Origin of the sequence: Frateuria sp. YIM B11624, from assembly GCF_049727805.1 — a bacterium.
In the GTDB taxonomy this organism is placed as follows: Bacteria; Pseudomonadota; Gammaproteobacteria; order Xanthomonadales; family Rhodanobacteraceae; genus Frateuria_A.
This window is the reverse complement of the sequence record NZ_JBCNYA010000010.1, coordinates 1-57,671: the sequence shown is the minus strand read 5'-3', so window position 1 is coordinate 57,671 and position 57,671 is coordinate 1. Positions and strand designations below refer to the sequence as shown.

General features: G+C 69.1%; 41 protein-coding genes and 1 riboswitch (1 of these 42 running past the window's edge). Of the genes, 15 read left to right on the top strand and 26 right to left on the bottom strand.

From position 1 onward, the window contains the following. On the bottom strand, positions 1–1,178 hold the 5' portion of the coding sequence (locus tag AAIL17_RS06915) for a serine hydrolase domain-containing protein (protein ID WP_424682093.1). It extends 124 nt beyond the left edge of the window; 1,178 of the gene's 1,302 nt are visible here — the first part of the coding sequence; it begins with the start codon at positions 1,176–1,178; the stop codon falls past the left edge of the window. A gap of 237 nt (positions 1,179–1,415) precedes the next feature. Between AAIL17_RS06915 and AAIL17_RS06910 the strand changes: the two genes are divergently transcribed. After that, positions 1,416–2,684 (top strand): NTP/NDP exchange transporter, encoded by a 1,269-nt coding sequence (locus AAIL17_RS06910; protein ID WP_424682092.1) that lies wholly within the window; start codon positions 1,416–1,418, stop codon positions 2,682–2,684. Positions 2,685–2,772: 88 nt separating this feature from the next. Here AAIL17_RS06910 and AAIL17_RS06905 read toward each other — a convergent pair whose 3' ends face one another. The 3 genes from AAIL17_RS06905 to mtgA all read right to left on the bottom strand — a co-directional run bounded on the left by AAIL17_RS06905 (position 2,773) and on the right by mtgA (position 4,960). Next, positions 2,773–3,201 carry a CBS domain-containing protein gene (locus AAIL17_RS06905; protein WP_424682091.1) on the bottom strand — a complete coding sequence of 143 codons (429 nt, stop codon included), beginning with the start codon at positions 3,199–3,201 and terminating at the stop codon, positions 2,773–2,775. Positions 3,202–3,282: 81 nt separating this feature from the next. Further along, positions 3,283–4,215 carry a glycosyltransferase family 2 protein gene (locus AAIL17_RS06900; RefSeq protein WP_424682090.1) on the bottom strand — a complete coding sequence of 311 codons (933 nt, stop codon included), beginning with the start codon at positions 4,213–4,215 and terminating at the stop codon, positions 3,283–3,285. 4 nt (positions 4,216–4,219) lie between these two features. After that, positions 4,220–4,960, bottom strand: coding sequence for a monofunctional biosynthetic peptidoglycan transglycosylase (mtgA, locus tag AAIL17_RS06895; RefSeq protein WP_424682089.1), 741 nt, complete (start codon positions 4,958–4,960; stop codon positions 4,220–4,222). Positions 4,961–5,069: 109 nt separating this feature from the next. Here mtgA and AAIL17_RS06890 point away from each other — a divergent pair, with 109 nt between their 5' ends. Continuing rightward, a complete protein-coding gene (locus AAIL17_RS06890; protein ID WP_424682152.1) occupies positions 5,070–5,969 on the top strand; it encodes an Hsp33 family molecular chaperone HslO in 900 nt (299 codons plus the stop codon). A gap of 78 nt (positions 5,970–6,047) precedes the next feature. On the opposite strand, the gene AAIL17_RS06885 is transcribed toward AAIL17_RS06890, so the two are convergent. Beyond that, positions 6,048–8,942, bottom strand: coding sequence for a bifunctional diguanylate cyclase/phosphodiesterase (locus AAIL17_RS06885; protein WP_424682088.1), 2,895 nt, complete (start codon positions 8,940–8,942; stop codon positions 6,048–6,050). 263 nt (positions 8,943–9,205) lie between these two features. Here AAIL17_RS06885 and AAIL17_RS06880 point away from each other — a divergent pair, with 263 nt between their 5' ends. Beyond that, positions 9,206–10,105, top strand: a complete 900-nt coding sequence (locus AAIL17_RS06880; RefSeq protein ID WP_424682087.1) for a hypothetical protein — start codon at positions 9,206–9,208, stop codon at positions 10,103–10,105. A 101-nt stretch (positions 10,106–10,206) separates the two neighbouring features. Here AAIL17_RS06880 and AAIL17_RS06875 read toward each other — a convergent pair whose 3' ends face one another. The 5 genes from AAIL17_RS06875 to AAIL17_RS06855 form a co-directional block, all read right to left on the bottom strand. Then, on the bottom strand, positions 10,207–11,115 hold the full coding sequence (locus tag AAIL17_RS06875; RefSeq protein WP_424682086.1) for a DUF4097 family beta strand repeat-containing protein: 909 nt from the start codon (positions 11,113–11,115) through the stop codon (positions 10,207–10,209). A gap of 22 nt (positions 11,116–11,137) precedes the next feature. After that, positions 11,138–11,560 (bottom strand): hypothetical protein, encoded by a 423-nt coding sequence (locus tag AAIL17_RS06870; RefSeq protein WP_424682085.1) that lies wholly within the window; start codon positions 11,558–11,560, stop codon positions 11,138–11,140. After that, complete coding sequence (locus AAIL17_RS06865; RefSeq protein ID WP_424682084.1) at positions 11,557–12,108, bottom strand: RNA polymerase sigma factor; 552 nt, start codon at positions 12,106–12,108, stop codon at positions 11,557–11,559. Before AAIL17_RS06865 ends, AAIL17_RS06870 begins: the two co-directional genes overlap by 4 nt. 301 nt (positions 12,109–12,409) lie before the next feature. Further along, positions 12,410–14,185, bottom strand: a complete 1,776-nt coding sequence (locus tag AAIL17_RS06860) for a phosphoenolpyruvate carboxykinase (GTP) (protein ID WP_424682083.1) — start codon at positions 14,183–14,185, stop codon at positions 12,410–12,412. 129 nt (positions 14,186–14,314) lie between these two features. Continuing rightward, on the bottom strand, positions 14,315–14,893 hold the full coding sequence (locus tag AAIL17_RS06855; RefSeq protein ID WP_424682082.1) for a TetR/AcrR family transcriptional regulator: 579 nt from the start codon (positions 14,891–14,893) through the stop codon (positions 14,315–14,317). A gap of 136 nt (positions 14,894–15,029) precedes the next feature. Between AAIL17_RS06855 and AAIL17_RS06850 the strand changes: the two genes are divergently transcribed. Then, a complete protein-coding gene (locus tag AAIL17_RS06850) occupies positions 15,030–15,920 on the top strand; it encodes an alpha/beta fold hydrolase (RefSeq protein WP_424682081.1) in 891 nt (296 codons plus the stop codon). A 1-nt stretch (position 15,921) separates the two neighbouring features. Further along, complete coding sequence (locus AAIL17_RS06845; protein ID WP_424682080.1) at positions 15,922–18,402, top strand: acyl-CoA dehydrogenase; 2,481 nt, start codon at positions 15,922–15,924, stop codon at positions 18,400–18,402. A 209-nt stretch (positions 18,403–18,611) separates the two neighbouring features. On the opposite strand, the gene AAIL17_RS06840 is transcribed toward AAIL17_RS06845, so the two are convergent. From AAIL17_RS06840 to AAIL17_RS06820, 5 genes are all read right to left on the bottom strand, one after another. Further along, positions 18,612–19,607: a diguanylate cyclase domain-containing protein gene (locus AAIL17_RS06840; RefSeq protein ID WP_424682079.1), complete on the bottom strand. Its 996-nt coding sequence runs from the start codon at positions 19,605–19,607 to the stop codon at positions 18,612–18,614. Between the two features lie 118 nt (positions 19,608–19,725). Further along, complete coding sequence (locus tag AAIL17_RS06835) at positions 19,726–23,364, bottom strand: response regulator (RefSeq protein WP_424682078.1); 3,639 nt, start codon at positions 23,362–23,364, stop codon at positions 19,726–19,728. Between the two features lie 60 nt (positions 23,365–23,424). Next, the gene (locus tag AAIL17_RS06830) at positions 23,425–24,309 is read right to left on the bottom strand and encodes a lysostaphin resistance A-like protein (protein ID WP_424682077.1); all 885 of its coding nucleotides are present in this window, start codon (positions 24,307–24,309) and stop codon (positions 23,425–23,427) included. Between the two features lie 116 nt (positions 24,310–24,425). Continuing rightward, positions 24,426–26,027, bottom strand: a complete 1,602-nt coding sequence (locus AAIL17_RS06825) for a peptide chain release factor 3 (protein ID WP_424682076.1) — start codon at positions 26,025–26,027, stop codon at positions 24,426–24,428. A 74-nt stretch (positions 26,028–26,101) separates the two neighbouring features. After that, positions 26,102–26,758: a M24 family metallopeptidase gene (locus AAIL17_RS06820; RefSeq protein WP_424682075.1), complete on the bottom strand. Its 657-nt coding sequence runs from the start codon at positions 26,756–26,758 to the stop codon at positions 26,102–26,104. A 197-nt stretch (positions 26,759–26,955) separates the two neighbouring features. Between AAIL17_RS06820 and AAIL17_RS06815 the strand changes: the two genes are divergently transcribed. Beyond that, complete coding sequence (locus AAIL17_RS06815) at positions 26,956–27,747, top strand: hypothetical protein (RefSeq protein WP_424682074.1); 792 nt, start codon at positions 26,956–26,958, stop codon at positions 27,745–27,747. Positions 27,748–27,792: 45 nt separating this feature from the next. Here the strand turns inward: AAIL17_RS06815 and AAIL17_RS06810 are convergent, their stop codons facing one another. Next, positions 27,793–28,497 (bottom strand): 2OG-Fe dioxygenase family protein, encoded by a 705-nt coding sequence (locus AAIL17_RS06810; protein ID WP_424682073.1) that lies wholly within the window; start codon positions 28,495–28,497, stop codon positions 27,793–27,795. A 291-nt stretch (positions 28,498–28,788) separates the two neighbouring features. Continuing rightward, positions 28,789–28,904: riboswitch (SAM riboswitch) on the top strand. Positions 28,905–28,983: 79 nt separating this feature from the next. On the opposite strand from AAIL17_RS06810, the gene metX reads away from it, so the two are divergent. From metX to AAIL17_RS06790, 4 genes are all read left to right on the top strand, one after another. Then, positions 28,984–29,997, top strand: coding sequence for a homoserine O-succinyltransferase MetX (gene metX, locus AAIL17_RS06805; protein ID WP_424682072.1), 1,014 nt, complete (start codon positions 28,984–28,986; stop codon positions 29,995–29,997). A gap of 31 nt (positions 29,998–30,028) precedes the next feature. Continuing rightward, positions 30,029–31,216, top strand: coding sequence for a cystathionine gamma-synthase (metB, locus tag AAIL17_RS06800; RefSeq protein ID WP_424682071.1), 1,188 nt, complete (start codon positions 30,029–30,031; stop codon positions 31,214–31,216). Next, positions 31,213–32,283 (top strand): homoserine dehydrogenase, encoded by a 1,071-nt coding sequence (locus tag AAIL17_RS06795; RefSeq protein WP_424682070.1) that lies wholly within the window; start codon positions 31,213–31,215, stop codon positions 32,281–32,283. Before metB ends, AAIL17_RS06795 begins: the two co-directional genes overlap by 4 nt. 65 nt (positions 32,284–32,348) lie before the next feature. Continuing rightward, the gene (locus tag AAIL17_RS06790; protein WP_424682069.1) at positions 32,349–32,903 is read left to right on the top strand and encodes an N-acetyltransferase family protein; all 555 of its coding nucleotides are present in this window, start codon (positions 32,349–32,351) and stop codon (positions 32,901–32,903) included. Between the two features lie 82 nt (positions 32,904–32,985). Here AAIL17_RS06790 and AAIL17_RS06785 read toward each other — a convergent pair whose 3' ends face one another. Continuing rightward, complete coding sequence (locus AAIL17_RS06785; RefSeq protein ID WP_424682068.1) at positions 32,986–34,650, bottom strand: APC family permease; 1,665 nt, start codon at positions 34,648–34,650, stop codon at positions 32,986–32,988. Positions 34,651–35,092: 442 nt separating this feature from the next. Between AAIL17_RS06785 and AAIL17_RS06780 the strand changes: the two genes are divergently transcribed. Then, entirely contained in the window at positions 35,093–37,990 is a 2,898-nt protein-coding gene (locus tag AAIL17_RS06780; RefSeq protein ID WP_424682067.1) for a TonB-dependent receptor plug domain-containing protein, read from the top strand. Between the two features lie 112 nt (positions 37,991–38,102). Next, positions 38,103–40,316, top strand: coding sequence for a family 20 glycosylhydrolase (locus AAIL17_RS06775; protein WP_424682066.1), 2,214 nt, complete (start codon positions 38,103–38,105; stop codon positions 40,314–40,316). 77 nt (positions 40,317–40,393) lie between these two features. Here AAIL17_RS06775 and AAIL17_RS06770 read toward each other — a convergent pair whose 3' ends face one another. From AAIL17_RS06770 to AAIL17_RS06730, 9 genes are all read right to left on the bottom strand, one after another. Next, positions 40,394–42,007, bottom strand: a complete 1,614-nt coding sequence (locus tag AAIL17_RS06770; RefSeq protein ID WP_424682065.1) for a hypothetical protein — start codon at positions 42,005–42,007, stop codon at positions 40,394–40,396. Positions 42,008–42,147: 140 nt separating this feature from the next. Beyond that, on the bottom strand, positions 42,148–43,125 hold the full coding sequence (locus tag AAIL17_RS06765) for a hypothetical protein (RefSeq protein WP_424682064.1): 978 nt from the start codon (positions 43,123–43,125) through the stop codon (positions 42,148–42,150). A 291-nt stretch (positions 43,126–43,416) separates the two neighbouring features. Further along, positions 43,417–43,839 carry a YciI family protein gene (locus AAIL17_RS06760; RefSeq protein WP_424682063.1) on the bottom strand — a complete coding sequence of 141 codons (423 nt, stop codon included), beginning with the start codon at positions 43,837–43,839 and terminating at the stop codon, positions 43,417–43,419. 75 nt (positions 43,840–43,914) lie between these two features. Next, entirely contained in the window at positions 43,915–44,559 is a 645-nt protein-coding gene (locus tag AAIL17_RS06755) for a glutathione S-transferase family protein (protein WP_424682062.1), read from the bottom strand. 79 nt (positions 44,560–44,638) lie between these two features. Then, positions 44,639–46,891, bottom strand: coding sequence for a molybdopterin cofactor-binding domain-containing protein (locus tag AAIL17_RS06750; RefSeq protein ID WP_424682061.1), 2,253 nt, complete (start codon positions 46,889–46,891; stop codon positions 44,639–44,641). Then, positions 46,888–47,415: a (2Fe-2S)-binding protein gene (locus AAIL17_RS06745; RefSeq protein WP_424682060.1), complete on the bottom strand. Its 528-nt coding sequence runs from the start codon at positions 47,413–47,415 to the stop codon at positions 46,888–46,890. Before AAIL17_RS06745 ends, AAIL17_RS06750 begins: the two co-directional genes overlap by 4 nt. Before the next feature lie 141 nt (positions 47,416–47,556). Beyond that, entirely contained in the window at positions 47,557–48,882 is a 1,326-nt protein-coding gene (locus AAIL17_RS06740) for an APC family permease (RefSeq protein ID WP_424682059.1), read from the bottom strand. Between the two features lie 265 nt (positions 48,883–49,147). Continuing rightward, a complete protein-coding gene (locus tag AAIL17_RS06735; RefSeq protein ID WP_424682058.1) occupies positions 49,148–51,058 on the bottom strand; it encodes a S53 family peptidase in 1,911 nt (636 codons plus the stop codon). Between the two features lie 187 nt (positions 51,059–51,245). Continuing rightward, positions 51,246–52,121 (bottom strand): PhzF family phenazine biosynthesis protein, encoded by an 876-nt coding sequence (locus AAIL17_RS06730; RefSeq protein ID WP_424682057.1) that lies wholly within the window; start codon positions 52,119–52,121, stop codon positions 51,246–51,248. A 137-nt stretch (positions 52,122–52,258) separates the two neighbouring features. Here AAIL17_RS06730 and AAIL17_RS06725 point away from each other — a divergent pair, with 137 nt between their 5' ends. The 3 genes from AAIL17_RS06725 (at position 52,259) to AAIL17_RS06715 (ending at position 57,543) form a co-directional block, all read left to right on the top strand. Continuing rightward, entirely contained in the window at positions 52,259–52,915 is a 657-nt protein-coding gene (locus AAIL17_RS06725) for an outer membrane beta-barrel protein (RefSeq protein ID WP_424682056.1), read from the top strand. A gap of 184 nt (positions 52,916–53,099) precedes the next feature. Beyond that, positions 53,100–54,614, top strand: a complete 1,515-nt coding sequence (locus tag AAIL17_RS06720) for a fumarate hydratase (protein ID WP_424682055.1) — start codon at positions 53,100–53,102, stop codon at positions 54,612–54,614. 295 nt (positions 54,615–54,909) lie between these two features. Further along, positions 54,910–57,543, top strand: coding sequence for a bifunctional aspartate kinase/diaminopimelate decarboxylase (locus AAIL17_RS06715; protein WP_424682054.1), 2,634 nt, complete (start codon positions 54,910–54,912; stop codon positions 57,541–57,543). Positions 57,544–57,671: the final 128 nt, after the last annotated feature.

The following is a 57,671-nucleotide window of genomic DNA, read 5'->3' as shown; positions in this document are numbered from 1 at the left end:
GGCATCAGGCCCGAGGGTGTCGGCACGCCGGCGTTCCACAGGGTCACCACGCCGGCGTGGTATTTCGGGAAGAAACCGATCATCGTGCGGTAACCCTCCACCGCGCCCGCGTGATAGACCAGCGTCTCGCCGCCATAGGTGAACACGCGCCAGCCCAGCCCGTAGTGCGCCGCGGTCAGGCGTCCGTTGCGCCAGGCCGACGAATGCAGTTCGACGGGCGTGGGCACGCCGGGCGCGTGCAGCGTCTCGAGCGCCTTGGGAGAGAGCACGTCCGGCCGCCCGCCCATCTGCGCGATCAGCCACTTTTCCATGTCGCGCAGGCTGGCGTTGACGCCGGCGGCCGGGGCCACGCGGTAGTAGTTCTCCTTCGGCTCGAACGGGACCCAGCCGCGCCGCGTGCGCCGGTGAGGGCGCGCCCAGCTCTTGCTCGACTCCAGCCCCGCGCGGCCGTAGCTGGCCGTGGTCATGCTCAGCGGCAGGAAGATCCGTTGGTCGACGAGCTTGTAGAAGAAGCTGCCGGTCATCGCGTAGACCACGTCGCCGATCAGGCTGAAGGCGACGTTCTGGTAGCCATAGCACTGGCCCACGCCGCAGGTCATGTCGACCTCGTCGAGCTTGCGCACCAGCTCTTCGTAAGGCACGTCGTCCTCGAGCATGTTGTCGTAGGTGTTGCGCGGCAGGCCCAGGCGCTGGCCGAGGATGTCGGCGACGGTGGCACGCTGCGTGTCGGGCACGTTCTTGAGCTTGAAGAACGGCAGCACGTTGACCAGCCGCGTGTCCCAGGCCAGCTTGCCATCCTGCACCAGGACCGCGGTCAGGCCGGTGGCGAACGCCTTGGACAGCGAGGCCAGGCGGAACACGGTCTCAGGTGTCACCGGTTCCTTGTCCATCGCGTCGGCGTAGCCGATGGTGCCTTCGAACACCACCTTGTCGTCGACCACCACCGCAGTGGCCAGTCCCGCGACGGCATTGCGCTGCTCGAGCTTGGCGAGCCACTGCCGGTACTCCTCCAGCGTGGCCTTCACCCGTTCGGGCGGCAGTGTCTGCGTGACGGTGGCGCCGGTGGTGGAAGCAGGGGTGGCGGCGGGCGGGGTCGTCGTCGACGGGCGCGCCAGCGCGGAAGTGGTTGCCGCGCCGAGCAGGCCGGCGATCAGCAGGGAAAGCGTACGAAGCTGCATGCCTGGAAGCGTTCCGGCGCAAAGCCGTGGAGGTGGAAAGAAGCTCGCCCCGGAAGGGGCGCGAATTCCCCGATTGTGGGGCAGTTGGGTGCGGCTCACAACGAAGCGCGCGGGCATCGGGGTGGGTGATGTTCAGCAGGCGGGTCTGCCTGGTCGAGGCGTGTCGTGGCGCGAACGGCTGCGGGGCGTACCGCGCATGCTAGGCTTTGCCGCCCCCACCCCAAGGCTGGACCTCCGGTGAGCCTGCGCCCCAACGCCCACGCCGACGAAGGCAGCGGGTTGACCCTGTCCACGCTGGCCTTCTTTCTGGTGATGGCCGGCTACTACATGATCCGGCCGGTGCGCGACCAGCTCGGCGGCGCGGTCGGGTCGCAGTCGTTGCCATTGTTCTACGCGGTGACCTTCGGCGTGATGCTGGCGCTGACGCCGGTGTTCGGCTGGCTGGTCGCGCGCGTTTCGCGGCGGCGGCTGCTGGCGTGGAGCTACAGCTTCTTCATCGTCTGCCTGCTCGCCTTCGTGCCCGCGTTCGTGGCGCAGGACCGGATCGGCGCGCGCCTGCTGGGCGTGGTGTTCTACGTCTGGGTCAGCGTGTTCAACCTGTTCGTGGTGTCGCTGTTCTGGAGCTTCATGGCGGACATCTTCGCCAGCCAGCAGGCGCGGCGCGTGTTTCCACTGATCGCGCTGGGCGGCATGGCAGGGGCGATTTTCGGGCCGCTGCTGACCCGGTTGTTGGTGCGCGTGCTCGGCGTGGCCCCGTTGCTGGCGGTGTCTGCGACGACCCTAGGACTGGCGCTGGTACTGCTGCTGCGGTTGTCCGCACGCGACGAGCAGACCAGCGACAGCCGCGCTGCGCAGGGCACCGGTGGTTCGCTGTGGGCCGGCATCCGCGAGCTGTGGTCACGGCCGTTCCTGCGCTACATGGCCATGCTGATGCTGCTCGGCGACGGCATCGGCACGCTGGCCTACGCGCTGATGGCGGACTACGCCAAGGCGCATTTCGCCGACCGGGTGGCGCGCACCGCCTTCTACAACGACCTGGACCTGGCGACCAATGCGCTCGGCGCGCTGCTGCAGCTGACCCTGACGCGCTGGCTGCTGGTCCGCTTCGGCGCAGGCTGGGGCCTGGTGGTGCCGGCGCTGGTGAACATCGTGCTGCTGCTGATGGTGGCCGTGTTCGGCACCGGCGACGTGCGCCTGCTGGGCATGGCCATACCGCTGCTCGCCGTGATGCTTGCGACCACGCGCGGCTTCGCCTATGGCATGACCAAGCCGGCGGTCGATGCGCTGTACACCCGCGTGCCGCGCGAGACGCGCTACAAGGGCAAGAACTTCGTCGAGACCGCCGTGTGGCGCTTCGGCGACGTGCTGGTGACCAGCGGCGTGAGCGTGCTGGCGTGGCTTGGCGTGGGTGTGGGTGGCATGGGCCTGATCGGCGCGGGCGTGGCCACGGTCTCGGCGTGGGTGGCGCGTCGGGCCGGGCAGGCGCCGGACCTGGCCAGGGACTGAGTCAGAACTGCCCGTAGGATGGGCTTCAGCCCACCGGCCGGGTACGGTGAAGTAGCGGTGGGCTGAAGCCTACCCTACGAAGCGCCTTTCAGCTGGTGATGTAGCGCTGCAACTGCTCGATCTGCTCGGCCTGCGCGTCGATCACCGCCTTGACCAGGTCGCCGATCGAGATCACCCCAACCACGCGTCCGTCCTCGACCACCGGCAGGTGGCGCACGCGGCGCTCGGTGCACAGGCGCATGCAGTCGAACACGTCGGTTTCGGGCGAGATCGTCAGCGGCTCGCCGCTCATGATGTCGGCCACTGCCGTTTGTGCGGACGACCGGCCGCGCAGGATCACCTTGCGTGCGTAGTCGCGCTCGGACACGATCCCGGCCAGCGCGTCGCCCTTCATCACCACCAGCGCGCCGATGCGGCGTTCGGCCATCTGCCGGATCGCCTCCAGCACGGGCGCTTCGGGCGCGATGGCATAGACGTCGTTGCCCTTGCCTTCCAGCAGATGCCTGACCTGGTGCATGCCCTGGCTCCTCAGTCGGCCGCGGCCGGCCGCGTAGGGCGAGTCTAGCTCCGGTCCGTCGGCAGCGCGTCAAAGCACCGTTCAGCCCCCGCCCAGGCGTTCCTCTTCCACGAAATACAGCGGGCGCTGCTTGCTCTCGGCATAGCTGCGGCCCAGGTACTCGCCGATCACGCCCAGCGCCAGCAACTGCACGCCGCCGAGGAACAGGATCACCAGCATCAATGTCGGGTAGCCGCGCACCGGGTCGCCCCAGATCAGCGCTTTGGTGAGCACCCACAGTCCGTAGACGAAGGCCAGCAGCGAGGAGCCCAGCCCGACCCAGGTGGCCAGCCGCAGCGGTGCGCTGGAAAAGGAAGTGATGCCTTCGATCGCCAGCTGGGTCAGCCGCCAGTAGTTCCACTTGGTGCGGCCGCTGTGGCGCGGCTCGCGCTGGTAATGCACGGCGGTCTGGCGGTAGCCGATCCAGGCGAACAGGCCCTTCATGAAGCGCTGGCGCTCGCGCAGCCGGGCCAGCGCATCCAATGCGCGGCGAGAGAGCAGGCGGAAGTCGCCGGTGTCGCGCGGCAGCGGGGTGTCCGACAGCCGCTCCATCGCGCGATAGAAGCCGGCGGCGGTGAGCCGCTTGAGCCGCGTCTCGCCGGCGCGCGCGCTGCGCGTGGCGTAGACCACGTCGAAGCCGCCGCGCCATTGCGCGACCAGCTCCGGGATCAGTTCGGGCGGATCCTGCAGGTCGGCGTCGATCACCACGGCCGCGCCCTCGACGACGTGGTCCAGCCCCGCGGTGAGCGCGGCTTCCTTGCCGAAGTTGCGCGAGAGCTTCAACGCGCGTACCCGGCGGTCGCGCGCCAGCAGCGCCTCGATCGCCGCCCAGGTGCCGTCGCTGCTGCCGTCGTCAACGTAGAGCACGGCGCTGTCCAGCGCGAGCGCGTCGAGCACGCCGGTGAGGCGATCATGGAAGGCATCGAGCACGGCCGCCTCGTTGTAGGCGGGGACGACGACGGTGAGTTCGCTCATGGGTTCAGTGTCCTCGCCGCGGGCGCGGGGGATGGGTGCCGTCCAGGTAGCCGGGGCCACCGAGCTGCTGCATCTGCCGCTCGATCCATTGCGTGCGGCGCTGGACGTAGGCGCTGGGGCGGTCGGCATGCAGGCGGCGCGGGCTGGGCAGCACCGCGGCCAGGCGTGCGGCCTGTGCCGGCCCCAATCGCGACGGCGGCACGTGGAAGTAGGCTTCGCTCGCCGCGCCCACGCCGTAGATGCCATCGCCCAGCTCGGCGATGTTCATGTAGACCTCGAGGATGCGCCGCTTGGGCCAGCTCAGCTCGATCAGCACGGTGAAGTACGCTTCCAGGCCCTTGCGCACGAAGCTGCGGCCGTTCCACAGGAACAGATTCTTGGCGGTCTGCTGGCTGATCGTGCTGGCGCCGCGCAGGCGCTTGCCTTCGTCGGCGTCGTCCAGCGCGTCCTGGATCGAGTCCAGGTCGAAGCCGTGATGGAAAGGAAATTTCTGGTCCTCGCCGGCGACCATAGCGAGCGGCACATAGGGCGATACCTGCGTCCAAGGTACCCAATGCTGGCGCAACCGGAAGTCGCGTTCGCCATGCAGCCAGGCGCCCATGCGGCGCTCCATCATCACCGCCGAGGTCCACGGCGGTACGAAGCGCAGCACCAGCACCGCCAGCCAGGACAGCGCCAGCCACGACACCACCAGAATGGCGAGCGCGCGCGACAGGCGGCGGAGGGCGGTGCGCAGCGGTGGCATCGTCTTGGCGTCGACCTCGGTTTGGAAGCATGAGGAGTATAAGCGGCCCATTGTCCCGCACCCGCGCCGACCCCATCTGGTGCGATTCCTTGGTGTCGAGGTGGATTTCGTGGAAACCGTGCTTGTCGAGGACGTGCTGCATCGTTTCGTGCTGGAACGCGCCGGCGTGCGCGGCGTGCTGGTGCGCCTGGGCGCGGCATGGCGCGAGGTGGCCGCCCGTTCGGACTATCCGCAGCCGTTGCGCGAGCTGCTCGGCCAGAGCCTGGCGGCGAGCGCGCTGTTGACCGGCAACATCAAGCTGGAAGGGGCGCTCTCGATCGAGCTCAAGAGCAGTGGCGCGCTGCGCCTGCTGTTCACCGAATGCAGCGACCAGGGCCGCCTGCGCGGCCTGGCGCGCTGGAGCGATCCGCTGCCCACGCCGCTGGACCTGTCCGCGCTGCCCGGCGCGGTGATGGCGATCACCATTGGTCATGCCGAACGCGGCCAGCGCTACCAGGGCCTGGTCGAGCTTGGCCAACCGGACCTGGCCGGGGCGCTGGAAAACTACTTCCGCCTGTCCGAACAATTGCCTGCGCGCCTGCTGCTGGCCGCCGACGGCGAGCACGCGGTGGGACTGATGCTGCAGAAGCTGCCGGGCGAGGGCGGCCACGGAGCGGTCGAGGACGAGGACGCCTGGAACCGCGTGCTGCACCTGACCGGCACGCTGGGCCGCGAGGAGATGCTCTCCTCTGCCGCCGAGCAGTTGCTGTACCGGCTCTACCACGAGGAAACAGTGCGGCTGTTCGAGCCGCGCCCGTTGGCGTTCGGCTGCAGTTGCTCGCGCGAGCGGGTGGAGTCGATGCTGCGCTCGCTGGGACGCGACGAAGTGGAAGCGGCGCTGGCCGCGCGCGATGGGGAGATCGAGGTGATCTGCGAGTTCTGCGCGCAGCGCTACACCTTCGACCGGATCGATGCGGAGCACGTGTTGAGCGGCGGGGTCAGTGCGGACACGTCGACCACCTCGCAGTAAAACGTAGGGTAGGCTTCAGACCGCCACCGTCGCGACCTGTGGTGGGCTGAAGCCCACCCTACGCGGTCGTCGTTCTCGTTACGCCACGGCAGGCGTCGGGTCGGCCGGCAGCCACGCGCTGACCGGCTGCGGGCGGGCGAACAGGAAACCCTGGCCGTAGCGGCAGCCGACCCGCATCAGCGCCTGGCGCTGGTGCTCTTCCTCGATGCCCTCGGCGATCACCAGCATGTTGAGCGAATCGGCCAGCACCTGGATCGCCCGCACCACCGCCACGCCCTGGCTCTCGCCTTCGCGCGGCAGCTCGGTGATGAAGGAGCGGTCGATCTTCAGGGTCTCGAACGGGTACTGGTGCAGGTAGCTCAGCGAGGAGTAGCCGGTGCCGAAGTCGTCCAGCGCCACCCGCACGCCGCGGCTTCGCATGTTCTCGAGCATGCGCTTGACCTGCGCCGGGTTGTCCAGCAGCGCGCGCTCGGTCACCTCCACGCGCACCTGCCGCGGCGGCAGGCCGTGCTCGGCCAGCAGCGCCAGCAGTCGCGCATCGAGGTCGGGCAGGCGGAAGTGGCGGCCGGAAACGTTGATGCTGACGAAGCCGTCCTTGCCCAGGATCTGCGGCGCCTGCGCGCAGACCTGCTCGAAGATCTGCCAGTCGATGCTCTCGGCGCAGCCGGCTTCCTCGGCGATCACCAGGAACTCGCCCGGGGCGAGCAGGCCGCGATCGGGATGGTGCCAGCGCAGCAGCGCCTCGTAGCCGACGATGCGGCCGTCCTCCAGCGCCACGATGGGCTGGTAGAAGGGCACGAACTCGTTGCGCGCCAGGCCGCGGCGCAGGTCGCTCTCCAGTTCCAGCAGCGACAGCGCCTCGCGGCGCAGACGATCGTCGAACACCGCGGCGCGGTGGCGGCCTTCGTCCTTGGCGCGGTACATCGCCGCGTCGGCGTCGCGCAGCAATTCCTCCGGCTTCTGGTAATGCGGGCCGGGCAGGGCCACGCCGATCGATGCGGAGGTGAAGATCTCCTTGGCACCGAGCCGGAACGGCACCTGCAGCTCGCCGATCACGCGTTCGGCCACCGACACCGCGGTCGCCGGTTCGGCGACGCCTTCCAGCAGCACGGCGAACTCGTCGCCGCCCAGGCGCGCGACCACGTCGCGGGTCTTCAGGCAGGCGCGGATGCGGCCGCCGACCTGGAACAGCAGGTCGTCGCCGACGAGATGGCCGACCGAATCGTTGATCACCTTGAAGCGGTCCAGGTCGATGAACAGGACCGCGAAGCCGCCCTCGTCCGGTTCCGCGCGGTAGCGTTCCAACGCTTGCTCCATCCGCTGCAGCAGCAGGGTGCGGTTGGGCAGGCCGGTGAGCGAATCGTGCAGGGTCTCGTACTTGAGCCGGCGCTCGACGCGCTCGCGCTCGGCGATCTGTTCGCGCAGGTCGCGGTTGGCCAGCGCGAGCGCTCGGGTGCGCTCGGTGACGCGGCGCTCGAGGCCGGCGTAGGCCTGCTTGAGCGACTCGGCGGTGTGCTTGCGCTGCAGCGCGTTGGCGATGTGGTAGCTGACGAAGGTGAGCAGTTCCTGGTCGCGCTCGTTGTAGGTGTGCTCCGGCGTGTAACTCTGCACCGCCAGCACGCCCATCACCTTTTCGCCCCAGACCAGCGGCACGCCCAGCCAGCACAGCGAGTGCGTGCCCTGGCGCTGGATCTCGCCCAGCGAGGTCAGCCGTTCCAGTTCCCCGGAGTCGGCCAGCAGCGGCTTGCCGTGGCGCAAGACGTACTCGGTGGCGCCGCGGCCGTGCAGGCGCGGCGCCGGTGCGTTGTCGACCTCGTCCACCGAATAGGGGAAGGTCAGCTGGCCGCTGTCCTCATCGACCAGTGCGATGTAGAAGTTGCGTGCGTACAGCAGACCGCCGATGACGCGGTGTACCGCCGCGTAGAAGGTGTCCAGGCCCTCGGAGGTACTGGCCAGTTCGGCGATGCGGAACAACGCCGCCTGCAGCCGCTCGCCGCGCTGGCGCTGCAGCACCTGCTGGCGCAGCACGCGGTTGGCCTCGCGCAGGGCGGCGGTGCGGTCGGCCACGCGCCGCTCCAGCTCGGCCTGCGCCTGGCGCTTCTCCAGCGCGGCCTGCACGTGCTGGGCGACATAGCAGAGCAGCTCGCGGTCCTGCGTGGTGTACTGGGTGTCGGCGCGATAACTCTGGATCACGATGCCGCCGACCACCTTGCCTTCGCGCAGCAGCGGCACGCCGAGCCAGTGCTCGCAGTCCGGGCCGATCAGCACCAGCCGGTCGGGCACGCTGCGGTTGAGTTCTTCGATCGAACCCATCATGGCGCGCCCGCCCTTGAGCAGGTTCCAGGTCAGGCTGCGCTCCAGTTCGACCAGCGGCACGCTGCGCTCGGGCGAGGGCGGGTCGCGGTCGGCGGCGTCGGCGTAGTACGGGAAGCGCACGCTGTCGGTCGCCTCGTCGTACAGCACGATGTAGAAGTTCTCCGCGTACATCAGGCTGCCGACGATGGCGTGCAGCGAACGCATCATCTCGGCCATGTTGCGTTCGGTACCGGCCTGCTCGGCGATCGCGAACAGCGCGCGCTGCAGTCGTTCGGCCAGCGCCAGGCGGGAAATCGCCTCGTACAGCCGCGCGGTCTCGGCCTGCTGGCGCATCCGCGTGCCGGCCAGGCGGCCGAACCAGGCCAGCCGCTCGCGCAGCGGTTCGGACAGCGGCGCTTCCGGTTCCAGCACCAGCACGCGCAGGCCTTGTGGATCCTCGGCCAGTTCCAGCCGTCCGGCGGAGGCGGGCGGCTCGTCCGCGCCCAGCAGGCGCCAGCCCAGGCGGGCGCGCACGTGCCAGTCCGACAGCAGCGTTTCGTACACGGCGGCCACGCTGGCCGCGTCCGGCGCCCCGAACAGCCGCTCGACCGCCCGATGCAACGCTTCCCGGTCGGCCGGGAACGTCGCGGGCTCGCGAGTGGGGAGAGCCGGATTCATGGCAGGGTTTCAGGTTCCAAGGCAGGCCGTGGCGTGACTATATCCTGCGCCGCGGGCTTTGTCGGAGTCGGATTTGCCTTGTTTTTCATTCAGGCGGAACCGCGCCTTCACGTGATGGTCCAAACAAACGGGATATGTGCCTGGGTTCACCGTTCCGGAACGGGAGGGCCCGTCACGGGGTGTTAGGTAAACGTAAAGTAGCTATACTCCGACCCATGGCTGGCGTACGCCCAGCCGCCACTCGACGACTGCCGATCCGACCCATGCGCCGCCTGTTGCCCCTGCTGACCTTGCTGATGCCGCTTGCCGCGGCAGGGCAGTCGCTGGACGGCGATCCGCATGCGCTGGCGCAGCAGCTGCTGAGGCAGACGCCGGACCAGATGGCCGACTTCGGCCAGGGCGTCGCCGTGCCTCTGTGGCGCGGCAGCGACGGCCGGATGCTGATGCTGAAGGCCGACGCGCAATCGCCCGGCTCGGGCCAGCGGGCAGACGCGCCGCTGTCCTTCCAGGCGGTCGACGCCGGCAGCGTAATGTCCACCAACCTGCAGTACGGGCTCGATCCGCACCTGCAGATCCATGCTGGCGTCAGCGAGCACAACTGGATCTCCCGCGGTCCGCGCGTGGTCGGCAGCGAGGTCGGCGCTACTTACAATCTCGGTCGCTACAGCGTGGGCCTGAGCCTTGGCGCCGACAGCACCCCGGACCAGCGCCTGCCGCGCGTCCTTCCGGGCGCGACGCCCGGTGTCAACGGCCTGCCCGATTTCGACAGCAGCGCCCAGCTCAATGCGCGCGGCCGCGTCGCGGTCGGCGGGCAGAGCGGCATCGACCTGGGTGCCAGCGTCGGCCGCATCCGCCTGTTGCCTGGCAACGTGCTGGGCGTCAGCACGCTGGACCAGAAGGCGCTGAGCTTCGGCGTGGACCATGGTCCCCTGAGCGGCACGCTGATCGGCCGCACCATGCAGCCGGCGCTGCCCGGCGGCTACTACGGCGACAAGCGCTGGAGCAGCATCGACCTGGGCGTCACCCTGCGCCTGCCCTGGCAGGGCGAGCTGAGCATCGGTGCGCAGAACCTGTGGTCGTCCGGCTCCTCTGCGCCGACCCCCGCCGGGCCGGAACCGGACCAGTCGCGCACGCCGTACGTGCAATACCACCAGGATCTGTAAGAGACCTATACCGGGAACATGAAAAAGGCCGTCGCATGCGACGGCCTTTTTGTTTTCCTGGATTCCCCGGGTGCTCCATGGCGGACGGCTGGCCCTGCGCCTCACTGTCCCTTGCGGATGCGCAGGTCGCCGCTGAAGGTTTCGACGTGGATGCGGCCCTTGCTGCCGCCCACCTCGGCGCTGAGTTCGCTGCCCGGGCCGTGGTCGTGCTCGCTGACCTGGCCAAAATCGCTGCGCAGGTCGCCGCTGAAGCTGCTGGCGTGGATCGAGGCCGACAGGCTGGAGGGCACCTGGATCTGCACGTCGCCGCTCATGCTGTCGATGTCGATGCTGCCTTGCTCGGCCGGCCCGCCGTTGAGCTGCACGTCGCCGGACACCGTGCTCAGGTCGAACTTCTTCCATGGCCCGCCGCTGGCCTGGATGCGCCCGGAGACGGTCTGCAGGTCGGCGGTGGAGCCCAGCGCAGGAGCCAGGATGTCGCCGCTGACCGTCTGCAGGTCGGCACGCTCGGCGTGGCCGGACTGCTGCACGGTGCCGCTCACGCTCTCGACCGAGAGACTGGGCGTGCGGGCGTCGATACGCACGCGGCCGCTGACCGAGTTGACCGAGATCTCGCCGCCGTCCATGCCGTCGATGCCCAGCGGTGCGCTGACCACTTCCACGTCCAGCGATGCACCCTTGGGTACGTGCAGGTCGAGGGTGCTGGCGCCCATCGAATTGTCGCCATGCCAGTTGAACCAGCCGTTGGAGCCGTCGCCCTTGGGCTTGACCTTGATCTCGAGGTCGCCATTGTCGCCTTCGATGGCAAGCGGGGCGGCGCCCTCGCCAAGCGTGCCGGTCACCTGTACCTGGTTGCGGTCCCAGGCGGTGATGGTCACCTGGCCCTTGACGTTGCTCACGCTGATGCGCGCATTGGGCGTGGCCGCGTGGGTCAGGTTGATCGGCGTGTCGGCCAGCGCCTGGCCGATGCACAGGGCGAGCAGCAGGGGAAGATAGCGTACGGTCTTCATGGGGTGACTCCTCAAGGGTTGCTCAGCCTGCCTGCTGGTCGAGCTGGCGCAGCCGCGATTGCTGTTGGCGGGTGCGCGACAGGAGTCGCTGCAGTGCCGGTGAATTGGGGGCCTGTTCCAGCGCCTGCCTGAGCTCGATGCGCGCGGCGTCGAGTTCGATCGCCGCGCCGGCGAGGCGCGGATCGCCAGGCTTCCACGGCGCCTGGGTGGCGGCCGTTGCAGTGGTTCGCGGTTGGTCGAGCACTTCGCCCTGACGCAGGCTCAGGCCCACCGCGAGCAGGCTCAGGCCGGCGAAGCTGGCGGCAAGCAGCCAGCCCGGGCGCGAACTCGTGCGCGCCGGTGCGGCCGGCTCCAGCGTGGCGTCGATGCGCGTCCACAGGTCGCTGCGGGGCGCGACCGGCGTGCGAAGTTCGCGCAACTGGCGACGCCATTCGAATTCGTTCATGACGGTTCTCCGGGTTCGAGCATCCGGCGCAGCAGCCCGCGGGCACGGTGCAATTGCGCCTTGGACGTACCGACGGCCATGTCCAGTTCGCTGGCGATTTCCTCGTGGCGCCAGCCTTCCACGTCGTGCAATACCAGCACCGCGCGGGCGCGGGGCGGCAGTTTGGCGATGGCGCGTTCCAGCTCCTCGCGCTCGGCGGCGCAGAAGGGGACTTCGCCATGGTCGGGCAGGTCGTCCTCGTCCATGAAGCCGACCGGTTGCGCGCCGCGCGAGCGGATGTCCATCAGCGCCACGTTCACCGCCAGCCGGTAAAGCCAGGTGCCGAAGGCGCTTTCGTGGCGGAAGTCGGCAAGCTTCTGCCAGGCGCGCACGAACGCGTCCTGGGTCAGGTCCTCGGCACGCGCATGGTCGTAGCCGGCCAGCCGGTACACCGCGCCGTAGACGCGGTCGACGTGCTGGCGGTACAGCCGCTGGAATGCCTGGCGATCGCCCCGCGCCGCGGCGCGCGCGTCATCGGCGTCGGACCACGCAATGGGCGGTGGCGGCATCGGGCTTCCGGTGGCGAGGCAGGCGGTCTCCATCTTGCCAGCTTGGATGCGCCGAGATGGTGGAGCGTTTAAAGCATGTGCTCCCTTTCCCTCCGGGGAGAGGGAGCGCGATTGCGGCGAGCGGCGGCCGTCCGATGTGCGAGGCCTTGCTTACTTCAAGCGCCCTCATCAGCGTCTTTCCCAAGAGTGGCTCCTCACCCAAACCCTCTCCCCGGAGGGAGAGGGAGCTGGAAGGCGTCCGGGCAAGTGAAGGCCTGGTGGATTCCAGGCGCAACTGGGCCTCCCAGGGAGGCCCGGAGGCTCAGGCCGTGGCGGCGCGGGGTGCGGTGTCGGCGGCCAGGGCGCTGGCCACGCGCTGCTGCTCCTGGCGCAGGCGCTCGGGCAGGCGCGGGGCGAAGCTGTCCAGGTATTCGCCGATGGCGTCGAGTTCGGCCTGCCAGCCGGCGGTGTCGATGCCGAGCAGTTCGCTGCCCGCCTCGCGCGACAGGTTCACGCCGTCGAGCTTCAGCTCGCCCTCGGCCGGCACGATGCCGACCGGCGTCTCCACGCCGCGCGCCTTGCCGTCGACGCGGTTGATCATCCACTCCAGCACGCGCAGGTTCTCGCCGAAACCCGGCCACAGGAACTTGCCGTCCTTGCCCTTGCGGAACCAGTTGACGTGGAAGATCTTCGGCAGCTTCATGCCCGGCTGGTCGAACGAAAGCCAGTGCGCGAAGTAGTCGCCGTAGTGGTAGCCGCAGAACGGCTTCATCGCCATCGAGTCGCGGCGCAGCACGCCGACCGCGCCGGTGGCGGCGGCGGTGGTTTCCGAACCCATCGCAGCACCCATCAGCACGCCGTGTGCCCAGTCGCGCGCCTCCATCACCAGCGGCAGCAGCGAGGGGCGGCGGCCGCCGAAGACGATCGCGCTGATCGGCACGCCCTGCGCGTCCTCGGCCTTCTCCGACCAGGTCGGACACTGCTTCGCGCTGACCGTGAAGCGCGAGTTCGGGTGCGCGGCCGGGCCATTGGCCGGATCGTACGGACGGCCCTGCCAGTCGGTGACCGGCGTGCCGGGCAGCCCTTCCCACCAGGGCTGGTTGTCCGCGGTGACCGCGACATTGGTGAAGATGGTGTCGCGCGAAATGCTCTTGAGTGCGTTCGGGTTGGTGTCGTTGCTGGTGCCCGGCGCCACGCCGAAGAAGCCGGCTTCCGGGTTGATCGCGTACAGGCGGCCGTCCGCGCCCGGGCGCATCCAGCAGATGTCGTCGCCGACCGTCCACACCTTCCAGCCGTCCCTGCGGTAGCCCTCCGGCGGAATCAGCATGGCCAGGTTGGTCTTGCCGCAGGCCGAGGGGAAGGCGGCGGCGATGTAGTGCGTTTCGCCCTGCGGGTTCTCGATGCCCACGATCAGCATGTGCTCGGCCAGCCAACCTTCATCGCGGGCCTGGTTGCAGGCGATGCGCAGGGCGTGGCACTTCTTGCCCAGCAGCGCGTTGCCGCCATAGCCGGAGCCGTACGACTTGATCGTGCGCTCCTCAGGGAAGTGCATGATGAAGCGGCGCTCGGGGTCGAGCTCGCCGGTGGAATGCAGGCCTTTCACGAACGCACCTTCGCGCTCGATGCGCTCCTGCGCCGCCGCGCCCATGCGCGTCATGATGCGCATGTTGGCGACCACGTACGGGCTGTCGGTGATCTCCACGCCGCAGCGCGACAGCGGCGAGTCGATCGGACCCATGCAGTACGGGATCACGTACATGGTGCGACCTTCCATGCAGCCGTCGAACAGCGCGTCGATCTTGGCGTGCGCCTCGGCCGGGGCCATCCAGTGGTTGTTCGGGCCGGCGTCTTCCTGCTTCTCGTGGCAGACGAAGGTGAGGTGCTCCACGCGCGCCACGTCGGACGGGTTGGAGCGGTGCAGGTAGCAGCCCGGATGGGTTTCCTGGTTGAGCTCGATCAGGGTGCCGTCGGCCAGCATCTCCTTGACCAGTTGCTGGTATTCGGCCTGCGAGCCGTCGCACCAGTGGATCTTCGCCGGCCGCGTGCGCGCCGCCACCTCGTTCACCCAGCGCTCGAGCGCTTCCAGCTTGCTGGCCATGGTGTTCCTCTTCAAGGTCTTAGGAAAAAAGGGTTCCGGAACGCTAGTTTGCGTGCACTGGTATTGCAAGGTTGAGTGCAGCAAAAGGCGCACGGAAACGTGCGCGCACCGCGGCCCCTGACCGGTTTATCAGGCAGGAATCAATGTCGCGATCATGTGTTCCACGTAGGCGTCGAAGTCCTCGTGGCTGATGCGCGGAAGGCCGAGCGTGAAATTGAGTTGAAGGAAGCCGACATAGGCGGCGTAGGTCAGCCGTGCGCGGTTGAGCGCCTCGGCCGGCGGCAGGCCCGCCTCGCGGAAGGCGGTGGCGAGGAACTCGGTGCGCCGCTGCGACACGCGCGCCATCACCGGAACCACCAGCGGATGGTCCAGTGCCTTGAGTAGCGCCGCGTACACGCGGTGCGGCTGCACCTCGTGGGCGACGCGGCGGAACAGTTCCGGCAGGCGCTCGCGCGGATCGGGAATGGCCTCGATCTGCGCGATTACTTCGCGTTCGCCGTACTGCTCCCAGCGTTCCAGCGCCGCCTGCAGCAGCGCCTCGCGGGTGCGGAAGTGCCAGTAGAAGCTGCCCTTGGTCACGCCCAGCCGGCGCGCCAGCGCTTCCACCGCCAGCGCCCCGACGCCCTGTTCGGCGATCAGGACCAGGGCGGCGTCTTCCCAGTTCTCGGCGGACAGGCGCGTACGTTCGGGCTTGCTGCTGGCATTCATTGGCGCATGGTAGCGCTTGTGGGCCGGACGGCGACAGGCGCGAGGCGGGCGGATGGCCCGCGGGCAAGCCGCTGTGCCGCAAGGGCGGGGGATCCGGGAAGGCGGTTGACGGGTCTTCCGTCGCCAATCCATACTCATGCGTATGGTTTCCGTCCAGACAAGCAGGTTCCCCAGCCACGACGGCCTCCCGCTGGCCGTCGACGAGCGCGGCACAGGTGCGCCCACGCTGCTGTTCGCGCACGGCTTCGGCCAGACCCGCGGCGCGTGGAAAGGTGCCGCCGACGCACTGGCGGCGCGCGGCTGCCGTTGCGTGACGTTCGACAGCCGCGGCCACGGCGAGAGCGGCCGGGTGGCGGGCGGCGATTATCACATCGAGCAATTCGCCGGCGACCTGCACGCGCTCGCGCTGGCGCAGCCGGAACCGCCGGTCCTGGTCGGCGCCTCGATGGGCGGCCTGCTGGGCCTGGTGCTGGCGGGCGAGGCGCGGCCGGCGCCGTTCCGGGCGCTGGTTCTGGTCGACATCACGCCGCGCTGGGAGGCGGCCGGGGTCGAGCGCATCCTGGCCTTCATGCAGGCCCATCCGGACGGCTTTGCCGACTACGCCGAGGCGGCCGAGCAGATCGCCGCCTACCTGCCGCAGCGGCGCGAACGCAAGCGCGAGGACCAGCTCAAGCCATTGCTGCGCGAAGGCGACGACGGCCGCCTGCGCTGGCACTGGGATCCGGCGCTGCTCGCGGGCGTGGTGCGCGAGAGCGAGCGCTACCAGCCACGCCTGCTTGCCGCCGCGGCGCGCGTGGACGTGCCGGTGCTGCTGCTCTCGGGCGAGCGCAGCGACGTGGTCTCGCGCGAGACCGTGGCCGAGTTCCTCAGGCTGGTGCCACACGCGCGCCACGTGGAAGTGCAGGGCGCCACGCACATGCTCGCCGGCGACGCGAACGACGCCTTTACGCGCGAGATTGCCGCCTTCGTCCAAGATGTTTTCCCGGGTGGCGCCGCGCGCCCGGCCATTCCGCAAGAGGTGCATTGACATGTCCGCGTTCCTGACCCTGCTGGCGGCGCTCGTCGCGACCGGCGCCTGCGCCTACCACCGCACCAGCCTGCGCACCTGGGCGATCGCCACGGTGGCGGCCACGCTGGTCGTCGGCCTGCTGACCGGCGCCTGGGCGACGATGATCGTGCTGCTCGTCATCGAGCTGCTGATCGCCGTGCCGCTGCTGATGCCGACCTTCCGCCGGCGCCAGATCAGCGCGCCGCTGCTGAAGATGTTCGCCCGTGCCACGCCCACGCTGTCGGCTACCGAGCAGACCGCGCTCGAAGCCGGCACGGTCGGTTTCGAGGGCGAGCTGTTCTCCGGCAAGCCGGACTGGAAGCAGCTCCTGAAGCAGCCGAAGCCGGAGCTGAGCACCGAGGAGCAGGCTTTTCTCGACGGCCCGGTGGAAGAACTCTGCGCGATGATCGACGACTGGCAGATCACCCACGAGCTGGGCGACCTTCCGCCGGAGGTCTGGGATTTCATCAAGAAGAACAAGTTCTTCGGCATGATCATTCCCAAGCAGTACGGCGGCCTGCAGTTCTCTGCGCTAGCGCATTCGGCGGTGCTGCAGAAGCTGTCGACGGCGTCGGCGACGGTGTCCTCCACGGTGGCCGTGCCCAATTCGCTGGGTCCGGCCGAGCTGCTGCTGCACTATGGCACCGAGGAGCAGAAGAACCACTACCTGCCGCGCCTGGCGGTCGGTGAGGAGATTCCCTGCTTCGCGCTGACCGGCCCCTACGCCGGCTCCGACGCCACCTCGATTCCCGACTACGGCATCGTCTGCAAGCAGGTGGTCGACGGCGTCGAGACGGTGGGCGTGAAGCTCACCTTCGACAAGCGCTACATCACGCTGGCGCCGATCGCCACGGTGATCGGCCTGGCCTTCCGCCTGTACGACCCCGAGCACCTGCTGGGCGAGACCGAGGATCTGGGCATCACGCTGGCGCTGTTGCCGCGCTCGACCCCGGGCTTGCAGATCGGCCGTCGCCACTTCCCGCTCAACATCCCGTTCCAGAACGGCCCGATCCACGGCAAGGACGTGTTCGCGCCGATGTCGACGCTGATCGGCGGGCCGAAGATGGCCGGCCACGGCTGGCGCATGCTGGTCGAGGTGCTCTCGGTCGGCCGCGCCATCTCGCTGCCCTCCAACGCCACCGGCGCCATGCGCGCCTCGGCCGCCTCGACCGGCGCCTACGCGCGCATGCGCAAGCAGTTCGGCCTGGCGATCGCCCGCTTCGAGGGCGTGGAGGAAGCGCTGGCGCGCATCGGCGGCCTGACCTACGCCACCGCGGCGCTCTCGCGCGCCACCGCGGCCGCCGTCGACCGCGGCGAGAAGCCGGCGGTGACCTCCGCGATCGCCAAGTACCACGCCACCGAATGGGCGCGCCAGGTCGCCGGCGACACCATGGACGTGCACGGCGGCAAGGCGGTGCAGCTGGGCCCGAAGAACTACGCCGCGCGCGGCTGGGAGAGCGTGCCGATCGCGATCACCGTGGAAGGCGCGAACATCATGACGCGCAGCCTGATGATCTTCGGCCAGGGCGCGATCCGCTGCCACCCGTACGTGCTCAAGGAAATGCAGGCATTGTCCATCGCCGACTACGGCGAGAAGCTGCGCACGTTCGACCGGTTGCTGTTCGGCCACATCGGCTTCGGCATCTCCAACGCCGTGCGCAGCCTGGTGCTGGGCCTCACCGGAGCCTCGATCGGGCAGAGCGCCGGCGACGCCTACACGCGCCGCTTCTACCGCAAGCTCGACCGCTACTCGGCTGCGCTGGCGCTGTGCGCCGACGTGTTCATGGGCGTGCTGGGCGGCAAGCTGAAGTTCAAGGAGAAGCTCTCGGCGCGCCTGGGCGACGTGCTGTCGTACCTCTACATCGCAAGCTCCATGCTCAAGCGCTACGAGGACACCGGCCGCCCGGAGGCCGACCGCCCGCTGCTGGCCTGGGCCTTCCACGAGTGCATGTGGCGCACGCAGATGGCGCTCGACGGCGCGATCCGCAACTTCCCGCTCAAGCCGGTCGGTTTCCTGCTGCGCGTGCTGGTGTTTCCGTTCGGCCGCCGCGAGGTGCCGCCGTCGGACCGCCTGGGCCGCCGCGTGGCCGCCATCCTGACCGCCCCGGGCGAGGCGCGCGACCGGCTGGTCGACTGGGTCTACCTCACGCCCACGCCGAACAACACCATCGGCCGCATGAACGCGCTGCTGCCCGACGTGATCGCCGCCGAGCCGGTCGAGCGCAAGTTCGGCAAGGCGCTCAAGGCCGGCCAGTTGCAGGCGCACGACTACGAGGGCCAACTGGCCGAGGCGGTGCGCGAGGGCGTGCTCACCGAGGCCGAGGCCGCGCTGCTCAAGCGCGTGCGCGACGGCGTCTTCGAGTTCATCTCGGTGGACGATTTCGACTCGTCCGAGTTGGGGGCGAAGGTCACCCGTGCGGATCGCAGGCACGAGGCCGAGCCGCAGAAGCGGATCGCCTGAGCAAGCCATGACGCTGAAGCCCTCTCCGCGGAGGGGAGAGGGTTGGGTGAGGGGCCGGGGCTCGCGAGGATGCGGACGCTTTGCCGATACATGCTCACCAAAAAAGCTCCGCAGGCAGGTCCTTTCCCCGCAAGAGCGACCCCTCACCCCAACCCTCTCCCCGGAGGGGAGAGGGAGCATGCGTGGCAAGAGTGAGTTGTGAAGCGGCGTCAGGCCGCCAGCACGCAGCGGTTCTTGCCACTTTCCTTGGCCTGGTACAGCGCCCGGTCCGCCGCCTGGATCAGCGCTTCGTCTCCCGCCGTTTCCGCCGTCCACAGCGCAATGCCGATGCTGGCACTGACGTGCGCCACGACGCTGCCCTGTGCCGACACCAGTGGATAAGGCTCGGCCAGGCGGGCGCCGAGTTCATCGCAGCGCTTCATCAGTACGGGCACGTCCTCGATTTCGCTCACGATGAGCGCGAACTCGTCGCCGCCCAGTCGCGCCACCGTGTCCTCCGTGCGCAGGTTGAGCCTCAGCCGCGCGGCGATCGCCTGCAGCAGCGCGTCGCCGGCCGGATGGCCGTGGCGGTCGTTGACGCCCTTGAAGCCGTCGATGTCCAGCAGCGCCAGCGCAAAGCGCTGCCCACTGGCGGTGGCGTGCCGCATGGCAGCCCCCAGCCGGTCGTGGAACAGCGTGCGGTTGGGCAGGCCGGTGAGCATGTCGTGGGTGGCCTGGTGGCGCACCTGCGCCTCGACTCGCTCGCGCTCGGCGATCTCCATCTGCAGCTGGTCGTTGCGCTCGGACAGCTCCTCCAGCGTCTGTTCCAGCTTCACGCGCGCGGCGTACAGATCCAGGAATACCCGCACCTTCGATTGCAGGATCAGGTCGTTGACCGGCTTGGCGACGTAGTCGACGGCGCCGTGGCGATAGCCCTTGAGGCGGTCCACGTCGTCGACGTAGGCGGCGGTGACGAAGATGATCGGCGTATCCCTGAACTGGTCGTCCTGGCTGAGCAGGGCCGCGACCTCGAAGCCGTCCATGCCGGGCATGTTGACGTCGAGCAGGATCAGCGCGAACTCGTGGTCCAGGCACAACGCCAACGCCTCGTTGCCGCTGGCCGCCTCGTACAGTTCCGCGCCGCTGCGTGCGAGCAGGCGGCGCATCGCCACCCGGTTGGCGAAGGTATCGTCGACCATCAGGATCTTCGGTGCGGTCGTGGTCATCAGGCGCGCTTCGGTCACCTTCCGGTTGCTTGCCTGGATCATAGCCACGGAGGTCGGCAGTGCGCTGAACGGGTTCGCGCTTTGCGGCAGCCGCCCTGGTTCGCAGGGCTTGCCGCCGCTAGCCCTGCAGCCAGGCCTGGACCATCGTGGCCAGCCTGCCGGTGTCGATGGGCTTGGAGAGGTAGTCGTTGGCTCCGGTCTGCAGGCACTTCTCGCGATCGCCGGGCATCGCCCGCGCGGTGAGCGCGATGATCGGCAGCCGCGCGCGCCCGTCCTGGCTGCGGATCGCGCGGATCGTTTCGTAGCCGTCCATGCCCGGCATCATGATGTCCATCAGCACCAGTGCGATGTCCTCGCGCTCGGACAGCACGCGCAGCGCCTTGGGCCCGTCCGCGGCCATGCTCACCTCCAGGCCCCAGCCGCGCATGACCTTCGAGAGCGCGAACAGGTTGCGCATGTCGTCGTCGACCAGCAGCACGTGACGGCCGCTGAGCGACGCGGGCAGGGTGGTGCCGGCGGGCGACGATGCACGCGGTACACGCGCCTCATCGCTGGCCGATGCGGGGTCCGTCGGCTGGCCGATGGCGTGCAGGAACTGGCCGACCTCCTCGCGCAGCCGCTCCGGCGAGCGCGCGCCCTTGAGCACGATGGCGTCGGTGTATTGGCGCAGGTGACGGCTGTCCTCCGCGCCGAGCTCGCGGCCGGTGTAGACCACCACCGGCGGCAGGCCGTCGGGGCGGTCGGCCAGCCGGTCCAGCAACTGCATGCCGGACATGCCGGGGAGGCCCAGGTCGAGCACGATGCAGTCGTAGCGCTGTTGCGCGGTGCGCTCGAGCGCCTCCTCGGCGGAGCCGGCTTCGTCGATGACGACCTGGTAGCCGCCCAGCAGATGGCGTACGGCGTGGCGTGCGTCGGCATCGTCGTCCACCACCAGCAGCCGGCCGTGGCGGCCATCCAGCAGGCGCTCGAACGCGTTGGCGATCGCCTCGCGCGTTACCGGCTTGGTGAGGAAGCCGACCGCGCCCAGTTCGCGCGCGCGGCCGGCGCCTTCGGCCGAGGAGATGAAGTGCACCGGCACCGCGCGCGTGGCGGGGTCGGCGCGCAGCCGCTCGAATACCGCCCAGCCATCCATGCCCGGCAGCGCGACGTCGAGCAGCACGCCGCTGGGCGGGTGTTCGCGTGCCAGCGCCAGGCCGCTTTCGCCGTCGGCCGCCAGCAGCACGCGGCAACCCTTGCGATGCAGCATGTCGGCGAGGATCCGCGCGAACGCGGGATCGTCCTCGATCACCAGCACGCTGGCCTCGCCCGGGCGCAGGTCGGCGCGGTCGTCGTCCACCAGGCCGGGGGGCGCGACGGTGCGCGCAGGACGCGGCTCGACCGTGACAGGCATGGCCGCCGGCGCGTGCTCGGGCAGCAGCACGGTGAAGGTGCTGCCCTGGCCCGGCTCGCTCGCCAGTGTGATGGCGCCGCCCAGCAGTTCGCAGATGCGCCGGCAGATCGCCAGCCCGAGGCCGGTGCCGCCGTAATGGCGGCTGGTGCTGGCGTCGACCTGCTCGAAGGCGTTGAACACGCGCTGGTGCTTTTCCGGCGCGATGCCGATGCCGGTATCGCGCACGCTGATCGCCACCAGCGGCTGGCCGGCCAGTTCGATCGGCACGGCCAGGTCCGCATCGGCCCGGCTGATACGCAGGTGCACGCCGCCGCTGGCGGTGAACTTGAAGGCGTTGCCGAGCAGGTTGTTGGCCACCTGTTCCAGCCGCGCGCCATCGGTGTCCAGCACGGCGGGCGCGTCCGGCTCGACGGTGAGGGTGAAGTCCAGTCCCTTTTCCTGCGCCACGTGGTTGAAGGTGCGCCGCAGCGTGCGCGCGAAGTCGGCCAGGCGCAGCGGCTCGACGATCAGGTCCATCTTGCCGGCTTCGATCTTGGACAGGTCCAGGATGTCGTTGATCAGCCGCAGCAGGTGGCTGCCGGCGTCGTGGATGATGCGGGCCGACTCGACCTGCTCCTCGTCGAGGTTGCCGCCCTCGTTCTCGGCGAGGCTGCGCGAGAGGATCAGCAGGCTGTTGAGCGGCGTGCGCAGCTCGTGCGACATGTTGGCCAGGAAGTCGGACTTGTACTGGCTGGCGCGGGCCAGCTCGCCGGCCTTCAGCTCGGTGTCGCGCTGCAGCTCTTCCAGCACGTGGCGCTGCAGGTCGAGGCTGGCGGTGGTGTCGCGCAGCTCCTCGTTCGAGGCCTGCAGTTCCGCCGCCTGCCGGCGCAGTTCCTCCTCCGAGGCGATCAGGCGCTGCGACTGTTCTTCCAGCTCCAGCGTCTTGGCGTGCAATGCGTCGTTGCTCTGGCGCAGTACGTCCTTCTGCTGGCGCATCAGCAGTTCGGACGTGCGCAGGTCATCGGCCTGCTCGCGGGTCTGCTCGAGCAGTTGCCGGGTGTCGATCGCGCGGGTGAGGTTTTCCTGCGTCAGCGAAACCTGCGGCAGCAGTTCGTCGAGCAGTTCACGCGCGCGGCCGGCGATCGGCGCGAAGCCGGCCAGTTCGATCACGCCGGTCACGGCGCCCAGATAGATCACCGGCAGCACCGTGACCCGCGTGGGTACGGCCTCGCCGCTGCCGGAGTGGATGCGCGGGTAATCGGCGGGCACCTCCAGCTCGATCGGCTTGCCCTCCAGCAGGCACTGGCCGACCAGGCCCTCGCCGGGCGCATGGCGCGAGGGCGCCTGCGCCGGCGGCGCCAGGCCGTAGCTGCCGATCCGTTCCAGTTGCCCGGATGGCGGCTCGTGCAGGTAGTAGATCGCGATGCCCACGCCCACCAGCGGCGCCAGCTCGCTCGTGAGGCAGCGGCCGAAGTCGTGATAGCTGGAGGCCTGCTGCAGCCGCTGCGCGATGCGCGAGGAGTGCGACTTCACCCAGTCCTGCCGGTCCAGGTCGAGCATCACCTGCTTGAAAACCTCCAGCGCCCGCGCGATCTCGCCGATCTCGTCGCGTCGGCCCAGCCGGGTGATCACCACGCTGGGATCGCGCCGCGCCAACTGGTTCATGATGTCGGTGGTCTGGCGCAGCGGGCGGATCACCGTGAGGAAGGTCAGTCGCAGCACGTAGAGGCCGAACAGCAGGCCGGCGACCACCGCCAGGATGTTGATGATGCGCAGGGTGCGCAGGGTGCCGCTGAGCGCGGCGTTGCGCTCGGCCAGCATGGATCGCTCGGTGGCGGCCATCTGCGCCAGCGCGGCCGTGATGTCTGGCGAGCCTACCTTGCGCTGGGCGAGGTAGGCGCTGCGGATCTGCAGGCGCTGCGCCAGCGTGGCGGCCGGGTCACGGGCAGGCAGCGCGCGCAGCGGCTGGATGATCAGGCGGTCGGCTTCGTCGGCCCATTGCGCCACCTGTCCCTGCAGGTCGTCCAGGCGTGCCAGTTGCACGGGATTGTCGTCCATCAGGACGCGCAGCCTGGTGATGCTGTGGTCCAGTTGCGGGCGTGCCTGCTGCCAGGCGGCCAGTTCGGTCGGATCGGGCGACAGCACGTAACCGCGCGCGGCGATCAATCCCTGCTGGCTGGCCTGCTGGGCCTGGTCCAGGGCCAGCAGCACGTCATAGGTGTGCTGCGCCCAGCGGCGGGTCTGTTCCTGCTGGCGCAGCGTGGCCAGCGTGGCCAGGCTGGTCAGCAGGAACAGGCCCAGCAGCGGGCAGATCGCCAGCAGGATCTTGTAGCGGCCGGGCAGGTTGGCCAGCCAGGAATGCCGATGGGACGCCTGCGTTGCTGCCATGCTGTTTACCGGTCCGTCGCGGAGGGCGGTCCAGCTTAGCGTCGGCCGGTTGGGCGTGCGTCAACGCCGCCAGCGCGGCGGCACCAGCTTGCCCTGGCGCAGCGCGACCGCTAGCAGCGCTATCGAAGCCAGCGAGCACAGTGCCAGCGCGACCACCGACGCCTCCGCGCCGAACACGCCGCCGCTCAGCCAGTCCGGCCCGCTGCGGGTGGACACCAGCCAGCCGTCCGCCCGGGTGCCCGAGACGGGAATGCCGTAGACCGTGCCCTGCATGAAGTTCCAGGCCGCGTGCAGGCCGATGCACACCCACAGCGAGCGGGTGACCAGGTAGATCAGCGCCAGCAGGACACCGGCCTCGATGGCGATCGCCAGCCCGGCCCACAGCGTGGCGCCCGGGTTGTTCAGGTGCGCGGCACCGAAGAACAGCGCCGAAAACAGCAACGCCATCCAGCTGCCCAGGCCTTCCTCGACGATGCGGTAGAGCACGCCGCGGCAGATGATCTCCTCGCCGATGCCGGCGCCCAATCCCACCGTCATCGCGGCGAGAATCCAGTGCGCATCCGGGTCGACGGCGACGACGTGGTAGCTGCCCAGCAGCCACAGCACGCCCACGACGGCGCTGAACAGCAGGGCGCCTGCAGCCAGGCCGAGCGCACCGTCGGGCGCGAGACGGCGCAGCGCCAGTTCGCGGACCGGGCGCCGCTCGATCAGCTTCACCAGCAGCAGGTAGGCGACCAGCGGCACCATGGCCCGGAAGCCCAGCCCGAGCAGGCCCGCGGCGACCAGGTTGTCGGCCGGTGGGTGCGGGATGATCCAGAAGACCATGCTGGCCGCCAGCACCAGTGCGGCGAAGAACACGATGCGCGCCAGCGGCGAGAACACCAGCCAGCGTTGCCAGCCGGCCGCCTGGGCAGGCGTGGTGAAGGCGAGTTGGTAGCCGTGCATGCGATTCCCCCTGGGTTGGAGGGCGCACGCTAGCAGTGCACCCAACAGGTGCCCAGTGGAGGAGGTCATGCGGCGGCCGCCGCTGGCATGGGCGGCGCGAGGGGACAAGGGACGGGCTACACCTCGACCGAGGCGGCGTGCTCGCGCGTGGCCGAGAAGCGCACCTGCGGCCAGCGCTCCTGCGCCAGTTGCAGGTTGACCCGCGAGGGCGCGAGATAGACCAGCTCTCCCGCCGCGTCGATGCCGAGGTTCATCGCGTTCTTCTCGCGGAATTCCTCCAACTTGTTCGCATCATCGCAGTGCACCCAGCGCGCGGTGACCACGCCGACCGGGTCGAACGAGGCGTCCACGCCGTACTCGTCCTTCAGCCGGTAGGCGACCACGTCGAACTGCAGCACGCCCACCGCGCCCAGCACCAGGTCGTTGCTCATCAGCGGGCGGAAGAACTGCGTGGCGCCTTCCTCCGACAACTGCGCCAGGCCCTTCTGCAGCGCCTTCATCTTCAAGGGATCGCGCAGGCGCGCGCGGCGGAACAACTCCGGCGCGAAGTTCGGGATGCCGGTGAAGCTGATCGGCTCGCCCTCGGTGAAGGTGTCGCCGATGGAGATGGTGCCGTGGTTGTGCAGGCCGATCACGTCGCCGGGGTAGGCGCTCTCGACGATCTCGCGGTCGGAGGCCATGAAGGTCAGCGCGTTGGCGATGCGCACCTCCTTGCCGGTACGCGTCTGGATCATCTTCATGCCGGCCGAATAGGTGCCCGAGCACACGCGCATGAAGGCCACGCGGTCGCGATGCGCCGGGTCCATGTTCGCCTGGATCTTGAACACGAAGCCGGTCAGCTTCTCCTCCTCCGGCTGGATCTCGCGGCTCAGCGTGGCGCGCACGCGCGGACCGGGCGCATGCTCGACGAAGAAGTCCAGCAGCAACTGCACGCCGAAGTTGTTGACCGCCGAGCCGAAGAACACCGGCGTCAGCTTGCCTGCCTGGTACTGCGCAAGGTCGAACGGGTTGGACGCGCCCTGCACCAGCTCCAGCTCGTCGCGCAGTTCGGCCAGCATGTCTGCGCCGACCGCCGCTTCCAGCCCCGGCGCGTCCAGGCCCTTGAAGATGGTCGAATCCTGGCGGGTGAAGTTCCTGCCCTGCTCGAACACGTGCACTTCGTCGAGCAACAGGTGATACACGCCCTTCAGGCGCTTGCCCATGCCGATCGGCCAGGTCACCGGCGTGCAGGCGATGCCGAGCACCGACTCCACCTCGTCCAGCAGCTCGATCGGCGAGCGGCCCTCGCGGTCGAGCTTGTTGATGAAGGTCATGATCGGCGTGTCGCGCAGGCGGCACACCTCCATCAGCTTGATCGTGCGCTCCTCCACGCCCTTGGCGCAGTCGATCACCATCAGCGCCGAATCCACCGCGGTGAGCACGCGGTAGGTGTCCTCGGAGAAGTCCGCGTGGCCCGGGGTGTCGAGCAGGTTGACGATCTTGCCCTCGTAGGGGAACTGCATCACCGAGGAGGTCACCGAGATGCCGCGCTCCTTCTCCAGCGCCATCCAGTCGGAGGTCGCGTGGCGCGCGGCCTTGCGGCCCTTCACCGAGCCGGCCATCTGGATCGCGCCGCCGAACAGCAGCAGCTTCTCGGTCAGCGTGGTCTTGCCCGCGTCAGGATGGCTGACGATGGCGAAGGTGCGGCGGCGGCGGGTTTCGGAGAGGTGCGTGGACATGCGGCAGGGCGGACTTTGGATGCGAACCGCGCATTGTACCGCGGCCGGCGCCCTCTCCCTTCCGGGGAGTGGGCTCAAGCGGTGAGCAGATCCTCGTAGAACGCTCCGAACGGCTCGGTCGGATGCGCGATCTGGATCTCCAGCACCCACAGCCCCGATGTCGGCCTGCCATCCAGCGTGCCCAGGTCGCCGCCCTTGTGTACCGAATGGGGATAGTCGCTGAGCCGATGCCCCTTGATCGCGTGATTGAAGCGCCAGCCCGTCGCTTCGGCGCGTTCCGCTGCGAAGTCGTACAGCGCGCGGCCGCTCAGGCCCTGCGTGCGCCAGGCCTGCGCCACCTCGTCGAACAGGCAGCGGGCAGCCTCCGCGCAGGCGCGTCGTTCCGGCGCCTCGCCGATCACGAAGGTGTCGCCCACGTCGCCTTCGTGGCCGTCGAACACCAGGCCGAGGTCGATGAAACAGATGTCGTTCTCGCCCAGTCGTACCGAAGGATCGGAACGCTGCCGATACGTCTTGAGCGTGTTCGCACCGATGCGGATCAACAGCGGATGCCACAACCGCTGCACGCCCAGTTCCTCGAACACCTGCATGGCCTCGGCCCTGGCTTCCTCCTCGCTGATGCCCGGGCGCATGCGCTCGCGGATGCCGCGCAGGGCGGCCCAGCACTGCGCACGGGCGTGCTGCATCCGGGCGGGGTCGAAGCGCGCGCCGACGGCTTCGCGGTGGTTCATGGGCGATGTCCTGCAGGGGGAAACCATCATGGCAGGAGTGCGCCCGACGCGCCTGCCGGCGGTTCGCCTGGCGTGACGCCGGCTTGATCCGCCGTTAGCAGAGGCCGGCGTAGCGTGCGCGCGCCGGGTTCGGAATGCGGTCGACAGGGGCGGGCGGGAAGCAACCCCGGCCATAACCAACCTCCGGAGTGTGGACCATGAAAACCGCAATGCTGGCTGGCGTGCTGGCGGGCCTGCTCGCGCCCGCGTGGGCGATGGCGCAAAGCCCCATCGACGGCACCTGGAAGATCGACATGAACCGGGTGCACCTGCCCACCAAGTCCGACGTGTTCGTGCTCAAGGACGGCATCTTCGACTGCCGCAGCTGTGCGCCGCCTTTCAAGATCAAGGCGGATGGCGCCGACCACCCGGTCAGCGGCCATCCGTATTTCGATGCGGTGGCGATGACGGTGGTGGACGACCACACCGTCAAGGAAACCGACAAGAAGAACGGCAAGGTGGTCGCCACGACCACCACCACGGTAGCCCCCGACGGCAGGACCGCGACCTTCCAGTTCAGCGACAGCAGCGACACCCAGGGCGCGCCGGTCACCGGCAAGGGCACGCTGACGCGCACAGCCAAGGGACCGGCGGGCTCGCACGCGCTGTCCGGCTCCTGGCGGGCGGCCAGCTACCAGAACCTCTCGGACAACGCACTGCGCATGACCTTCAAGGAAGAGGGCGGCAGCCTGACCATGCACAGCCCGACCGGGCAGTCCTACACCGCCCGGCTGGACGGCACCGAAGCGCCATTCCATGGCGATCCGGGCGTCACCAGCGTCAGCGTGACCAAGGCGGGTCCGCACAGCTTCGTGGAGACCGACAAGCGCGACGGCAAGACGGTCAGCATCGACCGGATGACGATCCATCCGGACGGCAGGACGATGGACGTCGCCGTCGACAACATGCTGCGTGCCAGCCACATGTCGTTCGTCGCCGTGAAGCAGTGACGTTCCAGCGCGGGCGCGGTGCGCACCGCCACGCCGGCACAACCCTCAGGCGGCCCGGTAGGTCACCACCAGCACGTCGCGGTGCGCGGCCTGCGCGGGGTCGAGCGGGGTGACGGCGGTGACGCCGTGGAACACCCGCGCGTCGTCCACCAGCGCCGCATCGAATGGGTGGGTGAGGGTGAAGCTGCCCAGCAGCCGGCCGTCGGCGGCGTGGATGGTGGTAGTGCCGCTCTCGATGTTGGTACGGTCGACCAGCAGCACCAGCACATAGTCCACGCCGTCCCGGTGGACACCTTCGGGCGTGGGCTCGCCCGCTTCGCCGGCGCGCGCCTCGATGCGGAACTGGTGCACCTCCACGTGCCAGCGGGCCACCTGCGGCGCGAGTCCGCCAAAGAAGCCGTGGCAGAAATCCAGGACGCGGCGCAGGCTCGGGCCGTCGGCGGTGATGGGCTCGAACCAGCGCTCGATGTCGCCCTGCAGCGTGTTGTAGGTCTTGCTCTGGTAGTGCGGCTGGTCCGGCTCGCGGCGGACGCCCTGCGCATCGGCCGAGAACACCGCATGGCGCCGGCGCCGGTGGCGTCCGACCGAGGCGAGGTAGGCATCCGGTGCCAGCGCGTCCCAACTGGCGGTGAAGGCTGCCCAGTCGGGCAGGGAGGCGGCATCGAGCAGTTCGCGCATGCCGTCGGCGGCGACGAAGGCATAGCCGTCCTGGCGAAGCCGGTCGTGCAGCGCGGGGAGTGTGGCGGTCATGGATGGGGCGAGCGGGAGGGGGCCACAGCATACGCCCGTGCGCAATCCCGGGCCTGCCCGATCTTGAGCCCTCTCCCCTCCGGGGAGAGGGTTGGGTGAGGGGCCGGGGCTCGCGGGGCGGCTTGCTGCTGCGGCGTGGACTTTCTTTCGCTTCGTAGCAGGCCCGCCGCAAGAACCGCCCCTCACCCCAGCCGCTTCCCTGGAGGGGGAATTTCGATGGATACCTTGAAAGGACATCCAGACGTCTAAACGTCTATTGACATATCCATATGCCGAGCCCACAATCCGCCCCACTCATCGAGACCGGCGGAGGGATAGGCCCTTTGATGCCGGGGCAACCTGCGGGAAGCGTTCCCGCCACGGTGCCAATTCCTGCGGGGCGCGTGAGCGCCACCGAGAGATGGGCGTGATTCGTCGCCGACGGCTTACCGTCGGCGAGGGGTGGCGACCTTTCCGGTTCCCGCGGGTGATGCCACGGAGAACCGCATGACCGCCCAGCTGCTGCCCCTGCCTGCCTCGCCCGTCGCCCCGCCATCGCGGGTGGACGCGCGCATGGGCGGCCTCACGGCCCAGCGCAGCACGCGGCGACTGACGCTTTCCCCGAAGTACGGCCACGGCGCGCGCAGCGTCGACGTGCGCTACCTGTGGTGCGGCGCCGCCGACGCGCCGACGGTGATCGTGCAGGGCGGCATCTCCGCCAGCCGCGACGTGACCGCCTTCGACGACGCGGACGGCTGGTGGCAGGCGCTGGTCGACGCTGGTGCCGCGATCGACCTGGACCACTGCCGCGTGCTCTCGATCGACTGGCTGGGCCCGGACGATCTCGGCGTGGAGGCGATCTCCAGCGAGGACCAGGCCGATGCGCTGGCCGCGCTGCTCGACGCGCTCGGCATCCATCGCGCGCACGCTTTCGTCGGCGCCTCCTACGGCGCGATGGTGGCGCTGGCCTTCGCCGCGCGCCACCCGCGCGCGGTGGACCGCCTGGTGCTGCTGGCCGGCGCGCACCGCCCGCACCCGCTGGCCTCGGCCCAGCGCAGCGTGCAGCGCGGCATCGTGCGGCTGGGTCTGGCCAACGGCCAGGCCGACGAGGCGCTGGCGCTGGCGCGGCAGCTCGCCGTGACCACCTATCGTGGCCGCGAGGAGTTCGGCCGCCGCTTTGCCGGCGCGCCGGAGTTCCGCGACGGCCGCTTCCGCCTGCCGGTGGAGGATTACCTGGAACACCAGGGCCGCCGTTTCGTCGAACGCTTCGATGCCGAACGCTTCCTGGCGCTGTCCGAATCGATCGACCTGCACGACGTTACGCCCGAGCACATCCCCACGCCCGCCACGCTGGTCGGCTTCGCCTCCGACCTGCTGGTGCCGCTGGCCGACCTGTGCGAACTGCAGCGGCGCCTGCACGGCCCCACCACGCTGGAAGTCCTCGAGTCGCCCTACGGGCACGACGGCTTCCTCAAGGAAACCCACCAGCTCGCGCCGCTGCTGCGCGCCGCGCTGGCCTGAATCCCCCTGGCTCAAACCCGGAGCACTCCCCATGAGCGAATCGGCCCCCTGTACCCGCGCCGTGCGCGCCGGCATCGAGACGGACACCCAGCACGGCGCGATCGTGCCGCCGCTGCACCTGTCGACCAACTACAGTTTCGAAGGCCTCGGCGGCAAACGGCCGTACGACTACTCGCGCAGCGGCAATCCGACCCGCGACCTGCTCGGCAATGCGCTGGCCGAACTGGAGCTGGGTGCCGGTGCCGTGGTGACCGCCAGCGGCATGGCGGCGGTGGCGGTGGCGCTGGAACTGGTGCCGGCCGGCGGCCTGGTGCTGGCCGCGCACGATTGCTACGGCGGCACCTGGCGCCTGCTCGATGCGTGGGCGAGGAAGGGCCGCTTCGAGGTGGCCTTCGTCGACCTCACCGACCGCACGGCGCTGGCCGCCGGCCTCGCCCGCAAGCCGGCGCTGGTGTGGGTGGAAACCCCGTCCAACCCGCTGCTGCGCATCACCGACATCCGCCACGTGGCGCAGGCCGCGCACGCCGTCGGCGCATTGCTGGTGGTGGACAACACCTTCCTCTCGCCCGCGCTGCAGCAGCCGCTGGCGCTGGGCGCCGACGTGGTGGTGCATTCGACCACCAAGTACATCAACGGCCACAGCGACGTGGTCGGCGGCGCGGTGGTGGCGCGCGACGCGGCCGTGGCCGACCAGTTGAAGTGGTGGGGCAACTGCCTGGGGCTGACCGGCGCGCCGTTCGACAGCTTCCTCACCCTGCGCGGCCTGCGCACGCTGGCGGTGCGCCTGCGCCAGCACCAGGAGAACGCGCTGCGCATCGCCGAGTACCTGGCGCTGCACCCGGCGGTGCGCGCGGTGTACTACCCGGGCCTGCCGGGCCATCCGGGCCATGCGCTGGCCGCGCGCCAGCAGCAGGGCTTCGGCGCCATGCTGAGCTTCGAGCTGGAAGGGGACGAGGCCAACGTCGCCGCGTTCGTCGATGACCTTGCGTTCTTCTCGCTGGCCGAATCGCTGGGCGGCGTGGAAAGCCTGATCGCCCACCCCGCCTCGATGACCCACGCCGCGATGGCGCCGGAAGCGCGCCGCACCGCCGGCATCGCCGATACGCTGCTGCGCGTGTCGGTCGGCATTGAGGACGGCGACGACCTGTTGCTGGACCTCTCGCGTGCGCTCGACCGCGCCGCGGCCGTCAAGCCGTCCAAACGCGTGGTGCGCGCATGAGCGCGGTGCTGGCGGACTGTCGTACGCAACCGGTACCGGCCATCGCCGTGGCGCTGCTGGGTACCGGCGTGGTCGGCGGCGCGCTGCTCAAGCTGCTCAACACGCCGGCTGCCGCGCCGCTCAAGCTGGTCGGCGCCGCCAACTCGCGCCGCCAGCAGACCGATCCGCAGCGGCTGGCCCAGCGCAACCTGCGCGAGCAACTGCGCAATGAGGGCGAGGCGCGCGACGACGCGGCGCTGTTCGCCGCGCTGGATGCCAGCGATGCGCCGGTAAAGGCGATCATCGACGCCACCGCCAGCGCCGCGCTCGCCGCGCGGCATGCGGCCTGGCTGGCGCAGGGCTATCACGTGGTCACCGCGAACAAGGCGCTCGCCGGCGGCGAGCTGGCCGGCTGGCGTGCGCTGCAGGCGGCGCTCGCCCATGGCGCGCGCTACGGCGACGCGGCCACCGTCGGCGCCGGCCTGCCGGTGCTCTCCACGCTGCGCCGCCTGCGCGGCTGCGGCGACAGCCTGCTCACGCTCGAGGGCGTGTTCTCCGGTTCCCTGTCCTACCTGTTCAACCAGTACGACGGCAGCCGACCGTTCTCCGCGCTGCTCGCCGAGGCGCGCACGCTCGGCTACACCGAACCCGATCCGCGCTCGGATCTGTCCGGCGAGGACGTCGCGCGCAAGCTGCTGATCCTGGCCCGCCACGCGGGCTTCGCGCTGGGCAGCGACGAGGTGGAGGTAGAAAGCCTGGTGCCGCCCGCGCTGCGCGAGGTGGATGCCGCCACCTTCCTCGACCGCCTGGCCGAACTCGACGCGCCGCTGGCCGAGCGCCACGCGCAGGCGGCCGCGCGCGGCAACGTGCTGCGCTTCCTGGCTCGCCTCAACCAGCGCGGCCGCGCGCGTGTCGGGCTGGTCGAGGTACCCCCGACCCATCCGGCCGCGCGGCTGTACGGCACCGACAACCAGTTCGCCCTCACCACCACCCGCTACAACACCCAGCCGATGGTGATCCAGGGCCCGGGGGCGGGACCGGAAGTCACCGCACAGGCGTTGCTGGGCGACGTGCTCGCGCTGGCCTGATCGTCCGTGTCGTCATGGAAGGGCAGGAGCTAGGCTTCGGCTTCCTGCCGCCGACCGGAACCGCGATGACGAACCCTGCCGCGCCCGCCATCCACCCCTGCACCCTCGCCGATGCCGAACGCCTGGCGCTGGTCGGGCAGGCGACCTTCCTGGAGACCTTCGCGGGCATCCTGGACGGATCGGACGTGCTGCACCACTGCGCCACGCAGCACGCGCCGGCGCTCTATCGCGAATGGCTGGCCCAGCCCACCACGCGGGCGTGGCTGGCGACGGTAGCGCCCGGCCGCGCGCCGGTCGGCTACCTGCTGATGATGCCTTCGCGCCTGCCGGTCGCCGCGCCGCGCGCGGACGACCTGGAGATCAAGCGCATCTATCTCCTGCAGCGCTTTCGGGGAGGTGGCACCGGGCGCCAACTGGTCGAGCAGGCGCTCACTGAGGCACGCCGCCTCGGCAGCCGCCGCGTGCTGCTGGGCGTGTATGCCGGCAACGCCGCCGCGCAGGCGTTCTATGCGCGCCAGGGTTTCGTCCCGGCGGGCAGGCGCAGCTTCCGCGTGGGCGACCGCGAATACGACGACCACATCCTCGCGCTGGATCTGGACGGTTCCGAAGGAACCGGCTGACGCCTCATCTGCCCGGCGACGCGTTCGCAAAAAAAACGCGCGGCGATCGCCGCGCGTTTCGGGGAGCAGCGGGAGCCGCCACTCAGGAACGGATCACCCGCTCGGCCGTTTCTTCGTCCGGCGGGATCTGCAATGCGTCGGGATGCAGCGCCGCCTGCTCGCGCTCGGCCTCGATCGCCGGCGTGCGCCAACCCGACTTCACGCCCCACAGGTAGAACACCAGGCCGATCACCGCCACCACGGCGAGGTCGTAGCCGTAGGGGATGTAGTCCATGCCGCCGAACTTCGCGCTGCCGATCTTCGAGACCACCGCCAGCGTGACCAGGTAGGCGATCAGCCACCATGCGCCCTTGAGGTGCCGCCCGAACTCGTGCCAGCCGTGCTTGGCCGTGTAGTAGAAGTACACCGGCAGCGCGACCACCATCAGCAGGATGATCTGCCCGGTCAGCGGCCACTTGGCCCAGTACAGCAGCTCGGCGGACATGATGAAGGCGATGCCGGCGATCACCGGCAGGCCGGCCAGCCGGAACGGACGGTGCAGCTCCGGCGCGGTGCGGCGCAGCGTCATCACGCTGACCGGGCCGGTCAGGTAGGAAATGATCGTCGCCACCGAGATCACCGCGGCGAGCGAATCCCAGCCGCGGAAGAAGAACAGGAACAGGAACGACACCACCAGGTTCAGCCACATCGCCGGGCGCGGCACGCCGGACTTCGGATCGATCCGGCCGAAGATGCGCGGCAGCGTGCCGTTGCGCTCCATGCCGTAGATCATGCGCGCGGTGGTGGCGGTGTAGGTCATACCGGTGCCGCTGGGGCTGACGAAGGCGTCGGCGTACAGCAGGATCGCCAGCCAGTTGAGGTTGACCAGCACCGCGAGCTCCGCGAACGGCGAACTGAAATTGATGCCCTTCCAGCCGGCCTTCGCCAGCAGGTCCGGCGGCACGGCGCCGAGGTAGGCCACCTGCAGCAGCACGTACACCACGGTCGCCAGCAGGATCGCGCCGATGATCGCGAACGGGATGCTGCGGCCGGGGTTGTGCGCTTCGCCGGCAAGGTTCACCGGGCTCTGGAAGCCGTTGAAGCTGAACACGATGCCGGCGGTGGCCACGGCGGTGAGGATCGCCGCGAAATCGTTCGCATGGCTGCCGCCGCCCGCGCCCACCGCGAGGTTCTCGCCGTGGAAACCGCTGGCGATCAGCGCGACGCCGGTGGCCGCCGGGATGATCAGCTTGACCAGCGTGATCAGGCTGTTGGAGCGCGCGAACAGCTTGACGCTCCAGTAGTTGAGCAGGAAGTAGACGATCACCAGCACGCCGGCGATCGCCACGCCCATCTGGCTAAGCTCGCCGTGCTGGCCGGGCACGGCGTGGTAGAGGTCCTGCGCCCACTGCCATTTCCAGCCGGCCATGTATTGCACCGAGGCTTCCGCCTCGACCGGGATCACCGAGACGATCGCGATCCAGTTCGCCCACGCCGCGATGAAGCCGACCAGCGAGCCGTGCGAGTAGTGGCCGTAGCGCACCATGCCGCCGGACTCGGGAAACATCGCGCCCAGCTCGGCATAGGTGAGCGCGATCGAGAGGATGATCGCCGCGCCGAGCACCCACGCCCAGATCGCGCCGGGGCCGGCCAGCTTGGCGGCGTTCCACGCGCCGAACAGCCAGCCCGATCCGATGATCGAGCCCAGGCCGGTGAACATCAGTGCGAAAGGACCGACGTCACGCCGGATCGAAGTCTGGTTTGCCATCAAGGGCCCCTGTGTCTGCCGGGCGCAGAGCGCCAAAACCCCGATGGTCGCAAAGTGGGGAGGGTCATGTCACCTGCGCCGGCCGTTTGTTCCCGCGCAATCGGTGCTGTATCGGCCGTCCATCCGTCCATTCGGAAGAGCACGGAACGTTGCAGATCCCCCTTCGTGGCCGATCGAAAAGATCCCCGGGAGCTCAAGTGCGGGCTACCGGCGTGCGCGCCCCGTATCGCCATCATGAACGGCCTTGCTGCTGTGCAAGATGCGCCCGCCCCAACTTCTGATTAACGTATGGACCGATCCAATTAGATCGATTTAAAGCACCAAGAACCGTTCAAGGCGTGGCCCGCGAGGGACGTGCCTACCGCTAGATGCAAGGCGGGCAGGTGCATCGCTGGCGCATGGTTGAACCACACACCGCTGTTGTCTGGGGAGGGGAGTTCTCATGCATCACGTGACCATGTTTCGCCGCAATGCACTCACCGGCGCGCTCGCGCTCGCGCTGTTGCTTCCGTTGGGAGCGCTGGCGCAGGACGCCACTTCGACCGCACCGGCCCAGGCCGATACCGGCAAGGCGCAGAAGAAGCCGGTAACCCTGCAGAAGATCGTCGTCACCGGTTCACTGATCCCGCGCGTGGAAGTCGAAGGCCCCGCACCGGTGGTGACCATTACCGGCGAGCAACTCAAACGCGAAGGCTTCACCACCGTCTACGAGGTGATGAACTCGATCACCCAGACCGGCGTCGCGCAGACGCCGCCGAGCTGGGGCTCGAGTTCGGTCAACGCGCGCCAGCTCAACCTGCGCAACCTGGGCTCCGGGCGCAGCCTGCTGCTGATCGACGGCCATCGCGTCAGCGACTATCCGCAGTCCTCCGGCGCCAGCACGAACTTCCAGAACTACAACAACATCCCGACCGGGATGATCGACCACATCGAGATCCTCGCCACCGGCGCCTCGTCGCTGTACGGCTCCGACGCGGTCGCGGGCGTGGTCAACATCATCCTCAAGAAACACTACGAGGGCGACGACGTGCAGTTCTCGCTCGGCGGCGCCACCCACGGCGGGCGCGAGTACGGCGACCTGAACCTGGTCGGCGGCCGCTCGGGCGATCGCTGGCACCTGGTGTACAACCTCGAGAAATCGCACCGCGACGCACTGTGGGGCCGCGACCGCCCCTACACCGATTCGGAAGCCGACGCCGGCTACGGCGCCTACGACTACAACGCGCGCCTGTTCGGCTGGAACACCTACCCGGGCCTGGCGCTGACCAACGCCGACGGCAACTACATCGCGCCGCCGGCCAACGCGTGCGGCCAGTTCGGCAACAACTTCGCGCTGCGCCATTCGCAGACCGTGTCCACCACCGGCCACACGGTGAACACCAACGACGTCACCGACCACGGCTACTACTGCACGCAGCCGGCCCTGTTCGCCAACTGGGTGCTGACCCCGGGTAGCGACAACACCGACGCCTACGTCGCCGGCGACTACGACCTGGGCGGTGGCCTGCAGCTCTACGGCTCGGCCGGCCTGTGGAAGACGGTCGGCACCTCCAACACCGAGCTGCCGTTCCTGTATCCGATGGGCGGCCTGCCCAACGGTTTCTACGACGCCACCAGCGGCCAGGTGATCAGCAACTACTTCCGTCAGCTCACCCCGCAGGAGCTGGGCAGCTACGGCAACACCCACGACCGCGAACAGAACTGGGACCTGCGCGCCGGCCTGCGCGGCTCGTTCATGGACGACCGCTTCAACTGGGATTTCATGCTCGGCCAGAACAAGTACATCGTGCACGAGTACTACACCGGTCTGAACGAGCAGGGCATGTTCGACTTCTTCTTCGGGCCGCAGCAGGGCACGACGACCGTCAACGGCGAGACGTTGCCGGTCTACGCGCTCAACAGCCAGCGCTTCTGGAACCCGATCACGCCCGCGCAGTACCAGAGCTTCGGCGTGTCCGGCGAGAACACCGCGGTCAGCGAGCTCGATCAGGCCACGCTGAACGTCAACACCGACGAGCTGTTCAACCTGTGGGCAGGTCCGGTCGGCTTCGCCGCGGTGCTGGAAGCCGTGCACCAGAGCTTCCAGCTCTCGCCCGATCCGCGCGGCAACGACACGCACTTCGGCGATCCCTTCCAGGACTACATCACCGGCGGCGGCACGCGTAACCGCATCTCGCTGGGCTCGGAACTGCGCATGCCGCTGACCTCGCAGGTCACCTGGACGCTGTCCGGTCGGCTGGACAAGTATCGCGACGCCAGCGCGGCGGATGTCGCGCGCACCTGGGGCAGTTCACTGGAGTGGCGGCCGTATGAGGGCCTGCTGCTGCGCGGCGGCTACGGCACGAACTTCCACGCGCCGGACATGCAGTACATCTACAAGAACCCGTCGGTGTCGCAGGTCGGCATCTACTCCGATTACTTCCAGTGCATCCAGGCAGGCGACCGCACCTGCAACGCGACCCAGCACAGCACGTACTTCCAGTCCTATCTGGCCGGCGGACCGACGCTCAACAACGAAACCGGTCATTCCTGGACGTACGGTTTCGTGTGGCAGATCCCTGGCGTGCAGGGCTTGTCCGTGTCGGCCGACTACTGGCACATCGGTATCGACAACGGCATCGTCAACGTGGGTCAGGACGATATATTGAAGGACGAGGCAGGCTGTCGTACCGGCCTGAACGTCGACGGCTCGCCGTATATCGCGCACGGGCTGGGTTCGTCCTACTGCCGCAGCGTGATCGCCAACGTCAAGCGCGATGCCAACGGCAACATCACGGCCGTCTACTCAGGCCCGATCAACGAGAGCCAGCTGTACGTCAGCGGCATCGACGCCTCGCTGGCCTATACGAAACCCACCGAGCACTGGGGCAACTTCAGCCTCAGCATCGACTACACCGACAACCTCTCCTACAAGGAGCGGCGGCTGCAGAGCGATCCGCTGGAAAACACCCGCTACGACCGCGTGGCGAGCCGGGTGCGTGGCACGGCCAACTGGCAGGGTAATCGCTGGAGCGTAACCGTCTATGGCGAGCGCGCCGGCAGCATCCGCGCCAACAACTACGACGGGTGCGAGATCCTGGACAACGGCATCAAGCCCGACCTCGGCGATCCGGACTGCGTCGTCTACAAGGGCCGCATCAGGCCGTGGATCGTGTGGAGCGGCTCGGTCGGTTATCGCTTCAGCGACAAGATGAACCTGCGTTTTGGCGTCACCAACATCTTCGACAACAAGGGCGAGATTCCCTACTACGCGGGCGGCTTCGAGTTCATCCCGACGCTGCAGGGAGCCAACTACAACGGCCGCGAAGTGCTGATGACGGTCAACTACAAGCTCGACTGATGGGCCTCCGGGCCGGCAAGGCCGGCCCGGTCGCTCCGGATCCTCTCCGGCGCGAGTTCGCGCGCCCCGGCTTCGGCCGGGGAGCTTTTTTTTCTTGGAAGGGAGAAAGCCCATGCGCGTGGCGACCTTGCTGCTGGTACTCGCGATGGTCGCCTGCGGCGGCACGGTGCATGCGCAGTGGGCGATCATCCCGCAGCCGCAGAAGATCGAGGCAGGGAAGGGGAGTTTCGTGCTCGGCGCGGACACGCGCATCGTGGCGCCCGCCGACGCGCGTGGACGGGAAATCGGCGCCTTCCTGCGCGAGGCGATCCAGGCGCAGGCCGGCCTTGCGCTGCCGACGGACGCATCGGCAAACGGCTCGCGCATCGCGCTGCGCATCGACCCTGCGGTGCACGGCGACGAAGCCTATCGGCTCACCGTCGCACCCGGTCGCATCGACATCGCCGCCGCGGATGAACGCGGCCTGTTCTGGGGAGTGCAGACGCTGCTGCAACTGCTGCCGGCGGAGCATGGCGGCACATTTGAAGTTCCCGCCGTGCGCATCGATGACGCTCCGCGCTACGCCTGGCGCGGCGTCATGCTCGACGTGGCGCGCCACTTCATGCCGGTGGCGCTGGTCAAGCGGCAGATCGACCTGTTCTCCCGCTACAAGATCAACGTCCTCCACTGGCACCTGACCGACGACCAGGGCTGGCGTCTCCAGATCCGCAAGTATCGGGAGCTCACCCGCGTCGGCGCCTGGCGCACCGAGGCCGACGGCACGCGCACGGGCGGCTTCTACACGCAGCAGCAGATCCGCGAGGTGGTCGAGTACGCGCGCCGGCGCAACATCATGGTGGTGCCGGAAATCGAGATGCCCGGCCACGCCTCGGCTGCGATCGCGGCCTACCCATGGCTGTCCTGCCCCAAGCGGCCGATCCAGGTGCCCACGGGCTGGGGCGTGTTCACCGACATCTACTGCGTGGGCGACGAGACCACCTTCGCCTTCCTGCACAACGTGCTCGACGAGGTCGCCACGCTGTTCCCCGCGCCGTACATCCACATCGGCGGCGACGAGGTGCCCAAGCAGCAATGGATCGAAAGCGCCTCCTCGCAGCGGCGCATGCGCGAGCAGCACCTGCGCGACGCCGAAGGACTGCAGAGCTGGTTCGTCCAGCGCATCCAGCGCGATCTCGCCGCGCGCGGCAAGACGCTGATCGGCTGGGACGAGATCCTCGAAGGCGGCGCCGACCGCGACGCGATCGTGGAGATGTGGCGCGGCGACGCGGAGGCGGCCAAGGCGCTGGCCAATGGCAACCGGTTGATCGTCGCCGGCCCGTTCTACATCGACACGCCCGTCGAGGACCTAACGCTCGAGGACGTCTACCGCACCGACGCCTTCGCCGCCCCCGCCTACGCGGCGCATCGCGGCCAGGTTCTCGGCGCCGAGGCGCCGCTGTGGACCGAACGCGTTACGCCGCGCAACCTGGAGGCGATGCTGTACCCGCGCGTGATGGCGCTGTCCGAGCGGCTTTGGAATCCGGACGCGCACGACTATGCCGACTTCCGGCGCCGCGTACGCGCGCACTACCCTTGGCTCGATGCCCACCACGTCGCCTACGGACCGGAGGACCGCGACCTGGTCGACTATCGCCTCGGCTTCAACCCACAGCACCGCCGCTGGCGGCTGCGCGCCGCGCGCGGCTTCGACGACCTGCAGTTGCACTACACGCTCGACGGCAGCGAACCGACCATGCAATCGCCCGCCTTCGGCGACGTGCTGGACCGCTACGAACCGGCGACGATCAAGGTCGCGCCGTTTCGCCACGGCGTGCCGTACCTGGCCAGCCAGACCTTCGAGATCGCCGACAACGAGGCGCTGGGCAAGCCGGTGAGCTACGCCGCCGCGCCCGATCCGCGCTATGCCGGCACCGCTACCCAACTGGTCGATGGCGTGATCGGCAGCGGCGACTTCCACGACGGCCTGTGGACCGGCTGGCAGGGCAGCGACATGGACGCCACGATCGACCTGCAGCAGCCCACGCCGCTGCATGCGATCCGGGTCCGCTTCCTGCAGCAGAGCGGCTCATGGATCCTGCTGCCGCGCCACGTTCGCTTCGCCGTGTCGGACGACGGCAAGCGCTGGCGGACACTGCAGGACGTCGCGCTCGCGGTCGACCCGGCCGACCTGCGCCCGATCGTGCACGAGGTGCGCTTCGACACCGCCGCGCCCGTCACCGCGCGCTACCTGCGCGTCATCGCGCAGAACTACGGCCTGCTTCCCGCGGGGCACGAGGGCGCCGGCCAGCCGGCCTATGTGTTCAGCGACGAAATCCTGGTGCGGTGACTGCAGCCGTCGTTCGATCGGTCCGCAGTCTCGATCCACCGCCCATCCCGTGTGGCATCGGACGTATCGCGAGCGCGTCAGGCGCCGGCGGGGCGGGGACCCGGCACCTTGCCGGCCGCCGGCGGCCGCATGGCCTCGTCGATCAGGCGGCGAACATCCGCCCAGGGCGTCGGACCCTGGTGCATCGCATACACCGTATCGACCCGCAGATGCTCGCGCACGACTGCCTGCATCACTTCGTACATCAGCTCCGGGTCGTAGAGCGTGTGGTCTTCGTTGAACGCCAGGGTGTCGCTGGCATACAGCAATTTCTGCTGCGGGAAGTACACCATGTACTGTCGCTCGGTCGAGGCGCCGCGTAGCGGATACAACACCACTCGGTTGGCTCCTTTGCCTACTTCGAGGTGGTCGCCCACGACCATCCAGTGCGCTGCCTTCGGATGGGATTGAAGGTCATCCGGCTGCAAATGATGCGGCGCATCGACGAGCCGATCCAGCAGCGGCTTGTTGAGATCGAGCACGTAGACCGGCACGCCTTCTGCCACGGCCTCCCGGACACCGGCGATGTGCGGCCAGGAGTCCGAGGTGCTGAGCACCGCCTTGATCGGCACCCCTGGATACTCGCTGTGCGCCTTGGCAAGCACGCCACGCACGTAGCTGCCGGAAATCGGCGCTTCCAGGACCAGTACGCCATCGTCCTGTTTGACCAAGGTCGTGTTCCACGCGCCTTGGTACAACTCGATGCCCGGAGCCAGCACGACGCGTTTATTGTCGTTGAACTCGCGGTTCCAGCCTACCGATTGCGCGCTTTTGGCGGCTGTTGCGGCATCCATCGCGAACTTCTTCGCGTCGATCGCGCCATTGAAGGCAGGACCGATGAGTTGGGTGGACGCGTACCACACGCCGTTGCGCCAATCGACGCGGTTCGTCGGGAACTCCACGCCTTGCACCAGGCGCCAGTTGTCGAAGTAGATGCGCTGGTCTACGTCGCCCCACGCATACCAGAAATCCTTGAAGGTACGCGTGCGTTCCAGCGCGTCGGGCAGATGGTTGTAGGCATTCAGCAGCACCTTGACCGGCGAGCCCTGCCAGGTGAACTCCACCACGCTGTGTTTCGTGGCGCGCAGCCATTGCGACGGCGCGTAATGCAGGTCGGCGGCCGCTGCTGCGTTGAGAAGCAGGCGCTCAGGTCCCAGCGCCAGGGTGTCCCCGGTCTTCTCGATGTCCGCGAGGGAGCAAGGCGACTGGCCCTGCCCGGTTCGATAGACGCCTCCTTGCGGCGTCGCGACCAGGGTGGTGTCGAACTCGGCGGCATGCGGGTCCGCTTCCGGCCAGGTCAGATGCACGTCCCGCACGAGCCGACGGTGGTCGAAATCCACCGTCACCTTCTGGCGTTCGTACGAGGTGATGAAAGGCTTCTGGCGATACGACTGCTCGGCAAGGACGGAATGTCCGATGGCTTCGTAGCTCGCGCTATGAATGCCGGCGAGCCGTTGCGAGCCGCCCATGGCGTCGATGGCCCGCTGGACGCAGGCCTTTGCGCCGATGCCCTCGCAGCCGGGGTGGCCCGCTTCCTTTACGGCCTCGCCATCCTGTGGCAGATCTGCCGCCATCGCAGGCGTGGCCAACACCAACATCATCAGGGCAGGCAGAGCTCGACGAAACATGTTGCGGTCGACGTGGTGATGCATGAGGGATTCCTTCGCAGCGCCCTGTCCGGGCCATGTCGCGCACGCTACGCGCGTCGGTAACTCGATCCGCCTGCAGGAAGTCACATTCGCCGGATGTCCTTCGGCACGCAGGATGGCTGGCGGATCTCGATGGCAGCCGATCAATGCCCCTCGACCGGAGCCGCCCAGGCCTTCCCGTGTTGCAGATCAAGGGTGATCAACAGCTTGCTGATCAGGCCGATGCCCAGTTGGCCGTCGTAGATCATGTCCCGTCGCGCGACCGTGGCGGGCACGCTGTGGAAATGCGTGAGGTCCAGATCCACCTGTTTCGACTCGCCCTTGGGAAGATCCAGGCCGAGCTGTTCGATGGCGTGCGGCGCGAGGAACGTCGGCCCGTTGTTGCCCGAGTCCAGTTGCAACCACAACGTTCCCTTTGCTGCCCTGGCTTGGACGAACACCTCGATGGCGCCGCTCGGCAAGGTCGCCAGGCGCACCTCGATCGGCTTCATGGCCGCGATGCGGGCGTGCATGCTTTGCGGCGTCTCCACCACGATGCGGTCGTGGGCGTAGTCGAGCGTGACCACCTGCCCGCGGAACGACGAGAGGCCGACCAGTCCGCCGAGCGTCGGCGGCATCGGTACGTCGTGGCCCTGCTGGCGGGCATGCTCCACCTGCTTGCGGATCATTGCCATCAGGTCGAACACGCCCACTTCGTCGTTCGTGTCGTAACCGCCGATCCGCAGTTCGGCAGGGCCGCAGCGAGGGAAAGCGATCTTCTCGCCATCGGCCCGGTAACCGGTGGCCTGGCCGAACGGCTGGCAACCGAGCAACGTGGTCGTCTCCGGCGTCACGAACGTCAGTCCGCCACCGGTATCGAAAAGGAAAGGCACGGTTTTCCCGTGGACGTCCGCTTGCACGGTCTGCAGTGGAGTGTCCGCATAGGCATGCAGCGGAATAACGATCGGCCGGGCTTGCGGCGTACGTTCGGCCGCGTGCAGCGGCGACGACAGTGCTGCAGCTGAAAGGACGATCAGGCCGGCGTGGATCGGGCGAGGCAGTGGCATGGACGCTCCATCGTGAACGGGCGGGTCGAGCCTGCCGCTGACGAGCACGAACGGGCGGGGCGCGTCGGCGTCCATGTCCCGATGCGCCCGGCGTTTGTCCTGGCTTGCAGGCGCGGGATCTGCGGGTGGGGTTCCCCGCTGTCCAGGACATTGGAGCGCGCGCACTTCCGGGCGACATGTGCCAGAAGGGGCAAGTCGACCTGTCCGCGCTGCCGCAACGTGGTCCATCCCTTTGGCGTCTGATTGCACGCGGGCAATCGGTCCGGATGTCCGAGTCGAAGCCGTGCCCGCGACGAAGCGGTTCCGCAGGCAAGGGTGTCCCATTCACCGCCCATGGTGCCCGAGATGGTGCGGTGGTTCGGGCGGTCAGGTGCCTGCGAGCTTCGCGCGGATGCGGTCGCGGATGGCCTTGGTCTCGGGCGTCTGCACGGCCTCGAACTCGGCCATGCCCATCAACGGACGGATTTCCATCTCGCTCCGCCCCGTCGCGCAGTTGGGTGCACGCAGCACCCAGGCCATCGCCTCGTCCATGTCCTGGACCTCCAGGATCATGAAGCCGGCGACCAGTTCCTTGGTTTCGGCGAAAGGCCCGTCGACGACGATGCGGCTGTCGCCATCGAGCACGACGCGTTTGCCGTCGGAGGAGGGCGTGAGGCCGCCGAGGGCGACCAGGACGCCGGCGTTGACCAGCTCCTCGTTGAACTGGCTCATTGCCTCGAGCGCCTTCGGGTCGATGCCGGCACCGTTCTCGGTGCCGTCGGTCGCCTTGCCCATCACTATGACTCGCATGGCCTGTCTCCCTCCTGTGCCGGCTCGTCCGGCCTTCGGGAGAACGACGAACGACGCCGCCGAAAATCGACGTCCTTAGGCCGGCTCGACCCGCGCGCAGTACGCCTCGATGGTCCGTTTCCACGCGGGCCGGGCCAGGCATCGGTCGCGGTAGGCGGTGACGGCCGCATACGGCGTGATCAGTTCCTCGTCCTTGACGCCCGACAACAGCACGTGCGCCATCAGGATGTCGGCGACGCTGAAGTCTTCGGTGGCGACGAACGTGCGGCCGGCGAGCCAGCGCTCCAGGTTGCCCAGCACCCGGTGGATCCAGCCGACCAGGAATTCGCGGTGCTTGTCGCCGCCGCCCTCCGCGGTCCAGTCGTGCACCATCAGGCCAAGCAGCGGCGGCTCGACCGAGTTCATGGCGGCGAAGCACCAGCGCGTCACCTGCGCCTCGCCGGCGCGGTCGGCAGGCACCAGGCGCCCGGATTTCTTCGCCAGGTAGAGAAGGATGGCGGCCGACTCGGACAGCCGCAGGCCGTCATCGTCGATCGACGGAATCTGCTCGAATGGGCTGAGTTGCCGATAGGTTTCGGTGCTGAGGTCGTGAGCCGGGTGGTCCAAGCCGACCAGCTCGAACGGCAGCTGCATCTCCTCGAGCGCCCACAGCACGCGCAGGTCGCGGGTGTGGCCGCGGGCGACGGTGTTGACCTTCGAGAACCCGTACAGCTTGAGCATGGTGGCGCTCCTTCGTCGGGGACTGCATGGTTTTGACGGAACATGCGGGACAGGGGCGCTGGCGGCCAGCGCCGGACCGTCACAGCAGGCGCAGCAGTTCCTTCATCAGCGGCAGCCGCCGCACGCGTACCGCGCTGGCGCGGAAGACGGCGTTGGCCAGCGCGGGGGCGGCGGTGGGCATGGCCAGGAAACTGGCGCCGCTGGGCGCGCGGTCGTTGGGCACGAGGATCACTTCCACGTCGTTGGGGAGCTGGGCCATGCTGGCCAGCGGGTAATCCTTGAGGCTTTGTTGCTGGATCTGGCCGTTCTTGAAGGTGATGGCCGGGTTGAGCGCGTTGGACAACGCATCCAGCGTCGCACCGGCAACCTGGCCTTCGAGGCCCAGCGGGTTGATCACGCGGCCGACGTCGACGGCGCAGACCGCGCGCACGATCTCCAGCTTCTCGCCGTGCATCGCCACTTCGATCGCATGGGCGACGTAGGCGCCGTCGACGTGCCAGCAGGCGATGCCCATGCCGTTGACGTTGTGCAGCCAGTTCTTCCACTCGATGCGGTCGGTGACCAGCTTGAGCACGTTGAGCAGGCGGCCGACGTCGAGCATGCCGCCGCCGGCGAGCGGGATCTGCCGGGCCTCGCCGAGCAGGCGCAGGCGCGTGACCAGCGGATCCTCGCGCAGCGTGTGGGCGATCTCGTCGACGAAGCTTTCCACCGCGAAGGCGTTGCTGACGTGCGGCTCGCCGCGGAAGGGCCCGCGCGGCATGGCTGAGGCGAGGCCGTACCAGTCGCTGCGATAGGCCGGGACCAGGCCGGCGGGAAGCTGGTTGGCGCTGACTTCGGAAGTCCACAGCCGGTCGGCCGCGGTGCCGCGTCCGGTGAGCGCCGAGGCGCTGGCCAGCCGCTGGTCCCAGGCGATCACCTGGCGCTTGCGGCCGATCACCGCCTTGATCTTGTGCACGGTGCCGGAGCGGTAATAGTCGTGGACGAGGTCCTGCTCACGCGTCCACATCAGCCGCACCGGCTTGTCGACCGCCTTGGCCAGCATCACCGCTTCGGCGACGTAGTCGTGGTCGAGCCGGCGGCCGTAGCCGCCGCCCACGCGCGGCACCTCGATGGCGATCCGGTCGGGCGCCAGGCCGGTCAACCGCTGCACAACGGCCCAGGCCTGCTGCGGCGCCTGCGTCGGCACCACCAGCGTGGCCTGGTCCTTGTCCAGCCGCACCAGGCAGTTCATCGGCTCGGGCGTGGCATGGGCCAGCCAGGGCTGCACGTAGGTGGCCTCGACGCGGCGCGCGGCCTTGCGGTTGGCGGCCTTGAGGTCGCCGTCGTCGCGCACGCGGGTGGTCGGCGCGCTGTCGGTGTCGAGCAGCGCGATGGCCTGCGCCTCGAGCTTGCCGCTGTCCTCGTTGGCGCTGTCGGAGCCGGGCTTCCATTCGAGTTTGAGTTCGCCCAGGCCGCGCAGCGCCGCCCAGGTGTTCTCGGCGAGCACGGCCACCGCCGGCGCGACCGCGGTCTGCCCGGGCGGCACGCCGGCCTCGGGGTTGATCGGCACCACCTTGACCACGCCCTTGACGGCGAGCGCAGGCGCGGTCTCGATGCTGGCCAGGCTGCCGCCGGGCCAGGGACACGGCGCGAGCACGGCGACCAGCGCATCGGCGTAGTCCGCGTCGATGGCGTAGCGGGTCTGGCCGGTGACGATGCGGCGCGCATCGACGTCGCCGGCCGGACGGCCGATCAGGGTGTAGCGCTGCGGGGCCTTCAGCGGCAGCGGCGCGTTCGGCGGATCGATCTTGCTGGCAGCCTCGACCAGGCTGCCGTAGGGGAAGCGGCGGCCGTCGGGCGTGACCACCACGCCGGCTTCGCAGCGCAGCCGATCGGCGGCGACGCCCAGGCGCCGTGCGGCGGCCTGGGTGATCAGCCAGCGCGCCAGCGCGCCGGCCTGGCGCAGGTCGGCCCAGGCGGCGGGAATCGAATCGCCGGTGCCGCTGCGCTGGTGGCCATAGGTCCACACCGGCTTGCCGTCCTTCGCCGTCACGCCCAGCCCCAGCGGGATCACCGTGACGCGGGTCCAGTCGGCATCGAGCTCCTCGGCGATGATGCGCGGCAGCGCAGTGGCGGTGCCGGTGCCGGTATCCGGGTCGCGCGCGCCGACCAGCACGTTGCCGTCGCGGTCGATGCGCACGTAGGGGCCCAGCGCGCCGAACTCGTCGCCGAGCATGGCCGGTGGTACCGGCACGTCGGCGTGGGCTTCGCGGATGCCGACCACCAGCGCGCCGGCGGCACCGGCCAGCACCTGCAGGAAACGCCGGCGCGAGAGCGGAAGCACGCCGCTCATGCGCGTGCCCCGGCGGCGCGCTTGATCGCGCGGCGCACGCGCGTCTGCACGCCGCAGCGGCAGCGGTTGGGCAGCTTGTCGATGTCGTCGTCGGACGGTTTGGGCTTGCGCGCGAGCAGGTCGATGCCGGCGATCAGCCAGCCGGCGGTGCAGTAGCCGCAGCCGATCGCGTCCTCGTCGATGAAGGCCTGCTGCAGCGGGTGCAGGCTGCCGTCCGCGCCGGCCAGGCCCTCGACGGTGGTGATGCGGGCGCCGGCGAGCTTGGCCATCGGCTGCGTGATCGCCGGGATCGCCTTGCCGTTCACCAGCACCAGGCCGTAGCCGTCCTGCCCGTGGGCGTCGCCGATCTTGGTGCCGGTCAGCCGCAGCACGTCGCGCAGGTACCACAGCAGCGGCATCAGTGGATCGCCGGTGTGCCGGAAGCGCTCGCCGTTGACGATCAGGTCGATGCCCTCGCGCACCGGTTCCGGCGTGATGTCGCCGGTGGTGGCGGGCGGCAGGCCCTGGGCTTGCGCTTGCGGCATCGGGTCGTCTCCTTGCGGGGGTCGCCTATTGTGGCATCGCGCGGGTGACGAGGCAGCGGGGAACGGGCGGGGCGTTCAGTTGGCGGGATCCTGGCACTGATCCTGTCGGCGTGCAGGAACGCCCGGGCCGTCCTGGACGCGCTAGCGCCGGTCGCGGGCCGCCAGCCATCGCCAGGCGGCGTACACCGGCACGCCGGCCAGCATGATCAGCACGCCGATGCCGGCGTTGCGCGGGTTGTCGCGCATGGTGGCGACCACCACCGCGCCGATCGCGGCGACGAACAGCAGCGGCAGCAGCGGGTAGCCGGGCACGCGGAAGCGCACCTCGCCGCGGTCGTGGCGGCGGTACCAGAACAGCGTCGCCACGCCGACCGCGCAGGCCAGCCAGTCGCCGAAGGTGGCGTAGTCCAGCAGCGCGCCGTAGCTACCCGAGAGCGCCAGCACGATCGCCCAGCCCGAAAGCGCGGCCAGCGCCACGTTCGGGGTGTGGTGGCGCGGGTGCAGGCGGGCCACGGCGCGGAAAAACAGCCCGTCGGCGCCCATCACCTGCAGCACGCGCGCGCCGGCCACCAGCGTGATGTTGCAGAAGCCGAGCGTGGAGATCGCGATGCCGACCGCCATCAAGCGTGCGCCGACCGGCCCGAACATGCGGTCCATCACCTGCGCGGCCGGCGCCGTGCTGGCCGCCAGACCGGCGTGGCCGAGCACCGCCAAGTAGGCGAGGTTGACCAGCGCGTAGGCGCCGATCACCACCAGCATGCCGACCAGCAATGCGCGCGGCAGGTTGCGCTGTGGCGCGTCCACCTCGCCGGCGAGGTTGTTGAGGTAGGTGAAGCCCGAGTAGGCGAACAGCACCGGCAGCGCCGCGCCCATGAAGCCCACGCCGTCGCGCGCGGGATCGGCCGCCAGCGCCGCTGGCGCATGCGCGCCGGCCAGGTACAGCCCGCACGCCACCAGCACCGCGACCGCGAGCAGCTTGAGCAGCGCGAACAGGTTCTGCACCTGCGCGCCGAGCTTCAGGCCGAACAGGTTGACCAGCGCCACGAACACCAGTGCGCCGACGGTCAGCGGCAGCGCCGCGCTCGCCGGCAAGGCGAAGGCCGCCACCGTGTAGCTGGCGAAGATGGTCGCCACTGCGGCGGTCGAGCCGGAATAGATCACCAGCAGCATGGTCCAGCCGAACAGGAAGCCGGCGAGCGGCCCGAATGCCTCGCGCAGGTAGACGTAGGTGCCGCCGGCCTGCGGCCGGCGCGCGCCAAGTTCCGCGTAGCACAGCGCGCCGACGAGCGTGAGCAGGCCCGCGCCGATCCATGCCAGCAGCAGCGCCAGGCCCGATTCGGTGCGCTGCGCGGCGATGCCCGGGTTGAGGAAGATGCCGCCGCCGATGATGCCGCCGACCACCACGAGCGCAGCGTCCCAGGGGCCCAGGCTGCGCCGGTAGCCGTGCGATGGGTTGCCTGTGCTCATGCGGTTGTCCCCGGGACGAGCGGGGGAGCATGCCGGTGCGCGCGGAAGGGAGCAAGGATGCGCTGATGCGCGATGCCGAATGTGAGGCGGCAGCCATGCGGGGGGGATCTGGCGGGGCTTCCCCCATCCGCGCTGCGGGCACCTTCCCCCGTGGAACGGAGGAAGGCTCGATAGGTGGCACTTGCATGGACTCATTCCCCCGCTTGCGGGGGAAGGTGCCCGCAGGGCGGATGGGGGCGCCCGGAGCGTGGCACCCCGGTCCACCTCAGAACGCCCGAAGGAAGGCGTCCAGGTTGGCCACGTTCAGCGTGCCGATGCCGGCGCCCGGCGTGTAGTGCGGCTTGCCGTAATAGAACCAGTTGTCGCCGTCGCGCACGCTGTTGAACGCCGAGTACTTGCCGTAGCCGAACACGTTCTGCAGGAAGTACACCTGCGGGTTCCAGAAGCCCACGCGGTGGCCCAGGCTCTGCGTCAGCAGCGCGCTGATGCCGTTGAGCTGCGGCGCCACGAAGCTGGTGCCGCCGATGCTGTTGATCACGCCGCCATCGACGGTGGACACCACGATGTAGCCGGTTTCCGGATCGGCGTTGAGCGAGATGTCGGGCACGTTGCGGCCGCGGAAATGGCCAGGCAGCTTGAGCAGGGTGGTCGGGCCCGCCTGCGGGTCGTCGAAGGTCAGCGCCTGGTGCTTCTCGCTGGTGCGGATGCCGTGGGTGAACCACTGATAGACCGGCTCGTGCCAGTACACGCTCACGCCGCCGCCGCCGCCGGTGGCGAACAGGTCGATCAGGCCGGGACCGAAGTTGGTGTCGAAGTAGTCCTGGATGTAGTCCCAGCCCCACACGCTTTCGCGCTCGATCGACCCCACCGGTCCGCCGCTGAAGGAGAAGCTGTACGGCACGGTGGTGCCGCCGGCGGCGGTCATGTACGGATCGGACGCCGGCGAGTCGACCGTCAGCGGCGCGCTCCACTGGTCGTGGCCGAGGCTGCGCACGGTGTCGTAGGCGCCCGAATCGCCCGAGGCGGCGAAGATCGACTGCCCCTGCACCGCCGCCTCCAGGAAGACCTGGTGGAATGCGCGCAGGTTGCCCACGTCGGTGGTGTCGGTCACGCTCGCGCCGTCGACGTTGAGCGCGGCGAAGTTGTAGATCTCCGGCAGGCCCCAGCTGGTGGAGATGCTGTCGGCGCAGTTGTCCGACACCGCCTGTGCGAAGGCGGCGACGAAATCGCCGCTGGTGTTGGGCGCGTCGTACACGATGATGTTCGCCTTCGGCGCCAGGCCGCCGGACTGCTCCACGTCCAGCGAAGTCTCGCCGCTGCCGCCGTCGAACGCGCCGCCGCCGTTGACGTGCACCTGCGTGATGCGGTGCGGCTTGGTGGCCAGGCCGATGCCGTCCCAGTAGGCCTGCGCGTCTTCCGGATAGAAGTTGGACAGGGTGACGATGCCGATGGTCGAGCCCTTGCCGGTGACGCCGCGGTCATACAGCGGATTGATGTTGTAGAGGTCGGCCACGTCGCCCACGGTGTAGTTGCCCGGCACGCCGGTCGCGGTGGGATTGCCGTTGGGGGCGGCGCGCAGGTTGGGCTGCAGCGCCTGCGGCGCGAACGTGGTGGTCGTCGACAGCAGCTTGGGCGTGCCGATGCGGTGGGAGACGTACTGGTGCTCGTTGCTCAGGCCCGACACCACGCTCACGGTGCCCGCCAGGGCCGCCGGCAGTGCGACCGGCCTGGCCGGACGGTGGAACGTGCGGCCGCTGTCGGCATCCCTGAACGTGTGGATGGAGGTGCCGAAGGCCTGGCCCATCTGCGCCAGCGTGCCCTGCACGCGGATCACCATCCTGTTGTCCAGCACCTCGCCGCGCAGCCCCTGCTTCTTCAGGTAGGCCTGCACGTTGGCGATCTGCCTGTCGGTGGCGCCGAAGCGCTCGGCGAACTGCCGGGTGGTGAGGAAGCGGTGGTAGTTCGGGTTGCCGGGCGTGACCGTCTGGCGGATCAGGTTCTCCAGTTGCGCCTCGTTGCGCAGCTTGAGGATCAGCGTGGCGTTCGCCGGCTGGCTGGACGCGGCAAGGCCCAGATCCACGGCGGACTGGGTTCCTCCCTGTCCGGCGCTGGCGGCGCCGGCGAACAGCAGGGCAAGGGAAGCGGCAAGCGCTTTCTGGTGCAACTTCGCGAGCATGGGGTTTCTCCCTGGAATGCACGCGACTTGAGGACACAGGGGCTTGGAAGCACTGCGCCGACAGCCGCGGGCGTGCGATGGTTGGTATGTTCCCTATCGGCGCCGCACCCCCTGTGGACGACGCCGTCGCCGAGCTTGCACCCAAGCGGGCGGGAAGGGAAGAGCCGCGCGCACGCCGCGGCGTGCGTCAATCCAGGGTGAACCTTCCGCGCACGCCGACCGCGCAACGGCCGCCGATGGTGACGATGCCGGAGGCCTCCTCCACAGCCACCTCGACCCGGCCATCGCGGCCCACCTCGCGCCCCTGGCTGGCGACGTAGCGGCGGCCATAGCGGGCCAGGCCGCCGGTCTCGTGCAGCAGTGCGCCGATCGCCGCGTTGGCGCTACCGGTGACCGGGTCTTCCGGGATGCCGTCGGCCGGGCAAAACGCACGCACGGCCATCGCCGCGTCGCCGCCGTCCTCGGCGCCGAACACGCTCACGCCCACCGCGCCGTGCGCCAGGCACAGCGCCGCGATGGCCGGCAGGTCGGGCGCCAGCGCGCGCACGGTGCGCGCCTGGCCGAGGTCGCAGACCAGCCACACGGGGCCGTTGTCGATCGGCCGCACGGCCGCGACGGGGAGATCGACCTTCAACGCATCGGCCAGGGCCGCGGCAAGTGTCGCATCGGGGTGCCCGATGCGCGCCGGTGGCGCCTGCACGTGAATCGTGCGGGTGGCGCCCTCGCCCTGCACGACCACCGGCAGCAGGCCGGCAGCACATTCCTGCACCAGCGACGGTCGCATCGGCACGCAGCCGTCCTCGATCGCGGCATAGGCGCTGCCCACGCTGGGATGGCCGGCGAACGGCAGCTCCTGGCGCGGGGTGAAGATGCGCACGCGGTAGTCCGCACCCGCTTGCGTGGGACGCAGCAGGAACGTGGTTTCGGAAAGATTGGTCCAGCGCGCGATGCGCTGCATCGTCGGCGCGTCGAGCGCGTCGGCGCCGAGCACCACCGCCAGCGGATTGCCCTCGAGCAGGCGCGAGGCGAACACGTCCAGTTGCAGGAAGTCGAAGCTGCGCATCGGCGCCTCGCGGATGACGAAGAAAATGGAGTGTAGGTGATCGCCTACAGCGCAAATTTTTACGCCGCCCTAGAATGCGCCGCCCGGCATGCCCCGCCGGGCTTCGCATACAAGACAAAAAACAGGGAATTCCAAGCATGAACAAGATTCTGACCGTCGCCCTGGGCGCGGTGCTTGCTGCCGGCTCCGCTTCGGCCGCCGCCGCTGACGCCAACGGCTCCTTCTTCATCAACGCCGGCGTGGGCCAGGCGCAGTACCACGTCGGCCACACCGACGGCCTGGGCTACAAGCTCGACGACAAGGACACCGCCGGCGCGGTGCGCTTCGGCTACGCCTGGAAGGTCGGCAACGGCTTCGACCTGGGCGTCGAAGGCGGCTACGCGGACCTGGGCAAGCTGGTCGCCAAGTACCACGCGCAGAACGAAGACGCTTCCATCATCATCAACGAGAAGGCCGACGTCGAAGCCAGCGGCCCGCTGCTGGGCGTCAACGGCAAGTACACCTTCGCCAACAAGTGGTTCGTCTCGGCGCGCGCCGGCTGGTTCCGCTCCACCGCGGACGCCTCCTACCGTTACGAGGAGATCTACGCCGACGCGCCGAACTACAGCGAATACGCCAGCGGCGATGCCGACGGCAACGGCTGGTACGGCGGCGTGGGCGTGGGCTACAACTTCGCGCCGAACTTCAGCCTCGGCCTGAACTACGACAACTACCATGGCAAGGCCAAGACCGACCTCGCCGACATCGGCGGCAGCATCGGCGTGTACACGGTGACCGCCGAGTTCCGCTTCTGATCGACCGATGGCGGGCCTGCAGGGTCTGCCATCTCCCGGTTCGTCCCGTTGGATACGAAACCGGAGCGAAAGCACCAAGACGGCCGCCTCGCGCGGCCGTCGTTTTGTCCGGCCCGGCCGGCTGCGGCACAATAGCGGGCTTGTGCGCCGCGCAAGGCGGCGCGTTCGAAGCCGATAGCCGCCCATGACCACCATCAAGCAAGACGACCTGATCCAGTCCGTCGCCGACGCACTCCAGTACATCAGCTACTACCACCCGGTCGACTACATCCAGAGCCTCGCCGCCGCCTACGAGCGCGAGGAGTCGCCCGCCGCGCGCGACGCGATGGCGCAGATCCTGATCAACTCGCGCATGGCCGCCGAGGGCCATCGCCCGCTGTGCCAGGACACCGGCATCGTCACCGTATTCCTGAAAGTCGGCATGGACGTGCGCTGGGACGCCACGATGTCGCTCGAGGACATGGTCAACGAAGGTGTGCGCCGCGCCTACAACCACCCGGACAACAAGCTGCGCGCGAGCGTGCTGGCCGATCCGGCGGGCAGGCGGCTGAATACGCGCGACAACACCCCGGCGGTGATCAACATGTCGATCGTGCCGGGCGATACGGTCGAGGTGATCGTGGCGGCCAAGGGTGGCGGCTCGGAGGCCAAGAGCAAGTTCGTGATGCTCAACCCGTCCGACTCGATCGTCGACTGGGTTCTGAAGACCGTGCCGACGATGGGTGCGGGCTGGTGTCCGCCGGGGATGCTCGGCATCGGCATCGGCGGCACCGCCGAGAAGGCCATGCTGCTGGCGAAGGAATCGCTGATGGAGCACATCGACATCCAGGAACTGATCGCGCGGGGCCCAAGCAACCGCATCGAGGAACTGCGCATCGAGCTGTACGAGAAGGTCAACGCGTTAGGGATAGGCGCGCAGGGCCTGGGCGGCCTGACCACCGTGCTCGACGTGAAGATCAAGGACTACCCGACCCACGCCGCCAACCTGCCGGTCGCGATGATCCCCAACTGCGCCGCCACCCGCCACGCGCACTTCACCCTGGACGGCTCCGGCCCGGTGATGCTCGAGCCGCCGTCGCTGGAGCACTGGCCGAAGCTCACCTACGACGCCTCCAAGGGCCGTAGGGTGGATCTGGACGCCGTCACCCGCGAGGAGGTGGCGAGCTGGAAGCCGGGCGAGGTGCTGCTGCTCAACGGCAAGCTGCTGACCGGCCGCGACGCCGCGCACAAGCGCATGGTCGACATGCTCAACAAGGGCGAGCCGCTGCCGGTCGACTTCAACGGGCGCTTCATCTACTACGTCGGCCCGGTCGATCCGGTGCGCGACGAGGTGGTCGGTCCTGCCGGTCCCACCACCGCCACGCGCATGGACAAGTTCACCGAACAGGTGCTCAGCTCGACCGGCCTGCTCGGCATGGTCGGCAAGGCCGAGCGCGGCCCGGCGGCGATCGAGGCGATCCGCAAGCACCGCTCGGTGTACCTGATGGCGGTGGGCGGCGCCGCCTATCTGGTGTCCAAGGCGATCAAGGCTTCGCGCGTGGTCGGCTTCGCGGACCTCGGCATGGAGGCGATCTACGAGTTCGAGGTCAAGGACATGCCGGTGACCGTGGCGGTCGATTCGGCCGGCACCTCGGTGCACCAGACCGGGCCGAAGGAATGGCGGACGCGGATCGGCAAGATCCCCGTCTTTGTTGAATAAAGCCGTGCGCGCAGCGCACCCGTTCACCTCCTCTCCCCTCCGGGGAGAGGACCGGGATGAGGCGCCCAAGCCCGCCGTGAATGACCTCCAGGCGCACCCTACGTAACCAGGGCTGAGGCCAGGTCGACCCCTCACCCCAGCCCTCTCCCCGGAGGGGAGAGGGAGCGGAACCCGCGAGCGTCAGCATTTGGATGGCTAAACGTCCATATCTTGCCCGCAAAAATCCATTGCATTCGTCGTGCCGCAGCGCAACACTGGCGCGATTGCCTTTCGCCACCACTGCAATGGAGCCCATGTGATCCCGCAAAACCCCGCGCCGCTTCCGGCGGACGCGCCCGCCCAGGATCGACCCTGGATCGTGATGAAGTTCGGCGGCACGTCCGTCGCGACGCTGCCGCGCTGGCAGAACATCCGTGAGCTGATCGCCAGCCGCCGCGCCGAAGGCGCCCGCGTGCTGGTCGTCGTGTCCGCGCTCACCGGCATCACCGACGCACTGAAACAACTGTGCGCCGAGGGCAACGGGGACAAACGCAAGGCGGCGGCCGATGCGATCGCGCAACGCCACCACGACCTGCTCGGCCACATGCAGCTGCCGCTGCCGGACACGCTCGCCGCGCGGCTGGCGGACCTGGCGGCGCTGGCTGTCGACGGCCCGGCGGCGTTGGGCGAGCTGGCCTGGTCGGCGCAGGTGCAGGCGCACGGCGAGCTGATGTCCAGCGCGCTGGGCGCGGCCTACCTCAGCGCCAGCGGGCTGATCACGCAATGGGTGGACGCGCGCGGGTGCCTGGCTGCGATCGCGCTGCCCAACCAGAACGAGCGCACGCGCCTGCTTTCGGCGACGGTCGAGGCGCGTCCGGATCCTGCGTTGGCCGCCCGCCTGGCCGCACAGGGCGAGGTGTTCATCACCCAGGGTTTCATCGCGCGCGAGGAACACGGCCGCACGGTGCTGCTGGGCCGTGGCGGCTCGGATACCTCGGCCGCCTATTTCGGCGCGCTGCTCAAGGCCTCGCGCGTGGAAATCTGGACCGACGTCGCCGGCATGTTCACCGCCAACCCGCGCCAGGTGCCCGGCGCGCGGCTGCTCCAGCGGCTGGACTACGAGGAGGCCCAGGAAATCGCCACCACAGGCGCCAAGGTATTGCACCCGCGTTGCCTCTCGCCGCTGCGCGAACCGCGCGTGCCGCTGCTGATCAAGGACACCAACCGGCCTGAACTCGAAGGCACGGTGATCGGCCCGGAGGTGCGCGAGCACGCGCCGAGCGTCAAGGCGATCAGCGCGCGCAAGGGGCTCACCCTGGTGTCGATGGAGTCGGTCGGCATGTGGCAGCAGGTCGGCTTCCTGGCCGACGTGTTCGCGCAGTTCAAGAAGCATGGCCTGTCGGTCGACCTGATCGGTTCGGCTGAAACCAACGTGACGGTGTCGCTCGATCCGACCGAGAATTTGCTCGACTCGGACGCGGTGGCGGCGCTGGCGGCGGATCTGGCCAAGGTCTGCCGGGTCAAGGTGATCGCGCCGTGCGCCGCGATCACGCTGGTCGGTCGCGGCATGCGTTCGATGCTGCACACGCTCTCGACCGTGCTGGCCGAGTTCGGGCAACTGCGCGTGCACCTGATCTCGCAGTCGTCCAACAACCTCAACCTGACTTTCGTGGTCGACGAGACGGTGGTGGACGAACTGCTGCCGCACCTGCACGACCTGCTGATCGGCGCCGGCGCCCTGCGCACCGACGACAGCGCGCTGTTCGGTCCGAGCTGGCAGGCGCTCTACGGCAGCGGCGAGGTGGCAGGGCAGGCGGCCGCCTGGTGGCGTGACCCGAACGAGCGTGAGCGCCTGCTGGCGCTGGCGCAGCAGGCCACGCCGCGCTACGTCTATCACTTGCCCACGGTGCGCGCGCAAGCGCGGGCGATGCTCACGCTGGGCGCGGTCGACCGCGTGCACTACGCGGTGAAGGCCAACACGCACCCGGCGATCCTGCGCGTGCTCGCGGCAGAGGGCCTTGCCTTCGAGTGCGTCTCGCCCGGCGAGCTGAGGGCCGTGCTGGCTGCCGTGCCGGACACCGCGCCGCTGCTGTTCACGCCCAACTTCGCCCGCCGCGCCGACTACGCCGAGGCGCTCGCCACCCGTGCCACCGTCACCCTGGATGCGCTGCATCCGCTGGAGCACTGGGGCGAGCTGTTCCGCGGCCGCGAGGTGGTGCTGCGGGTGGACCTAGGCCGTGGCCTGGGCCATCACGAGAAGGTGCGCACCGGCGGCAACGGCAGCAAGTTCGGCCTGCCGGTGGAACAGCTCGACGTCTTCCTGCGCCTGGCCGATGCGCACCAGGTGAGCGTGCGCGGGCTGCATGCGCACCTGGGTTCGGGCGTGCTCGATCCGAAGCACTGGGGCGAGGTGCACGCGCAACTGGCGAGCCTGGCCGAGCGCATCGGCAGCGTGGCTTTCCTCAACATCGGCGGCGGGTTGGGCGTACCCTCGCATCCCGGCGAGGCGCCGCTGGACATGGCGGAGCTGGACCGCGTGCTGCGCGAGGTCAAGGCGGCCTACCCGCATTTCCAGCTGTGGATGGAGCCGGGCCGCTACCTGGTCGCCGACGCCGGCGTGCTGCTGGCGCGGGTCACCCAGACCAAGGGCAAGGGCAGCCTGCGCTACCTCGGCGTGGACACCGGCATGGACAGCCTGATCCGCCCGACGCTGTACGACGCATGGCACGAGATCGCGAACCTCTCGCGGCTGGATGCGCCGGCCGATGTTCTGTACCAGGTAGTCGGGCCGATCTGCGAATCGGGCGACGTGCTGGGCACCGACCGGCGGTTACCCGAGGCGCAGGAGGGCGACGTGATCCTGATTGCGCAGGCCGGGGCGTACGGCAAGGTAATGTCGTCGCGCTACAACCTGAGGGAAGAGGCGGACGAGGTGATCCTGGACGCTTGAGGCGAGCCCCGGCCCCTCACCCCAGCCCTCTCCCCGGAGGGGAGAGGGAGCCGGTTCTGCGCAGGATGAAGATTGAGCGAACGAAGCTTGCCTTTGCTTCCTCTCCCCTCCGGGGAGAGGGTTGGGGT

Coding starts and splice junctions, on each gene's coding strand:
- mtgA (WP_424682089.1), bottom strand. CDS start 4,960: ATGCCACCGCTGCGCACCGCCCTCCGCCGCCTGTCGCGCGCGCTCGCC.
- AAIL17_RS06835 (WP_424682078.1), bottom strand. CDS start 23,364: ATGGCAGCAACGCAGGCGTCCCATCGGCATTCCTGGCTGGCCAACCTG.
- AAIL17_RS06725 (WP_424682056.1), top strand. CDS start 52,259: ATGAACAAGATTCTGACCGTCGCCCTGGGCGCGGTGCTTGCTGCCGGC.
- AAIL17_RS06745 (WP_424682060.1), bottom strand. CDS start 47,415: ATGCCGCAAGCGCAAGCCCAGGGCCTGCCGCCCGCCACCACCGGCGAC.
- AAIL17_RS06905 (WP_424682091.1), bottom strand. CDS start 3,201: ATGCACCAGGTCAGGCATCTGCTGGAAGGCAAGGGCAACGACGTCTAT.
- AAIL17_RS06730 (WP_424682057.1), bottom strand. CDS start 52,121: ATGCGCAGCTTCGACTTCCTGCAACTGGACGTGTTCGCCTCGCGCCTG.
- AAIL17_RS06845 (WP_424682080.1), top strand. CDS start 15,922: ATGTCCGCGTTCCTGACCCTGCTGGCGGCGCTCGTCGCGACCGGCGCC.
- AAIL17_RS06740 (WP_424682059.1), bottom strand. CDS start 48,882: ATGAGCACAGGCAACCCATCGCACGGCTACCGGCGCAGCCTGGGCCCC.
- AAIL17_RS06735 (WP_424682058.1), bottom strand. CDS start 51,058: ATGCTCGCGAAGTTGCACCAGAAAGCGCTTGCCGCTTCCCTTGCCCTG.
- AAIL17_RS06720 (WP_424682055.1), top strand. CDS start 53,100: ATGACCACCATCAAGCAAGACGACCTGATCCAGTCCGTCGCCGACGCA.
- AAIL17_RS06785 (WP_424682068.1), bottom strand. CDS start 34,650: ATGGCAAACCAGACTTCGATCCGGCGTGACGTCGGTCCTTTCGCACTG.
- AAIL17_RS06750 (WP_424682061.1), bottom strand. CDS start 46,891: ATGAGCGGCGTGCTTCCGCTCTCGCGCCGGCGTTTCCTGCAGGTGCTG.
- AAIL17_RS06770 (WP_424682065.1), bottom strand. CDS start 42,007: ATGCATCACCACGTCGACCGCAACATGTTTCGTCGAGCTCTGCCTGCC.
- metB (WP_424682071.1), top strand. CDS start 30,029: ATGAGCGAATCGGCCCCCTGTACCCGCGCCGTGCGCGCCGGCATCGAG.
- AAIL17_RS06840 (WP_424682079.1), bottom strand. CDS start 19,607: ATGACCACGACCGCACCGAAGATCCTGATGGTCGACGATACCTTCGCC.
- AAIL17_RS06815 (WP_424682074.1), top strand. CDS start 26,956: ATGAAAACCGCAATGCTGGCTGGCGTGCTGGCGGGCCTGCTCGCGCCC.
- AAIL17_RS06820 (WP_424682075.1), bottom strand. CDS start 26,758: ATGAACCACCGCGAAGCCGTCGGCGCGCGCTTCGACCCCGCCCGGATG.
- AAIL17_RS06760 (WP_424682063.1), bottom strand. CDS start 43,839: ATGCGAGTCATAGTGATGGGCAAGGCGACCGACGGCACCGAGAACGGT.
- AAIL17_RS06830 (WP_424682077.1), bottom strand. CDS start 24,309: ATGCACGGCTACCAACTCGCCTTCACCACGCCTGCCCAGGCGGCCGGC.
- AAIL17_RS06780 (WP_424682067.1), top strand. CDS start 35,093: ATGCATCACGTGACCATGTTTCGCCGCAATGCACTCACCGGCGCGCTC.
- AAIL17_RS06885 (WP_424682088.1), bottom strand. CDS start 8,942: ATGAATCCGGCTCTCCCCACTCGCGAGCCCGCGACGTTCCCGGCCGAC.
- AAIL17_RS06855 (WP_424682082.1), bottom strand. CDS start 14,893: ATGAATGCCAGCAGCAAGCCCGAACGTACGCGCCTGTCCGCCGAGAAC.
- AAIL17_RS06880 (WP_424682087.1), top strand. CDS start 9,206: ATGCGCCGCCTGTTGCCCCTGCTGACCTTGCTGATGCCGCTTGCCGCG.
- AAIL17_RS06775 (WP_424682066.1), top strand. CDS start 38,103: ATGCGCGTGGCGACCTTGCTGCTGGTACTCGCGATGGTCGCCTGCGGC.
- AAIL17_RS06870 (WP_424682085.1), bottom strand. CDS start 11,560: ATGAACGAATTCGAATGGCGTCGCCAGTTGCGCGAACTTCGCACGCCG.
- AAIL17_RS06810 (WP_424682073.1), bottom strand. CDS start 28,497: ATGACCGCCACACTCCCCGCGCTGCACGACCGGCTTCGCCAGGACGGC.
- AAIL17_RS06765 (WP_424682064.1), bottom strand. CDS start 43,125: ATGGACGCCGACGCGCCCCGCCCGTTCGTGCTCGTCAGCGGCAGGCTC.
- AAIL17_RS06860 (WP_424682083.1), bottom strand. CDS start 14,185: ATGGCCAGCAAGCTGGAAGCGCTCGAGCGCTGGGTGAACGAGGTGGCG.
- AAIL17_RS06825 (WP_424682076.1), bottom strand. CDS start 26,027: ATGTCCACGCACCTCTCCGAAACCCGCCGCCGCCGCACCTTCGCCATC.
- AAIL17_RS06865 (WP_424682084.1), bottom strand. CDS start 12,108: ATGCCGCCACCGCCCATTGCGTGGTCCGACGCCGATGACGCGCGCGCC.
- AAIL17_RS06795 (WP_424682070.1), top strand. CDS start 31,213: ATGAGCGCGGTGCTGGCGGACTGTCGTACGCAACCGGTACCGGCCATC.
- AAIL17_RS06755 (WP_424682062.1), bottom strand. CDS start 44,559: ATGCTCAAGCTGTACGGGTTCTCGAAGGTCAACACCGTCGCCCGCGGC.
- AAIL17_RS06790 (WP_424682069.1), top strand. CDS start 32,349: ATGACGAACCCTGCCGCGCCCGCCATCCACCCCTGCACCCTCGCCGAT.
- AAIL17_RS06875 (WP_424682086.1), bottom strand. CDS start 11,115: ATGAAGACCGTACGCTATCTTCCCCTGCTGCTCGCCCTGTGCATCGGC.
- AAIL17_RS06900 (WP_424682090.1), bottom strand. CDS start 4,215: ATGAGCGAACTCACCGTCGTCGTCCCCGCCTACAACGAGGCGGCCGTG.
- metX (WP_424682072.1), top strand. CDS start 28,984: ATGACCGCCCAGCTGCTGCCCCTGCCTGCCTCGCCCGTCGCCCCGCCA.
- AAIL17_RS06850 (WP_424682081.1), top strand. CDS start 15,030: ATGCGTATGGTTTCCGTCCAGACAAGCAGGTTCCCCAGCCACGACGGC.